General features: G+C 70.1%; 59 protein-coding genes (2 of these 59 running past the window's edge). 33 read left to right on the top strand and 26 right to left on the bottom strand.

The features are described 5' to 3' along the window. Positions 1 to 104, bottom strand: partial view of a DUF2530 domain-containing protein gene (locus ACIO52_RS07515; protein ID WP_218716896.1) — the beginning only. Its footprint begins 157 nt before the window's first position; 104 of the gene's 261 nt are visible here — the first part of the coding sequence; it begins with the start codon at positions 102 to 104; its stop codon lies off the left edge, out of view. A 62-nt stretch (positions 105 to 166) separates the two neighbouring features. Here ACIO52_RS07515 and ACIO52_RS07510 point away from each other — a divergent pair, with 62 nt between their 5' ends. After that, on the top strand, positions 167 to 604 hold the full coding sequence (locus tag ACIO52_RS07510) for a MarR family winged helix-turn-helix transcriptional regulator (protein ID WP_218716897.1): 438 nt from the start codon (positions 167 to 169) through the stop codon (positions 602 to 604). On the opposite strand, the gene ACIO52_RS07505 is transcribed toward ACIO52_RS07510, so the two are convergent. Continuing rightward, complete coding sequence (locus tag ACIO52_RS07505) at positions 605 to 997, bottom strand: YccF domain-containing protein (RefSeq protein ID WP_218716898.1); 393 nt, start codon at positions 995 to 997, stop codon at positions 605 to 607. On the opposite strand from ACIO52_RS07505, the gene ACIO52_RS07500 reads away from it, so the two are divergent. Together ACIO52_RS07500 and ACIO52_RS07495 are read left to right on the top strand one after the other, a co-directional pair. Next, positions 996 to 1826, top strand: coding sequence for an RNA methyltransferase (locus ACIO52_RS07500; RefSeq protein ID WP_255587179.1), 831 nt, complete (start codon positions 996 to 998; stop codon positions 1824 to 1826). The two genes, ACIO52_RS07505 and ACIO52_RS07500, sit on opposite strands and share 2 nt — an antisense overlap. Next, the gene (locus ACIO52_RS07495; protein ID WP_218716900.1) at positions 1823 to 2122 is read left to right on the top strand and encodes a DUF2537 domain-containing protein; all 300 of its coding nucleotides are present in this window, start codon (positions 1823 to 1825) and stop codon (positions 2120 to 2122) included. The genes ACIO52_RS07500 and ACIO52_RS07495 overlap by 4 nt, the downstream gene beginning before the upstream one ends. Before the next feature lie 6 nt (positions 2123 to 2128). Here the strand turns inward: ACIO52_RS07495 and ACIO52_RS07490 are convergent, their stop codons facing one another. From ACIO52_RS07490 to serC, 3 genes are all read right to left on the bottom strand, one after another. After that, positions 2129 to 2869: a DUF6928 family protein gene (locus tag ACIO52_RS07490; RefSeq protein WP_218716901.1), complete on the bottom strand. Its 741-nt coding sequence runs from the start codon at positions 2867 to 2869 to the stop codon at positions 2129 to 2131. 159 nt (positions 2870 to 3028) lie between these two features. Beyond that, complete coding sequence (sepH, locus tag ACIO52_RS07485; protein ID WP_218716902.1) at positions 3029 to 4012, bottom strand: septation protein SepH; 984 nt, start codon at positions 4010 to 4012, stop codon at positions 3029 to 3031. A gap of 314 nt (positions 4013 to 4326) precedes the next feature. Beyond that, the gene (gene serC, locus ACIO52_RS07480) at positions 4327 to 5448 is read right to left on the bottom strand and encodes a phosphoserine transaminase (RefSeq protein WP_402642469.1); all 1122 of its coding nucleotides are present in this window, start codon (positions 5446 to 5448) and stop codon (positions 4327 to 4329) included. Between the two features lie 260 nt (positions 5449 to 5708). Between serC and ACIO52_RS07475 the strand changes: the two genes are divergently transcribed. Next, positions 5709 to 6344, top strand: coding sequence for a hypothetical protein (locus tag ACIO52_RS07475; protein ID WP_402642466.1), 636 nt, complete (start codon positions 5709 to 5711; stop codon positions 6342 to 6344). A gap of 74 nt (positions 6345 to 6418) precedes the next feature. On the opposite strand, the gene ACIO52_RS07470 is transcribed toward ACIO52_RS07475, so the two are convergent. Beyond that, positions 6419 to 7291, bottom strand: coding sequence for a polysaccharide deacetylase family protein (locus ACIO52_RS07470; protein WP_402642463.1), 873 nt, complete (start codon positions 7289 to 7291; stop codon positions 6419 to 6421). Positions 7292 to 7496: 205 nt separating this feature from the next. After that, positions 7497 to 8618 carry a citrate synthase 2 gene (locus ACIO52_RS07465; protein ID WP_218716905.1) on the bottom strand — a complete coding sequence of 374 codons (1122 nt, stop codon included), beginning with the start codon at positions 8616 to 8618 and terminating at the stop codon, positions 7497 to 7499. Between the two features lie 128 nt (positions 8619 to 8746). Here ACIO52_RS07465 and pdxH point away from each other — a divergent pair, with 128 nt between their 5' ends. The 4 genes from pdxH (at position 8747) to ACIO52_RS07445 (ending at position 12771) form a co-directional block, all read left to right on the top strand. After that, positions 8747 to 9442 (top strand): pyridoxamine 5'-phosphate oxidase, encoded by a 696-nt coding sequence (gene pdxH, locus ACIO52_RS07460; protein ID WP_218716906.1) that lies wholly within the window; start codon positions 8747 to 8749, stop codon positions 9440 to 9442. 50 nt (positions 9443 to 9492) lie between these two features. Further along, positions 9493 to 10794, top strand: coding sequence for an MFS transporter (locus tag ACIO52_RS07455; protein ID WP_218716907.1), 1302 nt, complete (start codon positions 9493 to 9495; stop codon positions 10792 to 10794). A 271-nt stretch (positions 10795 to 11065) separates the two neighbouring features. Then, the gene (locus ACIO52_RS07450) at positions 11066 to 12379 is read left to right on the top strand and encodes a citrate synthase (protein ID WP_218716908.1); all 1314 of its coding nucleotides are present in this window, start codon (positions 11066 to 11068) and stop codon (positions 12377 to 12379) included. Positions 12380 to 12411: 32 nt separating this feature from the next. After that, the gene (locus tag ACIO52_RS07445) at positions 12412 to 12771 is read left to right on the top strand and encodes an FKBP-type peptidyl-prolyl cis-trans isomerase (protein ID WP_218716909.1); all 360 of its coding nucleotides are present in this window, start codon (positions 12412 to 12414) and stop codon (positions 12769 to 12771) included. 72 nt (positions 12772 to 12843) lie between these two features. Here the strand turns inward: ACIO52_RS07445 and ACIO52_RS07440 are convergent, their stop codons facing one another. Then, positions 12844 to 13422, bottom strand: a complete 579-nt coding sequence (locus ACIO52_RS07440) for a Uma2 family endonuclease (RefSeq protein WP_218716910.1) — start codon at positions 13420 to 13422, stop codon at positions 12844 to 12846. 81 nt (positions 13423 to 13503) lie between these two features. Further along, positions 13504 to 14664 (bottom strand): hypothetical protein, encoded by a 1161-nt coding sequence (locus ACIO52_RS07435; RefSeq protein WP_402642456.1) that lies wholly within the window; start codon positions 14662 to 14664, stop codon positions 13504 to 13506. A gap of 287 nt (positions 14665 to 14951) precedes the next feature. On the opposite strand from ACIO52_RS07435, the gene ACIO52_RS07430 reads away from it, so the two are divergent. Continuing rightward, entirely contained in the window at positions 14952 to 15608 is a 657-nt protein-coding gene (locus ACIO52_RS07430) for a hypothetical protein (RefSeq protein ID WP_316573480.1), read from the top strand. A 78-nt stretch (positions 15609 to 15686) separates the two neighbouring features. Here ACIO52_RS07430 and ACIO52_RS07425 read toward each other — a convergent pair whose 3' ends face one another. The 3 genes from ACIO52_RS07425 to ACIO52_RS07415 form a co-directional block, all read right to left on the bottom strand. Then, the gene (locus tag ACIO52_RS07425) at positions 15687 to 16913 is read right to left on the bottom strand and encodes a HAMP domain-containing sensor histidine kinase (RefSeq protein ID WP_342801890.1); all 1227 of its coding nucleotides are present in this window, start codon (positions 16911 to 16913) and stop codon (positions 15687 to 15689) included. Between the two features lie 137 nt (positions 16914 to 17050). Further along, positions 17051 to 17755 carry a response regulator transcription factor gene (locus ACIO52_RS07420; protein ID WP_218716913.1) on the bottom strand — a complete coding sequence of 235 codons (705 nt, stop codon included), beginning with the start codon at positions 17753 to 17755 and terminating at the stop codon, positions 17051 to 17053. Between the two features lie 41 nt (positions 17756 to 17796). Further along, the gene (locus tag ACIO52_RS07415) at positions 17797 to 19854 is read right to left on the bottom strand and encodes an AMP-binding protein (RefSeq protein WP_218716914.1); all 2058 of its coding nucleotides are present in this window, start codon (positions 19852 to 19854) and stop codon (positions 17797 to 17799) included. 319 nt (positions 19855 to 20173) lie between these two features. Here ACIO52_RS07415 and ACIO52_RS07410 point away from each other — a divergent pair, with 319 nt between their 5' ends. The 6 genes from ACIO52_RS07410 (at position 20174) to ACIO52_RS07385 (ending at position 28049) form a co-directional block, all read left to right on the top strand. Beyond that, positions 20174 to 23944, top strand: a complete 3771-nt coding sequence (locus ACIO52_RS07410; RefSeq protein ID WP_402642453.1) for an ATP-binding protein — start codon at positions 20174 to 20176, stop codon at positions 23942 to 23944. Then, positions 23941 to 24354 carry a roadblock/LC7 domain-containing protein gene (locus ACIO52_RS07405; RefSeq protein ID WP_011207200.1) on the top strand — a complete coding sequence of 138 codons (414 nt, stop codon included), beginning with the start codon at positions 23941 to 23943 and terminating at the stop codon, positions 24352 to 24354. The genes ACIO52_RS07410 and ACIO52_RS07405 overlap by 4 nt, the downstream gene beginning before the upstream one ends. Positions 24355 to 24361: 7 nt before the next feature. After that, on the top strand, positions 24362 to 24736 hold the full coding sequence (locus ACIO52_RS07400; protein ID WP_019044950.1) for a DUF742 domain-containing protein: 375 nt from the start codon (positions 24362 to 24364) through the stop codon (positions 24734 to 24736). After that, positions 24717 to 25319, top strand: a complete 603-nt coding sequence (locus ACIO52_RS07395; RefSeq protein WP_019044951.1) for an ATP/GTP-binding protein — start codon at positions 24717 to 24719, stop codon at positions 25317 to 25319. The genes ACIO52_RS07400 and ACIO52_RS07395 overlap by 20 nt, the downstream gene beginning before the upstream one ends. Positions 25320 to 25589: 270 nt before the next feature. Beyond that, complete coding sequence (locus ACIO52_RS07390) at positions 25590 to 27101, top strand: carboxyl transferase domain-containing protein (protein WP_402643532.1); 1512 nt, start codon at positions 25590 to 25592, stop codon at positions 27099 to 27101. Positions 27102 to 27194: 93 nt separating this feature from the next. Next, positions 27195 to 28049, top strand: coding sequence for an aldo/keto reductase (locus ACIO52_RS07385; protein WP_218720795.1), 855 nt, complete (start codon positions 27195 to 27197; stop codon positions 28047 to 28049). Here the strand turns inward: ACIO52_RS07385 and ACIO52_RS07380 are convergent. Next, positions 28030 to 29148: an NAD(P)-binding domain-containing protein gene (locus tag ACIO52_RS07380; protein ID WP_218720794.1), complete on the bottom strand. Its 1119-nt coding sequence runs from the start codon at positions 29146 to 29148 to the stop codon at positions 28030 to 28032. The two genes, ACIO52_RS07385 and ACIO52_RS07380, sit on opposite strands and share 20 nt — an antisense overlap. Before the next feature lie 90 nt (positions 29149 to 29238). On the opposite strand from ACIO52_RS07380, the gene ACIO52_RS07375 reads away from it, so the two are divergent. From ACIO52_RS07375 to ACIO52_RS07355, 5 genes are all read left to right on the top strand, one after another. Beyond that, positions 29239 to 29967 carry an enoyl-CoA hydratase gene (locus tag ACIO52_RS07375; RefSeq protein ID WP_218720793.1) on the top strand — a complete coding sequence of 243 codons (729 nt, stop codon included), beginning with the start codon at positions 29239 to 29241 and terminating at the stop codon, positions 29965 to 29967. Next, positions 29967 to 31100: an MBL fold metallo-hydrolase gene (locus tag ACIO52_RS07370; RefSeq protein WP_218720792.1), complete on the top strand. Its 1134-nt coding sequence runs from the start codon at positions 29967 to 29969 to the stop codon at positions 31098 to 31100. The genes ACIO52_RS07375 and ACIO52_RS07370 overlap by 1 nt, the downstream gene beginning before the upstream one ends. A 30-nt stretch (positions 31101 to 31130) precedes the next feature. After that, positions 31131 to 31376, top strand: coding sequence for an antitoxin (locus tag ACIO52_RS07365; RefSeq protein ID WP_218720791.1), 246 nt, complete (start codon positions 31131 to 31133; stop codon positions 31374 to 31376). A gap of 51 nt (positions 31377 to 31427) precedes the next feature. Then, a complete protein-coding gene (locus ACIO52_RS07360) occupies positions 31428 to 33695 on the top strand; it encodes an ATP-dependent DNA ligase (protein ID WP_402642445.1) in 2268 nt (755 codons plus the stop codon). Positions 33696 to 33765: 70 nt separating this feature from the next. Next, positions 33766 to 33939 (top strand): antitoxin, encoded by a 174-nt coding sequence (locus ACIO52_RS07355; protein ID WP_218720789.1) that lies wholly within the window; start codon positions 33766 to 33768, stop codon positions 33937 to 33939. A 175-nt stretch (positions 33940 to 34114) separates the two neighbouring features. Here the strand turns inward: ACIO52_RS07355 and ACIO52_RS07350 are convergent, their stop codons facing one another. The 7 genes from ACIO52_RS07350 to ACIO52_RS07320 form a co-directional block, all read right to left on the bottom strand. Next, entirely contained in the window at positions 34115 to 34759 is a 645-nt protein-coding gene (locus ACIO52_RS07350; protein ID WP_218720788.1) for an isochorismatase family cysteine hydrolase, read from the bottom strand. Positions 34760 to 34809: 50 nt separating this feature from the next. After that, a complete protein-coding gene (locus ACIO52_RS07345; RefSeq protein ID WP_218720787.1) occupies positions 34810 to 35448 on the bottom strand; it encodes an ammonium transporter in 639 nt (212 codons plus the stop codon). A 212-nt stretch (positions 35449 to 35660) separates the two neighbouring features. Further along, positions 35661 to 36338, bottom strand: coding sequence for a DUF1345 domain-containing protein (locus ACIO52_RS07340; protein ID WP_218720786.1), 678 nt, complete (start codon positions 36336 to 36338; stop codon positions 35661 to 35663). Positions 36339 to 36395: 57 nt separating this feature from the next. Next, on the bottom strand, positions 36396 to 37136 hold the full coding sequence (locus ACIO52_RS07335) for an energy-coupling factor transporter transmembrane component T family protein (protein ID WP_402642440.1): 741 nt from the start codon (positions 37134 to 37136) through the stop codon (positions 36396 to 36398). Continuing rightward, entirely contained in the window at positions 37133 to 39250 is a 2118-nt protein-coding gene (locus ACIO52_RS07330; RefSeq protein WP_308248614.1) for an ATP-binding cassette domain-containing protein, read from the bottom strand. Before ACIO52_RS07330 ends, ACIO52_RS07335 begins: the two co-directional genes overlap by 4 nt. An 83-nt stretch (positions 39251 to 39333) precedes the next feature. Next, the gene (locus tag ACIO52_RS07325) at positions 39334 to 40113 is read right to left on the bottom strand and encodes a metallophosphoesterase (RefSeq protein WP_316573483.1); all 780 of its coding nucleotides are present in this window, start codon (positions 40111 to 40113) and stop codon (positions 39334 to 39336) included. A 151-nt stretch (positions 40114 to 40264) separates the two neighbouring features. After that, positions 40265 to 40708, bottom strand: a complete 444-nt coding sequence (locus ACIO52_RS07320; RefSeq protein ID WP_218720783.1) for a MarR family winged helix-turn-helix transcriptional regulator — start codon at positions 40706 to 40708, stop codon at positions 40265 to 40267. Positions 40709 to 40769: 61 nt separating this feature from the next. On the opposite strand from ACIO52_RS07320, the gene ACIO52_RS07315 reads away from it, so the two are divergent. From ACIO52_RS07315 to ACIO52_RS07305, 3 genes are all read left to right on the top strand, one after another. Next, positions 40770 to 41459 carry a TIGR03086 family metal-binding protein gene (locus ACIO52_RS07315; protein WP_402642435.1) on the top strand — a complete coding sequence of 230 codons (690 nt, stop codon included), beginning with the start codon at positions 40770 to 40772 and terminating at the stop codon, positions 41457 to 41459. Then, positions 41456 to 42397, top strand: coding sequence for an RNA polymerase sigma factor SigJ (gene sigJ, locus ACIO52_RS07310; RefSeq protein ID WP_342802315.1), 942 nt, complete (start codon positions 41456 to 41458; stop codon positions 42395 to 42397). Before ACIO52_RS07315 ends, sigJ begins: the two co-directional genes overlap by 4 nt. An 80-nt stretch (positions 42398 to 42477) precedes the next feature. After that, the gene (locus ACIO52_RS07305) at positions 42478 to 43713 is read left to right on the top strand and encodes an NAD(P)/FAD-dependent oxidoreductase (RefSeq protein ID WP_402642432.1); all 1236 of its coding nucleotides are present in this window, start codon (positions 42478 to 42480) and stop codon (positions 43711 to 43713) included. 70 nt (positions 43714 to 43783) lie between these two features. On the opposite strand, the gene ACIO52_RS07300 is transcribed toward ACIO52_RS07305, so the two are convergent. Both ACIO52_RS07300 and ACIO52_RS07295 read right to left on the bottom strand, forming a co-directional pair. Continuing rightward, positions 43784 to 44554: an RluA family pseudouridine synthase gene (locus tag ACIO52_RS07300; RefSeq protein WP_255588415.1), complete on the bottom strand. Its 771-nt coding sequence runs from the start codon at positions 44552 to 44554 to the stop codon at positions 43784 to 43786. 41 nt (positions 44555 to 44595) lie between these two features. Continuing rightward, positions 44596 to 45588 carry an adenylate/guanylate cyclase domain-containing protein gene (locus ACIO52_RS07295; RefSeq protein ID WP_218720778.1) on the bottom strand — a complete coding sequence of 331 codons (993 nt, stop codon included), beginning with the start codon at positions 45586 to 45588 and terminating at the stop codon, positions 44596 to 44598. A 272-nt stretch (positions 45589 to 45860) separates the two neighbouring features. On the opposite strand from ACIO52_RS07295, the gene ACIO52_RS07290 reads away from it, so the two are divergent. The 4 genes from ACIO52_RS07290 (at position 45861) to ACIO52_RS07275 (ending at position 49867) form a co-directional block, all read left to right on the top strand. After that, a complete protein-coding gene (locus tag ACIO52_RS07290) occupies positions 45861 to 46736 on the top strand; it encodes an NAD(P)-dependent oxidoreductase (protein ID WP_402642429.1) in 876 nt (291 codons plus the stop codon). Between the two features lie 128 nt (positions 46737 to 46864). Continuing rightward, on the top strand, positions 46865 to 47524 hold the full coding sequence (locus ACIO52_RS07285) for a GAP family protein (protein ID WP_402642426.1): 660 nt from the start codon (positions 46865 to 46867) through the stop codon (positions 47522 to 47524). A gap of 14 nt (positions 47525 to 47538) precedes the next feature. Beyond that, entirely contained in the window at positions 47539 to 49230 is a 1692-nt protein-coding gene (locus tag ACIO52_RS07280) for a SulP family inorganic anion transporter (RefSeq protein ID WP_308248613.1), read from the top strand. A gap of 127 nt (positions 49231 to 49357) precedes the next feature. Further along, positions 49358 to 49867: a pyridoxamine 5'-phosphate oxidase family protein gene (locus ACIO52_RS07275; protein WP_218720798.1), complete on the top strand. Its 510-nt coding sequence runs from the start codon at positions 49358 to 49360 to the stop codon at positions 49865 to 49867. On the opposite strand, the gene ACIO52_RS07270 is transcribed toward ACIO52_RS07275, so the two are convergent. Further along, positions 49868 to 50566, bottom strand: a complete 699-nt coding sequence (locus tag ACIO52_RS07270) for a MerR family transcriptional regulator (protein WP_316573489.1) — start codon at positions 50564 to 50566, stop codon at positions 49868 to 49870. Between the two features lie 60 nt (positions 50567 to 50626). Between ACIO52_RS07270 and ACIO52_RS07265 the strand changes: the two genes are divergently transcribed. The 4 genes from ACIO52_RS07265 (at position 50627) to ACIO52_RS07250 (ending at position 53034) form a co-directional block, all read left to right on the top strand. After that, positions 50627 to 51067, top strand: coding sequence for a DUF6194 family protein (locus tag ACIO52_RS07265; RefSeq protein ID WP_316573490.1), 441 nt, complete (start codon positions 50627 to 50629; stop codon positions 51065 to 51067). Positions 51068 to 51112: 45 nt separating this feature from the next. Beyond that, entirely contained in the window at positions 51113 to 52105 is a 993-nt protein-coding gene (locus ACIO52_RS07260) for an AraC family transcriptional regulator (protein WP_402642419.1), read from the top strand. Positions 52106 to 52267: 162 nt separating this feature from the next. Continuing rightward, positions 52268 to 52543 carry a hypothetical protein gene (locus ACIO52_RS07255; protein ID WP_218720772.1) on the top strand — a complete coding sequence of 92 codons (276 nt, stop codon included), beginning with the start codon at positions 52268 to 52270 and terminating at the stop codon, positions 52541 to 52543. 11 nt (positions 52544 to 52554) lie between these two features. Next, positions 52555 to 53034, top strand: coding sequence for an iron chaperone (locus ACIO52_RS07250; RefSeq protein ID WP_218720771.1), 480 nt, complete (start codon positions 52555 to 52557; stop codon positions 53032 to 53034). Here the strand turns inward: ACIO52_RS07250 and ACIO52_RS07245 are convergent. Next, on the bottom strand, positions 52982 to 53281 hold the full coding sequence (locus tag ACIO52_RS07245; RefSeq protein ID WP_218720770.1) for a chorismate mutase: 300 nt from the start codon (positions 53279 to 53281) through the stop codon (positions 52982 to 52984). The two genes, ACIO52_RS07250 and ACIO52_RS07245, sit on opposite strands and share 53 nt — an antisense overlap. A gap of 74 nt (positions 53282 to 53355) precedes the next feature. Here ACIO52_RS07245 and ACIO52_RS07240 point away from each other — a divergent pair, with 74 nt between their 5' ends. Then, positions 53356 to 53949: a hypothetical protein gene (locus ACIO52_RS07240; protein ID WP_316573493.1), complete on the top strand. Its 594-nt coding sequence runs from the start codon at positions 53356 to 53358 to the stop codon at positions 53947 to 53949. 8 nt (positions 53950 to 53957) lie between these two features. Here ACIO52_RS07240 and ACIO52_RS07235 read toward each other — a convergent pair whose 3' ends face one another. Together ACIO52_RS07235 and ACIO52_RS07230 are read right to left on the bottom strand one after the other, a co-directional pair. After that, the gene (locus ACIO52_RS07235; protein WP_218720768.1) at positions 53958 to 55283 is read right to left on the bottom strand and encodes a cytochrome P450; all 1326 of its coding nucleotides are present in this window, start codon (positions 55281 to 55283) and stop codon (positions 53958 to 53960) included. A gap of 210 nt (positions 55284 to 55493) precedes the next feature. Continuing rightward, positions 55494 to 55922 carry a Uma2 family endonuclease gene (locus ACIO52_RS07230; RefSeq protein WP_316573494.1) on the bottom strand — a complete coding sequence of 143 codons (429 nt, stop codon included), beginning with the start codon at positions 55920 to 55922 and terminating at the stop codon, positions 55494 to 55496. Between the two features lie 34 nt (positions 55923 to 55956). On the opposite strand from ACIO52_RS07230, the gene ACIO52_RS07225 reads away from it, so the two are divergent. Next, positions 55957 to 56078, top strand: the beginning of a protein-coding gene (locus tag ACIO52_RS07225) for a helix-turn-helix domain-containing protein (protein WP_316573495.1). The gene runs 550 nt beyond the window's last position; only the first 122 of its 672 coding nucleotides appear in the window; the start codon lies at positions 55957 to 55959; its stop codon lies beyond the right edge, outside the window.

Genomic DNA, 56078 nt, shown 5'->3' with positions numbered 1-56078 from the left:
GTCGCGACGATCCAGGCGACGAATCCGACCACCACCACCGGACGCGGATCGACCAGGCTTCGAGGCAGTTCGGGGACCGCGGAGCTGACGTGACCGTTATCCATACCCAAACAGTAGCCGCGTGAAACACATCAGGTGGCGCGGACGTACCGTAGAGTTCTGCACTGTGACAACGCCATCGGACGTCCGTGCCCTGGCCGGTGACCTCTCACTGGCCGTCGTACGGCTCACGCGACATCTGCGCGGCCGCCGTGCCGACGCGCAGATCTCGCTCACCCAGCTGTCGGCTCTGGCGACGCTGGCGCGTGATGGTGCCATGACACCCGGGGCGCTCGCGGGCAAGGAGCGGGTGCAGCCGCCGTCGATGACGCGCGTCATCGCCTCGCTGTCGGACCTGGATCTGGTGCAGCGTCGTCCGCATCCGACCGACGGCAGGCAGATCATCGTCTCGCTGTCCCCGGCCGGGCGCGCGCTGGTGGCCGACGAGACCAGTGCCCGTGAGGCCTGGATGACCGATCAGCTCTCGCGCCTGCAACCGGAGCAGATCGAGATCCTGGACCGGGCGGTCGAGATCATGAACCAGATCGTCGCCGAATCGGAGTGATCAGCGCGTCTGGTCGGAGTCGACGACCTCGTGCCCGAGCGGGAACAGCGACAGCGGCACCAGCTTGAGATTCGCCCAGGCGAAGGGCAGGCCGATGATGGTCACCGCCAGCGCGATGCTGGTCGCGATGTGACCGATCGCCAGCCACCAGCCCGCGAAGACGAACCAGATGATGTTGCCGATCAGTGAGCCGGCGCCCGCGCTCGGTTTGTCGACCACGCTGCGGCCGAACGGCCACAGCACGTAGCCGGCGATCCGCAGCGACGCGATGCCGAACGGGATGGTGATGATCAGGATGAAGCAGATCAGCGCCGCGAGCAGGTAGCCGAGGGCCATCCAGAAACCGCACAGCACCACCCACAGGATGTTCAAGATCAACTGTACGAGCTTCATGTATCCATCATGCCAGGATTGTCCCGTGGCCGAAGTGATCGACATCGACGACCCCGCCGACCCTCGCGTCGACGACTTCCGTGACCTGTCCTCCGCCGACCGCAGGCCCGACCTGCCGGGGCGCAAGGGCCTGGTGATCGCGGAGGGCGTCGTGGTCGTGCAGCGGATGCTCGACTCCCGGTTCACCCCGAGCGCGCTGCTCGGCGTCGGGAAGCGCTACGAGGCGCTGGCCGAGGACCTGGCCGATCGGAACATCCCGTACTACCGGGCCGATGCCGAGGTGATGGCCGAGGTGGTCGGCTTCCATCTCAACCGGGGCGTGCTCGCGGTGGCACCGCGGCCCGCCGAGCTGTCGGTCGAGCAGGTGCTCGACGGCGCCCGCACGGTGGCGGTGCTCGAGGGCGTCAACGATCACGAGAACCTGGGGTCGATGTTCCGCAACGCGGCCGGGCTCGGCGCGGACGCGGTGCTCTTCGGTGACCGCTGCGCCGATCCGCTCTACCGGCGCGCGGTCCGCGTCTCGATGGGCCACGTGCTGCGGGTGCCGTTCGCGCAGCTGCCGCAGTGGCCGGGCGGGTTGGAGCTGTTGCGTGAGCGAGGCTTCCAGATCATCGCGCTGACGCCGAATCCGGCGGCGGTGAACCTGGCGACGGCGATGACGGGGGAGCGGGTCGCGCTGCTGCTCGGCGCGGAGGGACCGGGCTTGACCGAAGAAGCCATGCGCGCCACCGATATTCGCGCGAGAATTCCGATGTCGCCCGGGACCGATTCGCTCAATGTGGCGACCGCGGCGGCGATGGCCTTCTACGAGCGGGTGCGAACATCGTGAAGCAGGAACCGGACGGTCCGTACCGCGCGCAACCGGATTCGGTGCCGTGGGCCGCGGGCGTCACGGTGGTGGTGCTGGTCGCGGCGCTCGGCGCCGTGGCGGTGTACGCGTTCGGCGCCGCGCTGGCGACGGTCCACTGGCTGCTCGCCGTGGCGGTGAACGTGGTGGCCGCGGTCGGGGTGGCGCCGACGGCGTGGCGCTGGCGGTTCACCCCGGTCGTGCGGTGGGTGCTGGCCGGGGCGGCGCTCGGGGTGGTGCTCGGCTGGCTGACGCTGCTCGTCGACCAGCTCAGCTGAGCGGTCTCACAGCACCCGGTCGGTCCGGTGCAGCCAGCCGAACAGGCCCCGCTTGCGCCGGGTGGCCGCGCCGGGGCTGTCCGCCTGCACCAGCGATGGTGGCTGCGGTGCCTGCCCCTTCGGGTACAGCGTGAAGCCGCAGACCGCCAGGTCGCCGGGGACCAGGCCGCCGGGCGCGGCCTGCGTGCGATAGCGGAACCCGAGCCATTCGTCGTTGGCGGCATCGGCGAAGGCAGGCGGGTCGAACGGCAGTGACTGCGGTTCGGGACGGTCGCCGGGCTGCCACGGCACCGGATGGTCACCGGCCCAGAACGGCCGCTCCCACACCATCGGCAAGCCCTCGTTCTCCAGGATGTCGACCCGGGTGGAACTGAACGAGCGCCGGAACTCGCCGCGCTCCCAGTGCGCGAACGCGCCCCAGCGCAGCGTGGCGTCGAACGAGACCAGATAGGTGTGCTCCGAGGCCAGCGGCCGCACCAGCAGATCCGGCAGCTTCGTCGGCCGCACCAGCGCCGCCTCGGCCGTGCACACGACTGTCAGCCCCGGATAGCACCCGATGTACACCTCGTTCCGATCCGGCGCGGCGCATCCGTTGAGCGTCCCGATCATGATCGGCCGAACATCGTGCTCGGCGTACAACTGCCCGGCCAAGGCGGCAGCGGCCGCCGGATCGGGCTCGGGCCGCCCACGCAGCACGGCCGCCGGATCCGGGGTGTCGACATACCAGAGCGTGGAAGCGGACAGCACCGACAACCACCTCCCACCTAGACCGAATCACCAGCTCCAGCAAGAACATGGGTAACTCACCGGGAACGGGCTACCGCGACCCCACCGACGACCGCCGATGGCCAACCCACCCCGACGCCGCACCTAGGTCCGGCCGACATCCCGGCGAGGCGGGACGACTCAGTGCCCGGAGCTGCGCACGCCCAGGAGTACGTCTTCCCAGGACGGCATCGGCGCCTTGCCGCGCTTGGCCCGTGCGGGCTTGGCGGCGGGCTTCTCCGGTGCCGGCTCCGGCGCGGGCTGCTCCTTCTCCTGCTGCGCGACCGGCTGACTCGGCGGCGTCGCCGGGACCGGCGCAGCGGGTGCCGGCGCGGCCGGAATCGCCGCGGCGCCACCACCGGCGGCGACCGCGCGCTGCTCGTAGTACTCGTCCAGCGTCGGCTGGGCGGGCCGGGCCGTCGGCCGCGCGGTCGGGGCGACCTGCTCGCGCGGGCGCGGCTCGACCGGGGTCGGCGGTTCCACGACCGGCGGCGCCTTCTCCACCGGGGTGGGCAGGATGGTGGCCAGCCCACGCAGCGCGCGCCCGAAATCAGGATCGATCAGGTCGTTGGCGGGGTCGTCGAGCGGGGAGACCGAGCCGCCGTGCGCGTCCGGCTGGTAGCGCCAGTGCGCGGCGATCTCGGAGTGACCGTGGCGCCACTGCAATTGGGCGACCCAGAATCCCTTTTCGTCTTTCCAGGCGTCCCATTCGGCCTGTTCGATGGTGTGGCCGCGTTCGGCGAAGGCCGCGGTGACGATCTCGTGCAGCGTTTCCAGCGCGGGACCGTCCGGGCGCACCGGATGCGCTTTCTGCGCCAGTTCCGCGGCGCGGGCACGCTCCAGCAACACCGGGTAGGCGAAACGTTCGACTTTGGTGGCCGGCATCCCGGACTCCGCCGTGACCTGCTCGACGGACGCTCCGGCTCGAATACGGGCCTGGATATCGCGAGGACGCATAGACGCTTCCGTTTCGATCTCGATCTGGCCGAATCGTGCGAGGTCGCCGCGCGCCGCCGCGCGGAGCTTGTCGTCGGCGGGCAACCGGAACTTGGTGCCGGACTCGGTGTCGCTGCACACGATGTGCGTGGAGTCGGGCGTCACCCCGATCACTCGAAGTTCACGCACCGTTACCTCCCTATCGCGTCGGCTACGACACCGCCCACTTTCCTAGACAGTAGTGCACATTACTTGCCCACGGCAGCAGACACGCACGACCGAAATCGCGCACCGAGACCCCAGGTCCCGCTAATCTGATCGGCTCACCACACGAATCCTGGTCGTGTGCAGGCAGTTTGGTGATAGATCAACATCAAATACCGGCCCGCGGCGGTGTGACCGAATGCAAATGTTGCGAACCTGCCCAGGCCCAATGCAAAGGGCCGGTGCGCGATGAACCGGAAAATGGTTCACCGGGCACCGGCCCTGATTGCGGTCTTATCTCAGAGCTGACCGACGACCCAGTCGATCGAGCGGGTCAGCTGCGAAACGTCTTCCGGATCGATCGCCGGGAACATGCCGACGCGGAGCTGGTTACGGCCCAGCTTTCGGTACGGCTCGGTGTCGACGATGCCGTTGGCCCGCAGGATCTTCGCGACCTGGGCGGCGTCGACCGCGTCGTCGAAGTCGATGGTGCCCACGACCTGCGAGCGGTGCGCCGGATCGGTGACGTACGGGGTGGCGAAGGAGCTCGACTCGGCCCACGAGTACAGGCGCGAGGACGAGTCGAGGGTGCGCTTGACGGTCCAGTCCAGGCCGCCGTTGGCGTTCATCCACTCGATCTGGTCGGCGAACAGCAGCAGAGTGGCCAGCGCCGGGGTGTTGTAGGTCTGGTCCTTGGTGGAGTTGTCGATGGCGATCGGCAGCGACAGGAACTCCGGGGTCCAGCGGCCCGAGGCCTTGATCTCCTCGACGCGGGCCAGCGCGGCGGGGCTCATGATCGCGATCCACAGTCCACCGTCGGCGGCGAAGCACTTCTGCGGGGCGAAGTAGTACACGTCGGAGTCGGCGATGTTCACCGGCAGGCCGCCCGCGCCGGAGGTGGCGTCGATGGCGATCAGGGCGTTCTCCGAGCCGGCCGGACGCGAGACCGGGATGGACACACCGGTCGAGGTCTCGTTGTGGGCCCAGCCGATGAGGTCGACCGAGGGGTCCGAGACGGGCTCGGGCGCGCTGCCCGGCTCCGACGAGACGACGATCGGGTCACCGATGAACGGGTTGCCCTTGGCGACCGAGGCGAACTTCGAGGAGAACTCGCCGTTGGTCAGGTGCAGCGAGCGCTCGCGGATCAGGCCGAAGGCGGCGGCGTCCCAGAACGCGGTGGTGCCACCGTTGCCGAGCACCACTTCGTAGCCCTCGGGCAGGGAGAACAGCTCACGCAGGCCGTTGCGCACCCGCGCCACGACGTCCCTGACCGGCTTCTGGCGATGCGAGGTGCCGAACACCGAGGCGCCGACAGTCACCAGGGACTGCAGCTGCTCCGGGCGGACCTTGGACGGGCCGCAGCCGAACCGTCCGTCGGCGGGCTTGAGGTCGGCGGGAATGGTCGGGAACGCACTGGTCATGGGGGCGAGTTTAGTGGTCCGCCGATGGTCCGACGCGCACGGGGGCGGGGCTGTGAGGCGGCCCACTCGGGGGCGCGGGCACGGCGTGGCGGGCACCCGGCGTGCTGGGCGGGTGCCCAGCTCGACCCGGTGGACCGTCGGGCCCGGCAGGTGCCCGGAACGCCCCGACCGCGGGCCCCGCGCGGCCGTCACGTCGACCCGGATCGGCGCGTGCGGGGAATTTGCCCTTGTGCGTAGGGCATTCGCATTACGCTTCTGCTATGAGCCTCGCCGTGGCCGACTCGGGTCGGACCCTGCTCGACCGGTTTGTGTGGGCGTTCGGGAGACGGCCGGGATTGCTGGCCGAGAGCTCCCGGCGAGAACTGCTGATGAGGGGGTTACCCGCCACGGCCACCGTGCTGTCGGTGCGATCCCGGCGCGGGGAGGGCGGATACCGGTTCTCGGTGCGGGTACAGGTGCCCGACGAGCTGGTCTACGACGCGCGGGTGCGGCAGCGGGTGCGTAGCCAGGATCTGGAATGGATGCAGCCCGGCGACGTCGTCGGCTGCCGCGTCGACCCGGGCGATCGGGAACGCGTGGTGCTGTTCGTCCCCGAGCTGCCGCGGTCGGGACGCAGCGCGGCCGCCAAGATCCTGGCCAACGGGCGCCGCGCGGAGGCGACGGTCCTGGCGGTCGCGCCGATCGCGGCCGACTACACCGGCCGCGACGATCCGGTGCTGCGCCTGGACCTGGAGCTGCGGGCCTGGGACGAGCCGTCGCCGTGGCGGGTGCGGCTGATCCAGCCGGTGCCGCTGGCCGCGGTCGGGCAGATCGAACTCGGCACCCGCCTCGACGCCGCCTTCTTCACCGTCGATCGCGGCGCCTCCGTCGCCATCGACTTCACCAGCCTGACCTGAATGCCCGCGGCCTGGGCCAGCTGAGCGGCGGTCCACCCGGACCGCGTGTCGGCTACCGGTGGACGACGCTGTGACTACAGGTGAACGAAGGTGAACCCGGCCGCGCGCAGGGCCGGGATCGCGACGGCCATCCCGGCTGCCGTGCCCGACTTCGGCCGGTGCATGTGGGCGAGCACGATGCCACCGGGCGTGGCCGCGCTCATCGCGCGCTGTACCTGCGCGGCCGAGGCGGTGGCGCCGAAGTCGGCGTTGACGGTGAACCCGAGCGGGGTCTCGCCCAGCTCGGCGACGATGGCGACCGCGACGTCGTCGTAGTGGGCGGTGCCCGCGCGGAAGAATCGCGGCGCCCGTCCGGTCAGCTCGAGCAGGCGTTCGTGATTGGCCCACACCTCGTGCACCGCTTCGTCCGCCGACGCCGTGCCCGCGATGTTGTAGGCGGCCCGCCCGGTCACCGACAGCGGCTTGTGCGCGACGCCGTGACTGGCCAGCTCGAACAGCGGGTTCGCGGCGAGCCGCTGCACGCGACCGGGATCGGCGTCGATCCAGCGCTTGTTGAGGAACAGCGTCGCCGGAATCCGCTCGGCGATCAGCAGATCCAGCAGCGCCTGGTCGACCTCGCTGTTGCCCGGCCCGCCGCACGCGTCGAAGGTGAGCGCCAGCTGCTTGCCACTCGCCGGGAATCCGGTGGTGATGCCGGGCAGATCGACACCCCACGCGTGTGGCCGAGCGCCGGCGTGCCGGGCGGCGACCGCGGCGGGTGAGACGGCGGTCGGCGCGACGACGGTCGAGATCGGCCGCGCGGTCGGCGGCGCGGCCACGGAGGGCCCGGCTGCCACCTCGGGCGCGGCCGAATCACCCTGCGCGGCGACACAGCCGGTCAGCACACCCGCCGCCAACGCGGCCCCCGCGCCGAAAAGCTCACGCCGGGAAAACCCCTCGTTCCGCACCGCCCACCCTTATCGATCAGGTCGGCTGAACATTACCGCCGCCGAGCGCTCCACCAGCCGGAACAGGCCGTCGACCGACTGTGTTCCGCGAAACACATCCTGTCGGCGCCGGATGTCGTGGAGACGAACGACCGGTAGATCGACAACGACCGGGCGTCGGCGGCCGGGGTGGCCGTCGACGCCCGGTCGGGCGATGCGGGGTGGGTCAGCCGGCGATGGTGGACCAGCCGGCGACCTCTTCGGGGGTGCGGGGGCCGGGGCCGGTGTAGATGGCGGCGGGGCGAACGAGCTTGCCCAGCTGCTTCTGCTCCAGGATGTGCGCGCACCAGCCCGCGGTCCGGCCGCAGGTGAACATGGCGGGCATCATGTGCGCGGGGACCTCGGCGAAGTCCAGGATCACCGCGGCCCAGAACTCGACATTGGTCTCGATGGCCCGATCCGGGCGACGCTCCCGCAGTTCGGCCAGCGCGGCCTGCTCCAGCGCGGCGGCGACCTCGAAGCGCGGGGCGTCGAGACGCTTGGCGGTGGCGCGCAGCACGCGGGCGCGCGGGTCCTCGGCCCGGTAGACGCGGTGGCCGAAGCCCATCAGCTTCTCTTTGCGGTCGAGGATGCCCTTGACCAGCGCGCGGGCGTCGCCGCTCTGCTCGACGGCCTCGATCATCGGGAGCACGCGGGCGGGGGCGCCGCCGTGCAGCGGGCCGGACATGGCGCCGATCGCGCCCGACAGCGACGCCGCCACGTCGGCGCCGGTGGAGGCGATGACGCGGGCGGTGAAGGTGGAGGCGTTCATGCCGTGCTCGGCGGCCGAGACCCAGTAGGCGTCGATCGCCTCGGTGTGGCGCGGGTCCGGGTCACCCTTCCAGCGGGTCATGAACCGCTCGGTGACGGTGGTGCACTCGTCGATCTTGCGCTGCGGAACGGCGGGCTGATAGATGCCGCGGGCGGACTGCGCCACGTAGGACAGCGCCATCACCGAGGCGCGGGCCAGGTTCTCGCGGGCGGTCTCGTCGTCGATGTCGAGCAGCGGCTCGTAGCCCCAGATCGGGGCGAGCATGGCCAGACCGGCCTGCACGTCGACGCGCACGTCACCGGTGTGCACCGGCAGCGGGAAGGGCTCGGCGGGCGGGAGGCCGCGGCCGAACTGGCCGTCGACCAGCAGGGCCCACACATCACCGAAGGTGACGCGGTTGGTGACCAGGTCCTCGATGTCGACGCCGCGATAACGTAGCGCGCCACCATCCTTGTCCGGCTCGGCGATGTCGGTGGTGAAGGCCACCACGCCTTCCAATCCGCTGACGAAATCCTGTGGTACCGAGCTGGTAGTCATGGTGACTCTCCTTGCAGGGGCATGCCGATCTTTCTGAACCATAGCCCTGGGGATACCGGGTAGTAACGTCGCCCCTGGCCAGACCTGGACCCCTTCCCGGCCCGCGTCCCGGCGTACCGTCTGTCCTCATGGTTGACCACGAACCCGCGACCGCGGCCGACCTCGCCGCCATGCGCGTCGACTACGGCGACCCGCTGTCGGTGCCGGAGGAGACCGACCTCGACGAGACCTGGGTGGCCGGCGGCTGGGAACCGTTGCTGCGCCGCTGGATCGAGCAGGCGCGCGGTCTCGGCATCGCCGAATCCAACGCGATGGTGCTGGCGACGGTGTCGCTGTCGGGCCCGGCCCCGCGCCCGGTCGCGCGCACCGTCCTGTGCAAGGGACTCGCGCCCGAGGGCGTCACCTTCTACACGAATTACGACTCGGCCAAGGGCAACCAGCTCGCCGCCGACCCGTACGCCGCGGCGACCTTCGTCTGGCCCGCGCTGGCCCGGCAGGTCCATCTGCGCGGGATCACCGAGCGGGTGCCCGCCGAGGTGACCGAGGCCTACTGGCAGACCCGCCCGCGCGACTCGCGGCTGGGCGCGTGGGCGTCGCGGCAGTCGCGGCCCGCGGCCTCGCGCGCGGAGGTGGATCGGTCGTTGGCCGAGGCCACGGCCCGCTTCGCCGACGTCGACGACATTCCGGTCCCGCCGTTCTGGGGCGGGTACCTGCTGCGGCCCGACGAGGTGGAGTTCTGGCAGGGCAGACGGGGTCGGCTGCACAACCGGATCGTCGTGCGGATCGGCGACGCAGGCACAACCGTGGAACGTTTGCAGCCCTAACGAGCGGTGGGGTATCTCACCGAGCGCATCCGTTCTGCGATCGCCCGGCGATGGCTAATCTGCGGCGAGTGAAGCTGCTCGCCGACACCGAACCCCTGCGTCATCCCGACTATCGCAGGCTTTGGACCACCAACATCGTCACCGTCATCGGTGCGCAGCTCTCGGTGGTCGCGGTTCCGCAGCAGATCTTCCAGATCACCGGCAGCTCGGGGTACGTCGGCTTGGCCGGCCTGTTCGGCCTGGTCCCGCTGGTCGTGTTCGGGCTCTGGGGCGGCGCGCTGGCCGATGTGATGGACCGGCGCACGCTGCTGATCATCACCACGGCGGGCACCGGTGTGACGGCGGTGGCGTTCTGGGCGCAGGCCGCGCTCGGGACGAACAACGTGTGGCTGGTGCTGGGCCTGTTCGCCGCCCAGCAGGCGTTCTTCGCGGTCAACCAGCCCACCCGCAGCGCGGCCATCGCCCGGCTGCTGCCGCCCGAGCAGATCGCCGCGGCCAGCTCGCTGAGCATGACCGTGCAGAACGTCGGCATGATCGCCGGACCGGTGCTGGCGGGTCTGCTCATCCCGGTGCTCGGCCTGTCGACGCTGTATCTGATCGATGCGATCGCGCTGCTCGCGACGGTGTGGGCGGTGTGGAAACTGCCCGCCTTCCCGCCCACCGGCGACCAGCGCCGGGCCGGGCTGCGCGCCGTCATCGACGGTTTCCGCTATCTGACCAAGCAGCGCATCCTGCTCGCGTCGTTCGTCGTCGACATCATCGCCATGGTGTTCGGCATGCCACGCGCGCTGTTCCCGCAGATCGCGCACGAGACCTTCCACGACCCGGTCGAGGGCGGTGTCGCGCTGGGTCTGCTGTTCGCGGCCATCTCGGCGGGCGCGGTGCTGGGCGGGGTGTTCTCCGGCTGGGTGCCGCGCATCCGCAGGCAGGGCCTGGCGGTGATCGTCTGCATCGTGATCTGGGGCGTGGCGATGATCGGGTTCGGCTTGGCGGTGGGGCTGGCCGGGCACCTGTTCGGGCTGGGGGTGTGGCTGTGGATCGCGGTGGCCTTCCTGGCCCTGGGCGGCGCGGTCGACATGGTCTCGGCGGCGCTGCGCACGGCGATGTTGCTCAACGTCTCCACCGACGAGATGCGCGGCCGTCTGCAGGGCGTGTTCATCGTGGTTGTCGCAGGTGGGCCGCGGATCGGTGATGTTGCCCACGGTTTCGCCGCGGCGAGCCTGGGTACCGCTGTAGCTGCCGCGGGTGGCGGTGTTCTGGTCGTCATCGGGGTGGTGCTCGCCGCACTGGCCTTCCCCGCCTTCGTCCGTTACCGGGTGACCCGCGCGCACACCGATTCACTGGTCAATTGAGTTGTGCGAGAAGGGATTACATGACCATCGCCGATTCGCCCGCGCGGGGGCCCGCCGCCGTGTGCGGCAGCACCGCGCGAGGTCGGCGAACAGGGGATCGGCGCAGGTCGGCAGCTGTGCGCCGACCTCACCGCCGATCGGCCCCGGTGTGAGAACGGCGCAGGACAACCCTGATTGCTTGTCTCGACCGAACAACAGCTAGCGTTAGCGCAAGTGCACCGCGTGCCGACCGCATCGGTGCCTACGGTTCTAGCCTGAGAGGGATCCTTCCGTGCCCGCTGAGAACATCACCAACGTCGCCGATGACGCCAAGGCGGTACTGCAGTACCCCGGTGGCGAGTTCCCGATTTCGGTCACCAAGGCCGCAGAGGGCAACGACGGACTCGACTTGGGCAAGCTGCTGGCCAGCACCGGCTACGTCACCTACGACCCCGGTTTCATGAACACCGCGTCGACCAAGTCGGCCATCACCTACATCGACGGTGAAGCGGGCATCCTGCGCTACCGCGGCTACCCGATCGACCAGCTGGCCGGCCGCTCGACCTTCATCGAGGTCAGCTACCTGCTCATCTACGGCGAGCTGCCGACCCAGGCCCAGCTCGACGACTTCACCGATCGCATCCGCCGCCACACGCTGCTGCACGAGGATCTGAAGCGGTTCTTCGACGGGTTCCCGCGCAACGCGCACCCGATGCCGGTGCTGTCGTCGGCGGTGAACGCGCTCTCGGCGTACTACCAGGACTCGCTGGACCCGCGCGACCCCGAGCAGGTCGAGCTGTCCACCATCCGCCTGCTGGCCAAGCTGCCCACCATCGCGGCCTACTCGTACAAGAAGTCGGTCGGCCAGCCGTTCCTCTACCCGGACAACTCGCTGAGCCTGGTCGAGAACTTCCTGCGGATGACCTTCGGCTTCCCGGCCGAGCCCTACGAGGTCGACCCCGAGATCGCCGCCGCGCTCGACATGCTGCTGATCCTGCACGCCGACCACGAGCAGAACTGCTCCACCTCGACCGTGCGCCTCGTCGGCTCCTCCGACGCCAACCTGTTCACCTCGGTGTCCGGTGGCATCAACGCGCTGTGGGGCCCGCTGCACGGCGGCGCCAACCAGGCCGTGCTCGAGATGCTCGACGAGATCAAGGCCAACGGCGGCGACGTCAAGGAATTCATCCGCAAGGTCAAGAACAAGGAAGACGGCGTGAAGCTCATGGGCTTCGGGCACCGCGTCTACCGCAACTACGACCCGCGCGCCACCCTGGTCAAGCAGGCCGCCGACAAGATCCTGTCGAAGATCGGCGGCGACGACCAGCTGCTCGACATCGCCAAGCAGCTCGAAGAGGCCGCCCTCACGGACGACTACTTCGTCTCGCGGCGCCTGTACCCGAACGTCGACTTCTACACCGGCGTCATCTACCGGGCGATGGGCTTCCCGACCCGCATGTTCACCGTGCTCTTCGCCATGGGCCGCCTGCCCGGCTGGATCGCCCACTGGCGTGAGATGCACTCCGAGCCGCTCAAGATCGGCCGCCCGCGCCAGATCTACACCGGTTACGGTGAGCGTGACTACCGCGACATCGCTGGCCGTTAGTCCGAACTGAAACTATCGAAGGGGATAGCCGAATGACCAAGCCGGAGATCGAATTCCAGGAGGGCCCAGCGCCCACCGAGCTCGTGATCAAGGACCTCGTCGAGGGCGAAGGCAAGGAAGCGGTGCCCGGCGGCACCGTCGAGGTGCACTACGTCGGCGTCGAGTTCGACAGCGGCGAGCAGTTCGACTCTTCGTGGGACCGTGGCGAGTCCATCACCTTCCCGCTGCGCGGCCTGATCCAGGGCTGGCAGGAAGGTATCCCTGGCATGAAGGTCGGCGGCCGTCGCCAGCTGACCATCCCGCCGGAGCTCGCCTACGGCCCCGCCGGCGCGGGCCACCACCTCTCCGGCAAGACCCTGGTCTTCGTGATCGACCTGCTCAACGCGAACTGACCAGCCGAACAACACACTGAGGCCGGGTTCCCGACAGGAACCCGGCCTCAGTTGTCTGTGTGTGAGGAGTGCTCAGCGGGTGAGGTCGGCCATCGGTATTTCGCCGACGACGACGTGACTGAGCGCGACGATGCCGCGATGGATCTGGTGCAATCGGTATTCCCGGGCATGTGCGTCGAGGCGGAACTCGAGTACCTCCTCGATCCCGAACTTGGTGTCCAGCACGACCACGAGATAGAGGGGTATCCCGACCCGCGCGTACTGGGCCTTCTTGTCCAGCAGGTCCTCGGCGGCGGTCGACGGCGACGACACCTCGACCACGATCAACGCGTCGGCGGCTTCGGGTTTCGCTCCCGGCCTGTCCAGGCAGCGGTAGATCACCACGTCAGGGCGGCGAAAGGTGAACTTCGGGACGCGCCACAGCACCACGTCGATGTCGGTGTCGACCCGGATGCACGGTTCGGTACTGGGCAGCCGCTCCATAGCGTCGGCCAGGCGCCGAGCGATGCGATTGTGTTCCGGAGTAGGCGATTCACACACGATGACATGCCCGTGGACCACTTCGATCTCACGCGCCGCGGCTTCCGGCAGCCGGAGGTACTCCTCTTCGGTCATCAGATGAGGGAGCGAATCCGTCGGCTGGATCGTCATGCCGGTGAGCATACCGCCAGGCCGCGAGCGGACTTGTGGTCTGGAAGAAGGCCGATGCCGACGACGCGGGTCGCGATGTCGCTACTCCCGGACGACCTCGACCGGGTCGGTGAGGGCGAGGGCGAGGGCGGAGTTCTGGGTGGTGCTGCGGGCGGGGAGGGCCTCGATGGCCTTGCCGGTCTGGGTGTTGAGGTTGCCGACGATGTTCTGCAGGGCGCCGACGCCGGTGGTCATCTGTTCGATCGCGGAGGTGATCTGGGCGCCGCCCTGTTCGGCGAGAGTGGGCAGGCCCTTGGCGAGTTCGGCGCCCTGGGTGAGCTGGGTGCGGGCGCTGTCGAGCCGGGTGACAACGGTGCGCAGCAGGGTGCCGAGGTCGGTGTTCGGGTCGACGGCGGCGCCGGTCAGATCGGCCAGGCCGGTCAGCTGGGCGCCCGCCTGACTCGAGATGCCGCGCAGCGCTTCGAGCTTGGTGATGATGTCGGCCAGCTGGGGATCGGTGGCGAACGGCAGGGCGCGCAGCAGCGGCAGGACCTGGTCCAGGCCGGTGCTCAGCGCGGTGGCGCTACGCTCCACGCCGGCGATGGTGACGCCGGTGGCGCCGAGCGCGTCGGCCAGCTGGTTCGCCTGCCTGGTCGCGCCGTCCACGGTCTGGTTCAGCAGCTCGATGGCCGAGGTGAGTTCTCCCGCGCCCTGTTTCGCGAAGTCGAGGAACCCGAGCATCTCGCTGGCGCCGCCGCTGAACTGGGCGGCGCCGTCGGCGGCCGCGGTGACGCCGGCGTTGAGCAGCTGCGCGGTGAACTGCACCGAGGTCATCTGATTGCGGGCCTGGGAGACCGCGGCCAGCGCGGCGTCGACGCCGGAGGCGCCGATCCGGTGGGTCACGGCGGCGACGGCGCCGTTGACGACGTTCTCGTCCGCGCCGTCGTGGGCGGTGACGGTGACCTTGGCGCGCTTGGGTTCCGGCGTGGCCAGCGTCGCCATCGACGCGGTGAGATCGGCGGGCAGGGTGATCACCGCGGCGTAGTCGGCCGCGTCGAGCTCACCCGGCTTGGCCACCGTCCACTCGTAGCCGCCGGCGTCCTGGACCGCCTTGGCCACGCGCTCCCCGGTCGGCCCGGTATCGGCGTTGACGAGCGCGAACCCCGTGGGGGAGTCGGCGGTGCCCGCGCACGCGGCGATACCACCACCCGCCAGCGCGACAGCAGCGACGAGACAGACCATCCTGGTGCGTTTTCCGATCACGCCGCCGACGGTATCGAGCGAGTTCGCGCCGGGTCGTGGGAGATGTCTGAGAGTTCGGTGAGGATGGCACGACGGGGATAGCTGACGGTGTGCCGGAACCTGTTCTCGGGCGGGCGATTCCCGCTCATCGGGACGCCAAACGATGTCGTGATATGGCGTGCATCACAGTGCCTTCCATTGTTTCTCCGGGTCCGATACAAATCTCGAGTCAATCGAGATCGAGATTTCATCGATTCGTCCGGGGGGTTCGGGGATTCGCCGGGGGCATCGGGAGGGAGACATCGAACATGTTCCACCGCACCATCACCCGGGCGGGCCGTCGCGCATTCGTGGCCGCGCTGCCGCTGGCCGTCGCCACGTCGCTGGTCACCGCGGGTGTCGCGGCCGCTGACGTCGACACCGAGCGTCAGGCGCAGATCGCCACCGGCCTGGCCAGCGCCGGTGCCGCCGACGGCGTGGACTTCCGCACCACCGTCTCGCCGGACCTGCGCACCATCTCCGCGAGCGTCGACAACGGCCGCTTCGTGATCACCCCCGACGCCGTCACCGTGGTCTCGGCCACCGGTGTCACCGTCGGCGAGGTCCCGCTCAAGTTCAACACCGTCGACGGCAACGCCATCGCGATCGCCTCGGTGGTCTCCGCCGACGGCAAGACCGTGCAGATGGCGCCGCAGCTGTCCGGCGACACCAGCACCGAGCTGAAGGACATCGCCACCAACCCCGAGGCCGGCAACCACGACCCGGTCCAGAACGGTGCGGCCGCAGGCGCCACCATCGGCGCGCTGGCCGCCGCGATCATGTGCGTGCCCGCACTGGCCGCGTTCATCATCGGCTACGTCTTCTGCGCCATCCCGTCGGTGATCTCGACCGCGCTGACCGGTGCCGTGATCGGTGCCGTCATCGGCCTGGTGATCCCGGAGTCGGTGCCGCAGGTGCTGCCCTGATCCCTCGACGAGGCTGATCAATAGCTCCGTGATAGCCCTGTCGTCGCGCCTTGTCGCGGCGGCGGGGCTATCGCGCGTCTAGGGCGTGTCCCGGGCCGGCAGTTCGATGACCAGCCGAGCCCCGCCGAATGCGCTGTCCTCGAAATAGGCCCGCCCGCCGTGCAATTGGGCCTGCTGGGCCACCAGCGCCAGGCCGAGGCCGGACCCGCCCTTGCTGGCATTGGTCCCGCGGGCGAAGCGGGCGAAGACGGCGTCGCGCTCGGCGACCGGCACGCCGGTGCCGTTGTCGTCGACGGCGATGACGATGCGACCGCCGGGCGCGCGATGCGCCGAGACGACGGCATGGGTGGCGCCACCGTGCTTGACCGAGTTGGTCAGCGCGTTGTCGATCGCGAGCCGCAGACCGGCGGGCAGCCCACGGGTGACGAGCTCGGCGTCGGTGTCGATGCGGACCGAGAGGCCGGGGTTGTGGCGCATGGCGTCGTGGGCGGCCTGGTCGCACAGATCGGCCACATCGGTGGGGATGTGGTCGGCCTCGGCGGTGAGGTCGCCGCGGGCCAGGCGTTCCAGCGCGGTGAGCGTGGTCTCGATCCTGGTCTCGTTGCGGGCGAGGTCGTCGAGGATCTCGCGGCGCTGCTCGTCGGTGAGGTCGAGGGTGCGCAGGACCTCGAGGTCGGTGCGGATCGCGGTCAGCGGGGTGCGCAGCTCGTGGGCGGACACGGCGGCGAAATCGCGGGCCGTCTCCAGCGCGGCGGCGGTCTCGGCCTGCGCTTCGTCGACGCGGGCCAGCATGGTGTTCACCGCGTCGGCCAGTTTGACCGCTTCGTCGACACCGGACCCGTCGACCGGCTGGGCGGAGTGGTCGGGGTCGCCGAAGGAACTGCGCGCGGAGACCTGCTTGGTCAGCTTCACGATCGGCCCCACGGCGCGACCGGCCAGCAGCCAGCCCAGCGCCGCGGCCGCCGCCACCGCGATCGCGGCGCCCAGCAGCACCCAGCGTTGCTGGTCCGCGGTGGCCTTGGCGGCCTCGGTGGTCGGGATGGCCAGGGAGACGGTGCGTCCCGCCGGCTGGTTCTCGGTGGTGGTGAGCACCCGGTACGGCTGGTCGTTGACCTCGACGGTCTGCGAGCCCGGCGGCAGATCGGGCAGCTGGGTGGAACTGGACGCGGTGACCTGGCCGTTGTCGCGCACGGTGAGCGCCATGGTGGTCTGCAGACCGGTCAGGTTGACGAAGCCGGTGGCCAGCACCGGCTCGATCAGCACGATCCGCGAGGCGATCTCGAGCTGCTGGTCGGTTTGGGTCACATTGTTGCGTTCGATCGCCTGGAAACCCACGAATGCGGCGATCGAGACGATGATGACGGCACCCGCCGCGGCCGCGCCCGCGACCCGAGTTCGGAGCGAAAACGATTGTCTCCGACGGCGTTTCGGCGGGGCCTCGATCATTTCGGTTCCCGGAGCACGAACCCTACGCCGCGAATCGTGTGCAAAATCCTTGGCGTGTCATCTATTTCGAGTTTGCGTCGCAAGTATCCGACGAACACGTCGACGACATTCGTATCGGCTATGAAATCGTAACCCCACACCAATTCCAGCAGCCGTTCACGCGTCAACACCACACCCGCATTCCGGGCCAGCGTCGACAACAATTCGAATTCTCGTTTGGTGAGCTCGATTTCCTTGCCGTGCAGCAGCGCCCGGTATCCGGCCACGTCGATCTGGAGCGGGCCGACGCTGATCGCGCCGGGCGCGACCGGCTCCGGGGCATCGGTGCGGCGGCGCAGCAGGGCCCGGATCCGGGCCACCAGCTCGGCCAGTTCGAACGGTTTCACCAGGTAGTCGTCGGCCCCGGACTCCAGGCCCGCGATCCGGTCGTCGACCGAGGCGCGGGCGCTGAGCACGCAGACCGGCACGTCGTTGCCCATCGCCCGCAACGCCGTCACCACGCCCGCGCCGTCGAGCACCGGCATGTTCATGTCGAGCACCACCGCGTCGGGCGCGTGCTCGGAGACGGCGCGCAGAGCGGCGGCGCCGTCGCGCGCGACCAGTACCTGGAACCCGGACAGCCGCAGGCCGCGTTCGACCGAGGCGAGGACGTCCTCGTCGTCGTCGACGACCAGGACAGTGGAGGCAGCACGATCGGTCACGCCGCAATCCTAGGGGCGGCGGCCACCACCGGGCCCGATGGTCAGGCCGTCGGGGCCACCGGGTCGCCGTCGAGGTCGGGGGTGGGCGTGTCCTGCGCGGCCGGGGGCGGATTGCCCAGCGGCGGATTGGCCAGGATGCGGTCGGCCAGCGCGGTGAGCACGGCCGGGTCCTCGATGGTGGCCGGGGTCTCCACCTGTTCCCCGGCGGTGAGCTGGCGGATCGTCTTGCGCAGGATCTTGCCCGAACGGGTCTTGGGCAGGCCCGAAACGATGATCGCGCTGTGCAGGGTGGCGATGGCGCCGATCTGCTCGCGCACCCGCTCGGCGAGCTCGGTCCGCAACTGCTCCGGATCGACCTCCACACCCTGCTTGAGCACCACGTAGGCCAGCGGCAGGTGGCCCTTGAGCTCGTCGGGCACACCGATCACGGCGCATTCGGCGATCGCGTCGTGCCCGGCGATGGCGGCCTCGATGCTGCCCGCCGAGAGACGGTGCCCGGCCATGTTGATCACGTCGTCGCTGCGGCCGAGGACGTAGAGGTAGCCGTCCTCGTCGAAGTAACCGGAATCGCCGGTCAGATAGTGGCCGGGGAAGGCCGACAGATACGAGCGGATGAACCGCTCGCGGTCGCGCCACAGCCCGGTCAGCGCGCCGGGCGGCAGCGGCAGCCCGATGACGATGTTGCCCTCGACGCCGGTCGGCACCGGATTGCCGTTCGCGTCGAGCACCCGCAGCCGGTAGCCGGGCACCGGCACGCACGACGAACCGGGTTTGACCGGCAGTTCCTGCAGGCCGAGCGGGTCGGCGCAGATCGGCCAGCCGGTCTCGGTCTGCCACCAGTGATCGACCACCGGGGTGTCGGGGTGATCGGCGAGCAGGGTGCCGGAGGCCCATTCGAAGGTGGCCGGGTCCAGCCGCTCGCCCGCGCAGAACAGCGCGCGCAGCCGGGACAGGTCGTGGCGGTGGGCGGCGGCGGCCTCGGGATCGGCCCGCCGGATCGCGCGCAACGCGGTCGGCGCGGTGAACAGCACCCGCACGTCGTGCTCGTCGATGATCCGCCAGAAGACCCCCGCGTCGGGGGTGCCGACCGGTTTGCCCTCGTAGAGCACGGTCGTCGCGCCGACCAGCAGCGGCGCGTAGACGATATAGGAGTGGCCGACGACCCAGCCCACATCGGAGGCCGCCCAGAACACCTGACCTGGGCCGACGTCGTAGATATTGCGCATCGACCAGGCCAGCGCGACCGCGTGCCCGCCGTTGTCGCGGACCACGCCCTTGGGTTTGCCGGTGGTTCCCGAGGTGTAGAGGATGTAGAGCGGATCGGTCGCGGCGACCGAGACCGGCTCGGCCGGGGTGACGTCGGCGACGGTGGCGGCCCAGTCGACCCAGCGGGCCGCGACGGTCTGCTCCGAGGACGGCAGCACGTCGGTGGCGGGCAGCGCTGCCGGGAACTCGATGGTCGGGAATTCCGGGCGCTGCTTGACGATCACCGTGCGCACCGACGCCGTCTGCGCCAGATCCAGCGCCTGCAGCACGATCGGCGGGTAGTCGATGCGGCGGTGGGGCTCCATGCCGCCCGAGGCGGTGACCACCAGGACCGGTTCGGCGTCGTCGATGCGGGCGGCCAGTTCGGGCGCGGCGAAGCCGCCGAACACGACCGAGTGCACCGCGCCGATGCGGGCGCAGGCCAGCATCGCGATCACGGCCTCGGGGATCATCGGCAGGTAGATCACCACCCGGTCACCGGCCACGACGCCGAGATCACGCATGGCTCCGGCGAATCGGGCGACCTCGTCGAGCAGCTCGGCGTAGGTGTAGACGGTGGTGGTGTCCGTCATAGCGGAGACATATATGAGGGCGGCCTGATCGGCGTGCCCGCCCTCGGCGACGGTGCCCGCTCGCACGTGCCGGTCCAGCGCGTTGACGCAGGTGTTGAGCCGGGCGTCGGGGAACCAGCGGGCCGCGCGCTTGTCGGCGGCGTCGACGATCTGCTGCGGCGCCACGTCCCACTCGATGGCCTGAGCTGCGGCGGACCAGAAGTCGGCTGGGTCGACCAGACTGGTCTGATAGACCGGTCGGTACTCGTGTTCCACGTCCAAGCCCGTGACTCCCTAGCCTCGCTTCGATGCCCGCTCGATAGATCCTGATGATTGTGGCAGACTTCACGCGACACCCGAGGGGGTGCCGCGACCTTTGGTTTTGCCTGGAACGGGCAGGTCATCGCGCGGACCTCTACCGGGAGTCAGCCAAGAAGTTATTGATCCGTTAGAATCTGATGTCACTTATTCGGGCAGTCGTAGACGCAATTTCTCGGCCAGCCGCAGTTCTCGGCCAGTCAACTCTGGTGAGCCGCCATCGCGCCTGTGGAGGTTCGCTGATGGCGCAAGGTACGAGGCCAGTTTGGAAAGTGAGTGGGAGATGCGTGACGCCGCTAGGTCCGGCAGCAAGCGCTGGGCGCTCGGCAACTGGGACCTGCGTTGGAAGGTTACGGCCGTGCTGGCCGTGCCGCTCGCGGTCGCGGTCGGGCTCGGCGTGTCGAGAATTACCTCGGAGTTCTCGGAGGCCAACCGGCTGTCGAGCATCAATGAGCAGGTCGACTCGATTCCGTCGGTCACCGCGCTGAGTGCTACCTCGGCGCGGGTCACCGGTAGTCAGATGGTTCCCGCGGGGCCGGGGGTCACCCTGGTCACCGACAAGGACCTCGCCGATCTCGATGCGGCCATCGCCGCCGCCGAGTCCTCACTGGGCCGGTTGACCGATCTGCCGCGGGCGCACGAGGCGCTGCAGCGGATGATCTCGCAGGCCAAGAACGTGCGCGGCCAGGGCAAGGCGCTGACCTCGTCGGCCGAGCCCGCGCTGGCCTCGGTCGAGCAGATGCGTAAAGACAGCGTCGACATCGTCGAGACCACCATCGCCCAGGTCAGCGATCCGGTCATGGACCAGGCCAAGCTGCGCCTCGTCGACTCGCTCAACACCCGTTCCGTGCTCGTCGACCAGCTGGCAGGCATCTCCGAGATGCTGCGCGGTCTGCCGCAGGGTTCGCAGGACTTCATCACCGGTGTCGCCACCGAGCGGCACCTGCTCGACGTGCTGGCCAACCGCTTCCCCGACGGCGATCGGGTGATCGCGGACCTCAAGGCGCAGGCCGACGTCCGGCAGAACCTGGTCAGCAGCCCCGAGGTCGCGGCGGGCAAACTGCCCATCGGTGACATGCGTACGTCGCTCGTCACCAGCCTCGTCGGCTACGAGGGCGTCGTCGACCAGGCCACCAAGGCCATCGAGTCGTCCATGGACGAACTCACCACCACCGCCGCCACCGGCGCCTGGTCCTACACCGGCGTCGTCATCGCGACGATCCTCGCCGCGCTGTTGCTGGCCGTGTTCGTCGCCCGCTCGATGATCGTGCCGCTGCACCGCCTGCGCCTGGCCGCGCTGCGCGTCGCCGAGTCCGATCTGCCGCACGAGGTCGCCCAGCTGCGTAACGGCGCCGCCCCCGAGGACGTGCCGCTCGAGCCGATGCCGGTGCGCTCCGACGAGGAGATCGGCCAGCTGGCCCGCGCCGTCGACGACATCCACGGTCAGGCGCTGCGCCTGGCGAGTGATCAGGCGCAGATGCGTTCGCAGGTCAACGACATGTTCGAGACTCTGGCCCGGCGCTCCAAGTCGCTCGTCGACCATCAGCTCACCCTCATCGAGGCGATGGAGTACGACGAGAAGGACCCGCGCCTGCTCGAGAACCTCTTCCGGCTCGACCACCTCGCGGCGCGCATGCGCCGTAACGGTGACAACCTGCTCATCCTCGCGGGTACCAAGCAGCGCCGGACCAAGTCGGCCCCGGTCGAGATCGCCGACGTGCTGCGTGCCGCGATCTCCGAGGTCGAGGACTACGAACGGGTCAAGCTCGGCGCGACCCCGCGTGGCTCGCTGGTCGAACCGGCCGCCTCCGACATGGCGCACCTGTTCGCCGAGCTGCTCGACAACGCGCTGCGGGCCTCCCCGCCGGAGACCGACGTCAAGTTCACCTTCGCCCAGGCCCATGATCAGGGTCTGCTGATCGAGGTCGCCGACCGCGGTATCGGTATGCCGCCGCAGGAGATGTCGGAGATCAACCGCAGGCTCGAGCAGACCGCCGAGCCCGGTCCCGACACCGCCCGCCACATGGGTCTGTTCGTAGTCGGCCGGCTCGCCGAGCGGCACGGTCTGACCGTGCGCCTGCGTCCGACCTTCGACACCGCGCGCGATCCGGGCGTCACCGTCACCGTGCACGTGCCGGTCGGCCTGATCGTCTCCGGCGCCGGCGGCCCGGTGGTGCCGCCGCAGCAGCTGCAGCAGCAGGCGCCGCCGCAGCAGCAGCGCCCGAACCCGCAGAACCAGCAGAGCACGATGCAGACCCGCGCGATCACCCGGACCCCGGGCGGCAACGTGATGGTCACCGTCGATCCCGGTGTCAGCAGCGGGCCGATCCCGGCCGGTCAGGGTGGGCTGCCGCAGCGGCAGCCCGGGAACTCGATGGCCCAGGGCCTGCAGCAGGACGCCGCCGAGCAGTCCTCGCCGACCCTGCGTCCGCCGGCGCCCGGTCAGGGCAACGTGCCGCAGCGCGGCAAGCTGGCCGCGGCCAATCTGCCCAAGCGCAACCTCGCGGCCGGTGGGCCGGGCGGACCCGGTGGACCGCAGCGTCCGCAGGGCGCGCCGTCCGCGCCGGGGCAGCCGGGCGATCCCAAGCCCGCCGGTGCCCCGCAGTCGCTGGCCGGTGGACTGCCGCAGCGTGCGCCGGGCGCCAACGGCGCTCCGGCGCGCGAGCAGGCCCCGCCGCCGCGCGACACCGCGCCGCCCAAGCGCGACACCACCGCCGGTGGTCTGCCGCAGCGCTCGCCGGGCGCCAACGGCGCGCCGCCGCGCGATCCGTCGGCCGGGCTGCCGCAGCGTCCCGCCAACGGCCTCCCCCAGCGGGAGCAGACCGGTGGCCTACCCCAGCGTGATCCGGCCAATGGTCTCCCGCAGCGGGAGCAGACCGGTGGTCTGCCCCAGCGTGACCCCTCCACCGGGCTGCCCCAGCGTGACCCCGCGGGCAACGGTGCGCCGCAGCGTGATTCCGGTCCGGTCTCGCGTGATCCGTCGACCGGCCTGCCGCAGCGCGCCCCGTCCAACGGGCTGCCGCAGCGGGACCAGACCGGCGGCCTGCCGCAGCGTGATCCGGCGGCGCGGCTGCCGCACCGCGAGCAGAGCGGTGGTCTCCCGCAGCGTGATCCTTCGAACGGCCTGCCCCAGCGGGAGCAGACCGGTGGCCTACCCCAGCGTGATCCGGCCAATGGTCTCCCGCAGCGGGAGCAGACCGGTGGTCTGCCCCAGCGTGACCCCTCCACCGGGCTGCCCCAGCGCGAGCAGACCGGTGGTCTGCCGCAACGTGATCCGTCCACCGGGCTGCCGCAGCGCGGTGGTCTGCCGCAGCGTGACCCGGCCGGTCAGCCGCCGCGTCCCGCCAACGGTCTGCCCCAGCGCGGCGCGCCGGGTGCCCCTGCGCCGCAGCGTGATTCCGGCGACAACGGGCTCCCGCAGCGGGCTCCCGCGGCCGGTCTGCCGCAGCGGGAGGCGCCCAACGGCCTGCCGCAGCGTCCGGCTGCGCCGAATGGGCTGCCCCAGCGCGATCCCGGCGCTACTGTGGTACCGCAGGCGAACGCCGGGCCAGGAGTGGCTCTGCCCCAACGGGATCGGGATCCTGCGGGGCCGGAGAACGCTGCGTCGGCAGGGCGCGATCCGGGTCGGCACAGCTTCCGGTCGAATCCGGCCAAGGCTGCGTCGTTCTTCCAGACCAGGTTGCAGCCGGCACCGGAAGGTGATTCCGTCATGGGCGGAACGCCGATCTTCGCGGAGATGATGTCGGCGTGGCTCACGGACGAGAATTCCGACCGGTCCCAGATGGCGGCTGCCTTCGAATCACCGGGTGACGAAGGATGGCAGGCCGCACGCCGGGCCAGCGAGGCTCAGCCCGAGGTTCGTACCGCTGCGGGCTTGCCTCAGCGCAACCCGGGCGGCAGGCTCGTGCCTGGCGGTGTGACCGGTAAGGCCGACACCACCCCGCAACGTGATCCCGAAACGATCAGGTCCAGCTTGAGTCGTCACCAGCAGGGCGTCCGGGATGGCCGCGCAATGAAGGCAATGAACCTAACCGGAGATAAAGGAGACCGATGAACCCCGATCTAGGTGGTACGAACCGTCAGCTGGATTGGCTGGTTTCGAACTTCGCCAACGAGGTTCCTGGCGTAGCCCATGCCGTCCTGGTCTCGGCTGACGGCCTGCTGATGGCCGCGAGCGCCCAGCTTCCGGTGGACCGCGCGGAGCAGCTCTCCGCCGTCACCGCCGGTCTGGCAAGCCTTTCCGTCGGCGTGTCCAATCTGTTCGAAGGCGGTACGGTACTGCAGTCCGTCGTCGAGATGGAGCACGGTTACCTACTGCTCATGGCAGTCGGCGACGGCTCGTATCTCGCGGTCCTGACCAACACCTCGTGTGACATCGGTCAGGTGGGCTACGAAATGGCTCTGTTGGTCGAGCGTGTGGGCCAGACCGTCCAGGCCACGCCACGCGTCACGATGGGTTCCTGATGGTGGGATGGACATAGACGATCACCGCATGGGGAGCGCCGAGCCCAGCCTCGTCCGCCCGTACTCCTTGACTGCCGGCCGCACCAGGCCGGCGGTCGAGTTGGCGTTGGAGGCTCTCGTTGCATCGCATCCGGTCGCCATGGAGCGGCAGTTCGAACTGAACAACCTCGAAACGTCCATCGTGGAGTTGTGCAGGCAATCGCCGTCCGTTGCCGAGATAGCTGCCCAATTGGGTATCCCGATCGGTGTAGCGCGGGTACTCGTGGCCGACCTCATCGAGGCCGGTCATGTCCGGGTCTCGGCGACTTTGAAAGACGATTCCAGCGACGATGAACGTCGCGAGCTGATCGAAAGGGTTCTCAGTGGACTCCGGCGTATTTGATTCGACGGCGCAGGTCGACACCCGCACGAGCAAGCCGACTTCGGCGAAGATCGTTGTCGCCGGTGGCTTCGGTGTCGGTAAGACCACGTTGGTCGGTGCGGTGTCGGAGATCGTTCCGCTGCGCACCGAGGCGTTGGTCACCAACGCCAGTACCGGAATCGACAACCTGACCGGCATTCCGATGAAGTCGACCACCACGGTGGCGATGGACTTCGGCCGGATCAGCCTCGCCGACGACCTGGTCCTGTATCTGTTCGGCACGCCCGGCCAGTACCGGTTCTGGTTCATGTGGGACGACCTCATCCGCGGCGCCATCGGCGCCGTGGTGCTGGTCGACACCCGCAGGCTGGAAGACAGCTTCGCCGCTGTCGACTACTTCGAGGCTCGCGGTCTACCGTTCCTGGTGGCGCTCAACGAGTTCGACGACGCACCGAAGTACCCGCTCGAGGACATCCGCCAGGCCCTCGCGGTCCCCGCCGACGTGCCGATCATGTCGATCGACGCCCGCCGCCGGGAGCCCGCCAAGCAGGCCCTGGTCTCCTTGACCGAGTACGCCCTGCGCAAGGTCATGCAGGGCTACTGAGCCGAACCCGGGGCTGCCGCGATGAAGGCAGCAGCCCCGCTTCGCCCCTCAGCACCCCGCTGCCCCGATCCGATCCGCCAGCCACACAGCGGATCGATCAGCTGCTCGGCAGCACTCGGCAGTCGTTCATAACGGAATGCCACGACGAACCGCGCCGCGTACCCGTACCCAGGCGACGGTGAAGCGTGAGCAGCGCGTGCACCGCTCACCCCGAAGGTCCCGTTCCCTCGGCTCGGTAGCGGCCGATCCCGCTAGGCTCAGCGCGTGCGTATGTCGGCGTTCGACCTGATCGGGCAGTTGCTCGACACCGATTCGTTTCTGAGCTGGGACCAGCCGCCGGTCGAGCCCGCGGTGTCGCCGCGGTATCGCCAGGAGTTGGTCGACGCCGAGCGGCGGGCCGGGACCGATGAGTCGGTGGTGACGGGGGAGGGGTTGTTGCGCGGGCGGCGGGTGGCCGTGATCGCGTGTGAGTTCGCGTTTTTGGCGGGATCGGTGGGGGTGGCCGCGGCCGAGCGGATCGTGTCGGCGGTGGAGCGGGCCACCGAACTGGGGTTGCCGCTGATCGCCTCGCCTACGTCCGGCGGGACCCGGATGCAGGAGGGCACGGTCGCTTTCGTGCAGATGGTGAAGATCGCGGGGGCGGTCGCGGTGCACAAGGCGGCGGGGCATCCCTATCTGGTGTATCTGCGGGATCCCACGATGGGTGGGGTGTTCGCGTCCTGGGGGTCGCTGGGCCACATCACCTTCGCCGCGCCGAGCGCGCTGATCGGATTCCTCGGCCCTCGCGTGTACGAAGCGTTGTACGGCAAGCCTTTTCCGCCCGGTGTGCAGACGGCGGAGAACCTCTACCGCAACGGCGTGATCGACGGTGTGGTCACCGTCGAGGTGTTCCGCCGGATCGCCCACCGGGCCTTGAGCGTCGCGAGCGGCGTCGTCCTGCCGGTCACCGCCGAGCCGGGATGGGCCGCGCCCGTACGCAGTCCGGCCACCGCCGCCGCTTCCACGGCGAGCGCCTGGGATTCGGTACTGAGCACCCGCAGGCCCGGCCGTCCCGGCATCCGTGACCTGCTTCGCCATGTGACCCAACGGGTTCCGCTCAGCGGCACCGGCCAGGGCGAATCCGATCGCACCGTGGTGCTGGCGCTGGCCCGGTTCGGCGGACAGCCCTGTGTCGTCTTCGGCCACGACCGCTCCGGCCAGCAGGGCGAGCACACCATGGGCCCGGCCGCCCTGCGCGAGGCGCGCCGGGCGATGGCGCTGGCCCGGGAGCTGCGCCTGCCGCTGGTCCTGGTGATCGACACCGTCGGCGCCGCGCTGTCCAAGGAGGCCGAGGAACGCGGGCTCGCCCCCGAAATCGCCCGCTGCCTGGCCGACCTGGTCACCCTCGATACCCCGACCGTGTCGATCCTGCTCGGCCAGGGCACCGGCGGCGGCGCGCTGGCCCTGCTCCCGGCCGATCGGGTGCTGGCCGCCGGTCACGGCTGGCTGGCCCCGCTGCCGCCGGAGGGTGCGAGCGCCATCGTCTTCCGTGACACCTCGCACGCGGCGGAACTGGCTGCGGCACAGGGCATTCGAGCGCTCGACCTGCAAACCGACGGCGTCGTGGACCGCATCGTCGACGAACACCCCGACGCCGCCGACGAACCGGTCGCCTTCTCCCGGCGCATGGTGCTCGCGGTGACCGAGGAACTGGCCGCCCTGCGCGCGGCGCCGACGGCGGAACTGCGGGCCCGACGGCAGGCGCGATACCGGCGAATCGGTCTTCCCGGGGTCGTTCACTGACCGGCGCCCCGCTTCCTACCCGATCCGGAACCGGGGGAAACACGCGAGGGTGCGTCGTTGACGGTACGGCGAACCACTTCTACCGTCGAACGGGTGACCTTCCGTAGCGCTAGCAGCCCTGTTCCCACCATCGTGCTCAATGACGGCAATGTCATTCCGCAGCTCGGCTTCGGTGTGTTCCAGGTGCCGGAGGACGACGTCACCCCGGTGGTGGCCGAGGCATTGGAAGTCGGCTACCGCAGCATCGACACGGCCGCGATCTACGGCAACGAGGAGGGCGTCGGCCGCGCCATCCGCGCCTCGGGCATCCCCCGCGACGAGATCTACGTGACCACCAAGCTGTGGAATGCCGAGCAGGGCTACGACAGCACGCTGCGCGCCTTCGACGCCAGTATGCGGCGCCTGGGCCTGGACTATCTGGACCTGTACCTGATCCACTGGCCGGTGCCGTCGGCCGGTCGCTACGTCGACACCTTCCGCGCCTTCCAGGCGCTCAAGGCGCAGGGCCGGATCGGCTCGATCGGCGTCTCCAACTTCCGGGTGATCGACCTGGAGACCGTGATCGCCGAGACCGGCGAGACCCCGGCGGTCAACCAGATCGAACTGCATCCCACCCTCGCGCAGCGCGAACTGCGCCAGTACGACGCCAACCACGCCATCGCCACCGAGGCGTGGAGCCCGCTGGGGCAGGGCACGCTGCTGGACAACCCGACCGTGGTCACCATCGCCAAGGAGCTCGACCGCACGCCGGCGCAGGTGATCATCCGCTGGCATCTGCAGCTGGGCAATATCGTCATCCCGAAGTCGGTCACCCCGTCGCGCATCGCCGAGAACTTCGACGTGCTCTCCTTCGAACTGGACGCGCAGGCGATGGAGGCGATCAACCGGCTCGATACCGGCACCCGGGTCGGCCCCGATCCGGCCACTTTCAGCGCCGGGCTGGCTTGATCCCCAGGTAGTCGGTCAGTTCGGCGGCCGCGGCCCGGCCCGCCCGGTTGGCGCCGATGGTGCTGGCCGAGGGTCCGTAGCCGATCAGGTGCACCCGCGGGTCGACCGCCACCTGGGTGGCGAGCCTGCCGGTCATCGTGATGCCGCCGCCGGGGCCGCGCAGCCGCAGCGGCGCCAGGTGGTCGAGCGCGCTGCGGAACCCGGTCGCCCACAGGATGACGTCGGCGTCCTGGAACCGTCCGTCGGCCCAGCGCACCCCGGTCGGCTCGATTCGTTCGAACATCGGCTGCCGCCGCAGCACGCCACGATCGCGCGCGGCGCGCAGGCGCTCGTCGAGCGGCAGGCCGGTCACCGACACCACCGATCCGGGCGGGAGCCCGCGGCGCACCCGGTCCTCCACGATCGCGACGGCCGCGCGACCGTCCTCCTCGCGGAACGGCAGCGAACGGAACACCGGCTCGCTGCGGGTGACCCATGTGGTGGACGTCACCTGGGAGATCTCGTCGAGCAATTGCACCGCCGAGATGCCGCCGCCGACGATGACCACGTGTTTGCCCGCGAACTCGGCGGCGGTGCGGTAGTCGCGGGTGTGCAACTGCCGGCCGGTGAAGGTGTCCGCGCCCGGATAGACCGGGATGAACGGGTGCTCCCAGGTACCGGTGCCGTTGATCAATCCGCGCGTGCGCAGCGTCCCCGCGCCGTCGGTCTCGACGTGCAGCACCTCTCCGCGACCGGCGCAGGACTGCCCGTCGGCGGTCCGATCGCAGACCACGTCGACCGTCACCTGGCGGCGAACCCGCAGGTCGAAGCGCTTCTCGTAGAGCTCGTAGTAGTGCGGCACCGCGGTGGCCGCCGGCGCCGACTCCGAGCCGGGCGGCAGCGTCTCGGCGAAGGACATCCCCGGCAGATCGTGCACCCGGTTGACGGTCGTCAGCGTGAGCGAGGGCCACCGGAACTGCCAGGCCCCGCCCGGACCCGGCGCGTGGTCGACGATGAGGAAATCGCGTTCGGGGACCAACCCGAGGCGGCGCAGGTGGTAACCGGCGGAGAGACCGGACTGGCCGGCACCGATCACCAGGATGTCGAAGTCGGTCGCCACAGCCGCCGATGCTATCGCCTTACCGGGCGCCGACGGCTGCCTGTGGCAGAGTTATGGCATCCACGGTGTCGGTACTTCTGGGGAGGATGCATGCTCGGCGTGACCCGCGATGGTGATGTGATCACCATCGAAATGCAGCGCGAGGAACGGCGCAACGCACTCAGCGAAGAGCTGGTCGGACTGCTGCGCGAAGCGATGCTCGACGCGGTGGCACAGGGCGCCCGGGTCATCGTGCTGACCGGCCGCGGCCCGATCTTCAGCGCGGGCGCCGACCTGTCGGGCGTCTACTCCGAGTCTTTCCTCGGCGGCCTGCTCGACATGCTGCACACCATCGAATCCCTCCCGGTGCCGGTGATCTCGGCGATCAACGGCGGCGCGCTCGGCGCGGGCGTGCAGCTGGCCATCGCGTCGGACCTGCGGGTGATCGAGCCGGACGCGTTCATCGCGGTGCCCGCCGCCAAGCTGGGCATCTCGGTCGACCGCTGGACAGTCTCGCGGCTGGTCTCGCTGATCGGCGGCGGTCCGGCGCGCACCATCCTGCTCGCGGCCGACCCGGTCTCGGCCGCCGACGCCTACACCTTCGGCTTCGCCAACAAGCTCGGCACCCTCGCCGACGCGCAGGACTGGGCGAAGTCCATCGCCGCGCTCGCACCACTGTCGCTGCAGGCGATGAAACTGCTGCTCAACGACGACGGCACCCGCGATCCGGCCAGCGCGCAGCAGCGGGCCGCCCTGGAAGCCGCCTGGACCAGCGACGATGCCAAGGAGGGCCGATTGGCTCGGCAGGAGAAGCGCCCGGCGAAGTTCGTGGGCCGCTGATGCGGCTCGCACGCGTTGCGGGGTCGGTGGCGAGCACGCTCGGGCTCGCCTGGGTAGCGCGTGCGGTGTGGGGACTGCCCACCGCCCTCGGCGCGGGCCCCGCGGACATCGCACCGAGCGCACTGGGCAAGTCGTCGTATCGCGACGGCCGGTTCCACAACACCGAGCCGAGCAGCATGATGGCCGCCGGCGCGGCGCCGTCGCTGCTGTGGTCGGGCCTGACCAAGAGCCGGGTCGGCAGGCCGTCGCGTCCGGTCCCGCTCGAGACGCCTGCTCCGCCCGCCGAGGCCGCCCCGCTGGCGGTGACCTGGTACGGGCACGCGAGCGCGCTGATCGAACTCGACGGCTACCGCGTGCTGGCCGACCCGGTGTGGAGTGAGCGGGTCTCGCCGTCGCCGGTGATCGGCCCGGCCCGGCTGCATCCGGTCCCCGGTGAGTTGTCGGAGCTGCCCGCCGTCGACGCGGTGATCATCTCCCACGATCACTACGACCATCTGGACAAGGCCACCGTCGACGCCCTGGTCCACGAGCAGCTCGCGCCGTTCGTCGTGCCCACCGGTATCGGCGCGCACCTGCGTCACTGGGGCGTGCCCGAGTACCGGATCATCGAACTCGACTGGGGCGGCTCGGTCTCGCTCGGCCGCGACGACAACGACCGCGGCCTCACCGTCACCTGCGCCGAGGCCAGGCACTTCTCCGGCCGCGGGCTGGTCCGCAACACCACGCTGTGGGCGTCCTGGGCGCTGGCCGGACCCACCAAGCGGGTCTATTTCGGCGGCGACACCGGCTACACGAAGGCCTTCGCGCAGGCGGGCGCGGTCCTCGGCCCGTTCGATCTGACGCTGCTGCCGATCGGTGCCTACGACGAGCGCTGGACCGACGTGCACATGAATCCCGAGGAAGCGGTGCGCGCGCACGCCGACCTGTGCCTGGGCGACCCCGGCTACGGGCTGCTGGTCCCGATCCACTGGGCCACCTTCAACCTCGCCTTCCACGGATGGTCCGAGCCGGTGCACCGGCTGGTGTCCGCGGCGGCCGAAGCGGGTACCGCCACGGTGGTGCCCAAGCCGGGCCAGCGGGTGGTTCCGAATGACCTCCCACCGCGGGTTTCGTGGTGGGAGGATGTGGAGTGACAGCTTCTTACGGGAAAGGAACATCGGCAGATGAGTCTCGTGGATACCTTGAAGGGCTTGCTCGGTAAGGGCAAGGAAGCGGCCGCACAGAACGCCGACAAGATCAACGATGCGGTCGACAAGGCCGGCACCTTCATCGACGACAAGACCGGCGGCAAGTACAGCGACAAGATCGAGAAGGGCAAGGACGCGGCGAAGAAGGTCGTTCCGCCGCAGGCAGGCCCCGGCAGCACCGCAGGCGGCCCCGCCCCGACCGATCCGGGACCGCAGGCCTGATTCGGTGCGCGGGGGCCGGAGACTATCGGTCCCCGCCGCCGAACCGCGTCGATGGTCCGCCGGGAGTTCCGGGGTCCGCCGGGTGAGCCGGCGATCGAGGTTGAGCTCAGCAACCTCGACAAAGTGCTGTACCCGGCGACCGGCACGACCAAAGGCGAGGTGATCGCCTACTATTCGGCGATCGCGGAGGCGATGCTGCCCCATGTCGCGGGGCGGCCGGTCACCCGCAAGCGGTGGCCCAACGGGGTGGATCATCCCGATTTCTTCGAGAAGAATCTGCCCGAGCACGCGCCGGCGTGGATTCAGCGCCGGGCGATCGAGCATTCCAGCCGGAAGGTGACCTACCCGCTGATCGACTCCGAAGCGGGGATGGCCTGGCTCGGCCAGCAGGCGGCCCTGGAAGTCCATGTGCCGCAGTGGCGTTTCGACGGCGACCAGCGCGGCCCCGCGACCAGGATCGTGTTCGACCTCGATCCTGGTCCCGGTGCGGGGCTGGCCGAATGCGCGCTGGTCGCGCTGGCGGTGCGCGACATGGTCGCCGATATCGGGATGCGGGCGTTCCCGGTGACCAGCGGCAGCAAGGGAATTCACGTCTACGTGCCGCTGGACCGGCCGGTGAGTTCGCGGGGCGCCTCCACCGTCGCCAAGCAGGTCGCCGCCAATCTCGAACAGCTGCACCCGGATCTGGTCACCGCGACGATGGCGAAGTCGGCTCGCCCTGGCAAGGTCTTCCTGGACTGGAGCCAGAACAACGCCGCCAAGACCACCATCGCCCCGTACTCGCTGCGCGGTCGCGCCGAGCCCAACGCCGCCGCGCCGCGGAGGTGGGCCGAGATCGAGGACGCGAAGTCCCTGCGCCAGTTGCGCTTCGACGAGGTCCTCGTGCGCTGGCAGGCCGAGGGCGACCTGCTGACCGATCTCGACCCGCCGCTGCCCAGCCGACCCGACGCGCTCACCCGATACCGCAGCATGCGCGACCCCGAGCGCACCCCCGAGCCGGTGCCCGCCGCGGCGCCGGAGCCGGGCCCCGGCGATCGCTTCGTCGTCCAGGAACACCACGCGCGTCGGCTGCACTACGACGTCCGGCTCGAACGTGACGGCGTGCTCGCGTCGTGGGCGGTGCCCAAGGGCCCGCCGACCGAACCGAAACACAATCGGCTCGCCGTGCGCACCGAGGACCATCCGCTCGAATACCTGCATTTCCACGGCACCATCCCCAGGGGCGAGTACGGCGCGGGCGAGATGACCATCTGGGACTCCGGCACCTACCGCACCGAGAAGTGGCGCGACGACGAAGTGATCGTGGAACTCGTCGGTGACCGCCTGCGGGGCCGCTACGCCTTCATCCGCACCAACGGCGACCAGTGGCTGATGCACTTCATGCGCGACCAGACCCCGCGAGTCCCGGTGGACGACAGCGCGACCGGTGACCTCCCGCGCGGTCTGTCGCCGATGCTCGCCACCGCGGGCGAGGTGGAGGCGCTGAACGCGGAGGACTGGGCCTTCGAGACCAAGTGGGACGGCTTCCGGGTGATCGTCGAGATCGACGACGGCACGGTCACCGTCCGCAGCCGCGCGGGCAACACCGTCACCGCCCGCTACCCCCGGTTCGCCGCGCTCGGCGGCGAGCTGGCCGGGCACCGGGTGGTCCTCGACGGTGAGGCCGTGGTCCTCGACGCGAAGGGGCTGTCGGATATCTCCGCACTGCAAGCGGATTCGGCGCTGGCGGTGTTCGTCGCCTTCGATGTGCTCTTTCTCGACGGCACCTCGTTGCTGCGCAAGAAGTACAGCGATCGGCGCGCCGTGCTCGAGGCGCTGGGCAGACTGGCGCCGTCGATGAATGTCTCCGCGCTGCTGGCGGGCTCGGGGGCCGAGGCGACGCGGGCCAGCCGGGAACAGGGGCAGGAGGGGGTGGTCGCCAAGCGGGTCGACTCGATGTATCAGCCGGGTAAGCGCACCCAGACCTGGCTCAAGCAACGCAATTGGCGCAGCAGGGAAGTCGTCGTCGGCGGCTGGCGGCGCAGCGACAAACGTGAGTTCAAATCACTGCTGCTCGGCATCCCGCACGAGAAGGGGCTGGTGTACATCGGTCGCGTCGGCACCGGCTTCGGCGTCGAGCAGTCCCGGCGCATCGCGGGGGAACTGCGGCGGCTGCACCGCGCGAGCTCGCCATTCGTCAACGAGATGACCGCCGAGGAATGCCACGACGCCGAGTGGGTCACGCCCGAGCTCACCGGCACCGTCCGTTTCCAGTCCTGGACCGACACCGGCAGGCTGTGGCATCCGATCTGGGACGGGGTGACGAGTTCACCGAGCTGACCTGCCGCGAAAGCTGTGGTGTTGCTAGGGTGATCGCGTTGGACCGGTTCGAATCAGCGAGGAGTGCACGGTGGATTTCAAGAACCTGGCGGGCAAGGCGATGGATCTGGCTGCCCAGCATGCGGACAAGGTCGACGGGGTCATCGAGAAGGCCGGTGACGTGGTCGACGAGAAGACCGGCGGGAAGTTCTCCGGCCAGGTCGATTCCGCCCAGGAAGCGGCCAAGAACGCCATCCGGGACTGAATTCTCGGCGGCCGGCGCGGCGGGTTTTCGGTGTCGTCGGCGGCTGGCGCCGCGGGTTTCGGCCTCGTGACCTCGGCTCCGAGGGGCGATACTTCGCGTTCGGCGCTACGTATCGCCCCTCGGAGCCGAGGCGGCCGAAACCGTGGTGGTTCGGTGTGTGCTGTCGGGTTGCCGGTCAGGGGGTTGCGGTCATCAGGCCGGTGATGGTCGCGACGTCGGTGACCAGCGCGTTTCCCTGGAAGGTGAACTCGTCGTAGGCCCTGTCCATGGCTTCCTTGTCGCGGCCGCCGCAGGCGTCGCCGATGACCACCGGGATGAAGCCGAGGTCGGTGGAATGCGCGACGGTGGGGGCGATTCCGATCTCGAGCGCGACGCCGGCGATGGCGTAGGCGCCGATCTTCAGATCGCGCAGGAGCGCGGCCAGCGGGGTGCCCTCGAAGGCCGACATCGTCATCTTGTCCAGGACCAGCTCGTCCTCGCGGGGCACCAGTTCCGGCACCAGTTCGAAGCCGGGGGTGTCGCGCTGGAGGATGAACTGCACGTCATCGATGGATTCCGCGTGCTGCCAGCCCATCAGCAGGCGCATCGCGTAGACGCCGGAGAGGCGGCGCGGCGGGAAGAAGTGCCGTAGGAAGATCACCGGATAGCCCGCGCTGCGGGCGGCTTCGACCACGCGTACCACCCGGTCGACGACTTCCTGGCCGTCGGGCAGCTGGCCGAGCACGCCGACCTGCATGTCGTAGACGATCAGCGCCATCCGGTCGGGCGCGCACAGATCGCCGAGGGTGTCGGGAATGTCGAGTCCGTTGCCTTGTCGCACCGACGCCAGTGTAGGCGTCGGTGCGACCGGCAATACGGCTGTTGCGCAGACTATTTGGTCTGCTGAGCCCACTGCGTGGTACCCGGCGGCGCCAGCAGCGTGTTGATCAGATCGAAGCCCGCGATGGCCAGCGTGGGTCCGCCGACGACGAGGGTGCCGATGATGCCGCCGATGGTCGCGCCGGTGACGAAGCCGGGGATCGCGCCGATGCCACCCGCCGCCGCACCGACCACCAGGCCGATGACCGCGCCGATGGCCATGCCGACGAAACTGCCGATGGCGGTGGCCAAGCCGAAGGTGGAGGCGAAGTTCGCCTGTGCCGCGTAGTTCTCGGCGGGCGAGGCGACCGGGGTCAGGTTGGGCTTGGCCGCCGCGACGTCCTTGACGGCGGTCAGCTCGAGTACCCGGTTGTCCTCGCGGAGGGCGTGCGGCAGCGGGTATTCCAGGCTGCCGTCACGGACCGAGAGCGGCAGCGAGACCAGGGTCGCGCCCGCTTCGTCGCGGACGTGGACGGTGCCGCCGTCGATGGCGAAGGTGCCGTGGGTGAGGGTGGTGACGACCTTGTTGCCGACCAGGTCGGTGCGGTACTCGACGTCCGGGGTAACCGGATCCGCCCCTGCCACGCCGGTGCCGACGAGCGCTACCGCGAGGACCGGAATGGCCGCGGCGGCGAGCTTGCGGATGATCATGTGAACGTTCCCATCTGGTTCATCAGGTGACGTGCCCAAACGAAATGCGCCGAGATCATGGCTCCCCCGAGAAAGCTAGAGACGGCGCGAATAGCGGTCCAGCTCGATGTCGAGATGAACCATAGCCTGCCCGAGGGTAGCTGGACAGTGAATTCAGGTTTTAAACCTCAAACCTTTCATAGTTATTCGCTATCGCGAACCGTGCTCGGCCCCTACCCGATGATGTTGATCGCGCGCGCGACGATCGTGGTGCCGATGACCACGGAAATGGCGGATTGCGCCATCATCAGCACCTTGCACCAGCGGGAGAGCGGGAGCACGTCGGCCGGTGCGAACGAGGCCGCGTTGGTGAAGGCCAGGTAGAGGTAGTCGAGGTATTCCGGCCGCCAGTCCGTGCCCGCGAGCCGCGCGTCCTGCATCTGCGGAAACAAGAAGTCGGGTAGAGGTTCGCGGCCGTTGGCGCGCGCGGCGGGACCGCCCCGGTCGAACTCCCAGTAGAGCAGAGAGAAGGCGATGATGTTGGTCGCCCAGATCATCGCCCCGCTACCGAGCAGCGTCCCGGCCCCGCGTTCGTCCGCGCCGGTGACGATGGTCTGTACCAGGCGCAGCGCCGACACCGTGGTCGCGAAGCTGATCAGGCCGGACAGCAGCAGGCTGAGCCTGCGGATCCAGGGTTCCTCACGGTCCATCCGGCTCGGGTTGGCGATCAACAGCACCGCCATCACACCCAGTTCGAGCATCGGCAGCAACCACACCGGGGTGGGCAGGAGCTCGTTCGGGAGCAGCGCCTGGACCACCACGATCGTCAGGATCGCCGCGGTGGCGGCCAAGCGGGATTCGCCTTCGGTGGGCTCTCGCCAGGCGGGTACCGCGTGCTCGCTGTCGGTCACGTCAGCCAGTATCGCCCGCCCGGCATCCCGCCCGGCGGAGGATGCCCGGCGGGGGATTCAGAGGGCGATGCTCAGGGCGATCGCGCCCACACAGACCGTGACGACGACGCCGAGCGCGACCGCGTCGCGGCGAGTCGGGGCGCTGGGGTGCGCGGTGAGCATGCCGGTGCCGCCGCGCGCGGTGATCGCCTCGCCGAGTTCGCCCGCGCGACGGGTGGATACGGCCATGCACGCGGTGAGGATGTCGATGAGCGGGTTGGCGTCGGCGGCGCGGTGCAGCAGGTTCTCCTTCGGGCGCAGTTTGCGCGCCGCGCGCAGCACCCGGATCTCGTCGAGCAGCAGCGGCAGCCCGCGCAGCGTCAGCGCGACGACCACCGCCCACTCGTCCACCGGCATCCGCAACTTGCGCAGCGGCGCACCGAGTTTCGCCAGCGCGGGCGCCACCTCGCCCATCGGGGTGGTGTACGCGATCAGGAACGACGCGGCCACCAGCACCATGCCGAAGACGAAGACCTGCGCGTACCCGAGCACCGCCTTCATCCCGATCGGGGCATTGATCAAACCGCCGAGCAGCACCAATCCCCAGAACCACCAGGGCAATCGGGGCAGCGCGCCCAGCGGCAGCCGGGCCACCACCCAGATCAGCACCAGGAACGCGATGATCACGCCGAGCACCGGCCAGGTCGGCAGGAACATCAGCAGCAGGCTGATCAGGAAGGCGGCGATCATCTTGGTGCCTGCCCACAACCGGTGCACGACACTGTCGACGGGGACCTCGCGCAGCAGCACGGTGCTCATCGGACGACTCCGCTTCCCGGTTCGTTGTGCGGTGGATTGTCCAGTCGCCAGACGGTTTCCGGGCGTCCCGGCAGCAGCGGCGCGGGCTGCGCGCCGACCGGTCGTCGCGCGCCCGCGGTTTCGACCACCACGCCCGCGTCCAGGTGGACGGTCCGGTCGCACACCGCGGTCACATCGGCCACGTCGTGCGAGATGACGATCAGGGTCTGCCCCGCGTCACGCAGCCGGGCGAGCAGTTCCACGATCTCGGCGCGGCCCTGCGGGTCGAGTCCGGCCAGCGGCTCGTCCAGCACCACCACCTGGGGATGGCTGGCGACCATGGCCGCGAGCACCACCCGCTTGGCCTGCCCGCCGCTGAGCTCCTCGACCGAGCGGGCGGCGAGGCGGCGGTCCAGGCCCACGGCGTCCAGCGCCCGGCCGACCGCGCCGGAGCCGGTCGCCCGGCCGCCCCAGTCGGCGATCTCCGCGCCGACGGTCTGCTTCTGCAGTTGCAGCCGGGAGTGCTGGAAGGCCAGCGCGACCCGGCCGATCTGCTGGTCGACCGGATCGCCACGCAACTCGCAACGGCCCGAGCTCGGCGCGATGAGGCCGGCGATGATCCAGGCCAGCGTCGACTTGCCGGACCCGTTGCCGCCGACGATCAGCAGTGCCTCGCCCTGCCGCACCGACAGGTCGACGCCGTGCAGCGCGGGGGCCTCCCACGGGGTGCCGCGGTTGTAGGTGTGGCGCACGTCGGTCAGTTCGAGGATGGTCGCGCCCATCGGGCCGCGGCGCTGATCGCGGGCGGGCTGCGGCCAGCGGGCGAGGTGGTCGACCATGCGCCCGTCGGCCAGGTGGATCACCCGGTCGGCGGCGCTCGCGTCGGCCTCGTGGTGGGTCACCAGGACGACGGCGGTGCCGTGCCTGCGCGGCAGCTCGGCCAGCAGCGCGACCAGGTCGCGGCGGCCGTCGGGGTCGATCATCGAGGTCGCCTCGTCGGCGATGAGCAGCGCGGGGCGCCGGGCGAGGGCGGCGGCGACCGCGAGGCGCTGCTGCTGGCCGCCCGAGAGCGTCGCGGTCTCGCGCCTGCCCATGCCGGACAGGCCGACCTCGGCCAGCAGCGCGTCGACGTCGACCTCGGCGGCCAGCTCGGCCGACAGGCCCCACACGACATCGTCGGCCACCGAGACGCCGAGGGTCTGGCTCTCCGGCCGTTGCAGCACCAGCGCGGTGCCGCCCAGCTCGCCCAGTCCGGCCGAACCCGGCCTGCTGACCGCGCCCGTCGTCGGCGGCCTGCCCGCGAGCACGCGGGTGAGCGTCGACTTGCCCGAGCCGTTGTGGCCGACGACGGCGACGAACTCGGCCGCGTGGATGGTCAGATCGATGCCGGACAGCGCGTCGGCGGTGGCGCCGGGGTAGCGGTAGCCCGCGCCGTGCAGGGTGACCGGCAGTGGCCCGACCGGCCGATCGTCGTCGGGTGCGTCGAGGCGGTCGCTGCCGGGCAGCCAGGCCAGCCGGTCCAGCACCGAGCCCAGCACGAACCACGACACGATCGCGCTCAACAGCACGCCGAGGAAGACCGAACCGCCGAGGTAGAGCCACCAGTTGCGCAGCAGCGCGTCGGTGAGATCGGCGGTGGCGCGGCCCAGCGGCTCCAGCGCCGCCTGCCGGGCGGCCAGGTTCTGGATGCCCTCCGCGGTACTGCGGAGGGCATCGAAGAACAGCTGCCTGGTGCGCGAGAACAGCAGCAGGCTGCCCACCGAGAACAGTCCCCAGCCCACCCCGGCGACCGCCGCGAGCGCCACCACCGTGGGCAGCCCGCCACCGCGCCGCTTCACGATGCCGATGATGCCCGCGAGCGTCGCGGCGCCGAACACCCCGAGCGCGGGCATGATCCCCGCGGCGACGAAGGTGACCAGGCCCGCCGCGACGCTGGCGGTGACCAGCGCGCGCAGGCGGTAGCGGTGGGCCAGCAGACCCAGGGGAACCGCGGCGACCAGTTGCAGGGCCGCCGCCATGGGAACCAGGGAACCCACGGTGATCAGGCCGACGGTCAGGCCGGCCATCACGGCACCGGTGGCCAGTTCGATGGGGCGCAGGGGTCCGCGGGGAAGATCCGCGGGCGTGTCTCTCACGTGTCCCAGTCTGCCAGGGGTGTATGTGGCCGGTCTGTGACCTCGTGTAGCGGTTGTGTGAGGAAACCGGGGAGATCCCGAGCTCAGGCCGGTGGTTCGGCCAGCCAGCCACCCATCGCGACGGTGCGGAAATGGGTTGTGAGGGTATTGGTCTCGTCGATGACATGCAGCGCGATCGCCGGATCGGGGGCGTAGTCCATCACCTTGTGCGGCAGCGTCACCTCCCAGGCGCCGCCCAGTACGGAGGCCGTACTCGGGCAGGTCACCATGGGTTTTCCGGCGAATGTGGTCGCGATGGGGGAGTGCGCGTGGCCGGTCAGCACGCCGATGATGCGTGGATCACCGGCGACGACGGCGGCGAGGCGGTCCGGCTCGGCCAGCGCGATCACGTCCACGACCGGGCTGGCGACGGGTTTCGGCGGATGATGCAGGGCCACCAGGATGGGGCCGTCGGCCGGGGCGGCGGCCAGGGTCGCGCGCAGCCAGTCGAGGGTCTCCTCGCTCAGCAGGCCGCCCGCTTCGCCGGGGACGCTGGAGTCGAGCAGGATCGTGGTGAGTGGTCCGACGCGGTGGACGCTGTTGATCGGAGCGGACGAGGGGGCTTCGCCCAGCAGTTCGGTGCGGAAGGCGACGCGGTCGTCGTGGTTGCCCGGCAGCAGATAGACGGGGACGTCGGCGCGCAGGGCCAGGCGGGCTTCGGCGTACTGCTCCGGCTTGCCGGAGTCGGTGATGTCGCCGGTCACGAGGATGACGTCGGGCCTGCGGGGGAGGTCGGCCAGATAGGCCATCACCCGCTCCACGCGCTCGGTGTTGCGCGGGGTGAGGTCGAAGTGGGTATCGCTGAGCTGAGCCGCCAGGATCATCGGCAGTCGCTTTCTTCTCTGGGATCGCTCCGTTGCGTCAGAGTGTGCCGGTATGAGTCCTCGGCACCTCTCAAGGCTAGATGACCTGGGCTTATCCGTCTTCATGAGGCGTGCCACGACCGATAACCTCATCGGCGGTCTGTGTCATCGATCACGCGTCGGAGTTCGGCGTTCCGCTGCGTTCGGACAGCGTTTGTAGTACCCGCAGGAAGGTGCGCCGATCCTCGGCGGGGAGGTCGGCGAGCAGTCGCTGTTCCTGTGCCTGGATGTCGTGCTGGGCGCGGTCGCGCAGGCTCGCTCCGGCGGGGGTCAGCTGGACCAAATTGACGCGCCGGTCGGCCGGATCGGGTTCGCGCCGGATCAGGCCGCGGCGCTGTAGATCGTCGAGGACGGGGATGATCCTGGTCTTGTCCGCGCGGACCGCCTTGGCCAGCGCGGCCTGGGTGTGGACGGGCTGTTCGCCCAGTCCGAGCAGTACCGCGTAGGCCCACATGGTGAGGCCGTGCCGGTCGAGGACGGGTCGTTCCGCCTCCGTCAGCGCACGGCCGAGCGGCACGAGCATGGCCGCGAGGTCGGGTCGGGTCGCTTTCGGCATGGTCGAAATCTACCGGGGAGATCCCCTTGGCAGATGATAAGCAAAAGCATACGATCTGCGCATGCATACTATTTCGGAGGATCGACTGCTGCTCGCCCGGCATCAGCGCGCCGTCCGGTTGAGCGTCGAGGCGGTCGAGGCGGCCGCCGATGCCGCGCTGACCGTCGAGACACCCTGTGCCGGGTGGGATCTGCGCGCGCTGCTGGAACACATGGGCACCCAGAACCGGGGCTTCGCCGCCGCGGCGCGCGGCGCGGACGACCCCGCGGTGTGGGAGGTCCGGCGCGCCGCCGACCCGGTCGATGCCTACCTGCGCTCGGCCGACGAGGTCGTCACCGCCTTCGCCGAGCCCGGTGCGCCGGCCCGCACCCTCGCCCTGCCGGAGATTCCACCCGGCCGCTTCCCCGCCCCGACGGCACTCGGTTTCCATCTCGTCGACAGCGTCGTGCACGCGTGGGATGTCGCCCGATCCGTCGGCCGCACGGTCGATCTCGACCCCGACCTGGCCGCGACCGCACTGCGCGTGGCGATGGCCGTGCCCATCGGGAAGTCGCGGGAGCGTCCGGGCGCGGCCTTCGCTCCGGCGCTCGACGTGGCAGACGACGCGGCCACGCTCGACCGCATTCTGCGCGTCCTCGGCCGCTCGCCGGATTGGCGGCCGTCCCACCGTCCCGGCCGAGCGCGAGGCGTGCTCCGCGACCGGCGGTCGGGTGGCAGCGCACGACCCGAATGGCCGACCATAGGGGGATGACGCTCAGTACCGACCAGGCCGAGGTGTTCGAGGCCGCCCGTGGCCGCCTGGAGGCGATCGCCTACCGCCTGCTCGGCTCGGCCGGCGACGCCGAGGACGCGGTGCAGGACACCTACCTGCGCTGGCACGCGGCCGATCGGGACCGGATCGAGACGCCGGTCGCGTGGCTGACGAAGGTGCTCACCAATATCTGCCTCAACCAGCTCACCTCGGCCAGGGCCCGGCGGGAAACCTATGTGGGCCAGTGGCTTCCCGAGCCGGTGCTGGCCGGAGACCGCATGCTCGGTCCGGCCGACACCGTCGAGCAGCGCGAATCCGTCTCGCTGGCGATGCTCGCGGTGATGGAGCGGCTCTCGCCCAACGAGCGCGTGGTGTACGTGTTGCGCGAGGCGTTCGGGTATCAGCATCGCGAGATCGCCGAGATGCTCGAGATCGGCGAATCGAACTGTCAGCAGATCTACCGGCGGGCCAAGCAGCATGTCGGCGGGCGGTCCCGGGTCACGATCGACGCGGCCGCGGCGGAGCGGATCGTCGAGGAGTTCCTCGCGGCGGTGCTCAGCGGTGACACCGACCCGCTGGTGCGGCTGCTCGTCGACGACGCGGTCGGCATCGCCGACGGCGGTGGCCGGATCCCCGCCCGCAAGTCCCCGGTCCTCGGCGCGCTCGGCATCGCGCGCTACCTCAGCCAGGTGTTCCGCCCGACGCAGGCCAAACGCGCCTACGTCGGTGGCTCTCCGGTGTTCTACGCCTGCGTGGTCAACGGTGGTCCCGGTGCGCTGGCGATGGTCGGCGACGAGGTGATCGCCGTCGTCGGCCTCGACGTCACGCCCGACGGCATCGCCGGCGTCCAGATCCAGGTCAACCCGGAGAAACTGGCCCGGGTCGGCAGGCAGTGGGCGGCCGAGGGGCCGCACACCCCGCTCGATCTCGTGTGGTGACCCAGATCACATCGTAAGGCTGTCAGGGTTCGCGGGGCTGTCCGGTTCAGGAGGGGAGTCCATCCCGATAGGAGCGAGCCATGAAGCACCGCATTGTCGTCCTCGGCGCCGGGTACGCCGGAGCCATCGCCGCCGGACGTCTGGCGAAGCGGCTGCATCGCGACGACGTCGCGATCACCGTCGTCAACGCCGACGCCGATTTCGTCGAGCGGGTGCGGATGCACCAGCTCGCGACCGGGCAGGAGCTGCGCGAGCGCCCGCTGGGTGAGGTGTACGCGGGCACCGGCGTGCGGGTCGTGGTCGACCGGGTCACCGCGGTCGATGTCGAGCGCAAGCGAGTCGACCTCGCCGACGGCGATCCCCTCGACTACGACACCCTCGTCTACGCGCTGGGCAGCACCGGCGCCGATCAGGGCGTCCCCGGCGTCGCCGAGCACGCGCACAGCCTCGCCGGAAAGCAGTCCGCGCTGCGGCTGCGGGCCCGGCTGGCCGAGCTGCCCGCGGGCGCGCCGGTGGTGGTCGTCGGCGGTGGCCTGACCGGCATCGAAGCCGCGACCGAGATCGCCGAGGCCCGCCCGGATCTCGCCGTGTCGATCGCCGCGCGCGCCGGGGTCGGCGACTGGCTGAGCGACAAGGCCCAGCGGCACCTGCGCACGGTGTTCGACCGGCTCGGCATCACGGTGCACGGGCACGCCGACGTCACCCGCGTCACCGCGACCGCCGTGGTCGCGGGCGCCACGGAGATCCCGGCGGCGGTGACCGTGTGGACCGCGGGTTTCGCGGTGCACCCCATCGCCGCGGCCACCACGCTGACGGTCTCCGACACCGGCCGCGTCGTCGTCGACGCCACCATGCGCTCGGTCTCGCACCCCGACGTGTACGCCGTGGGCGACGCCGCGCTCGCGGACGGACCCGCCGGTGTGCCGCTGCGGATGGCGTGCGCCACCGGCAGCCCGATGGCCTGGCGGGCCGGTGACGCCATCGCCGCCCGCCTCACCGGTCGACCGGTCCCCGACGAGCAGATCGGCTATGCCACCCAGTGCATCAGCCTGGGCCGCCGCGACGGCATCCTCCAGAAGGTGACCTTCGACGATCAGCCCACCTCGACCGTGCTGACCGGCCGCCTGGGTGCCCGCGTCAAGGAGTTCATCTGCGCGGGCGCCGCCTGGAGCGTCGGCCACCCGACCTTGATGATGCCGAGCCGTCGGCGACGGATCGTCACGACCGCTGTCGAGGCCGACCAGCTCGTCGCTCCGTGCGGCGGCGACGTCGGTGACCCGGCCGCTCGCCTCGGTACTCGGCCCGCGGCCGGTTGATCGGACGACCGCGTCCGGTCCGGCTTCCCGCCGCGACCGGACGGCCCGGCTGGCTCGGACTCCCGCCGGCTCAGCCGACCAGGTCGGCCAGCCGCTCGGACGCGGTGCGCAGCAACCGCTCCGCCGCGTCCGGGTCGGCGGCCAGCGGTGTCCAGAAGTCGGGGCCGGGGGTCGCTTGCAGGTCGAGCACCGGTGGGGTAAGCCAGTCGGCGTCGAGGCCGAGTCGCCAGGAGTGCAGGTGGGTGCGCGGGAAGACGGCGGTGCGGTCGAAGAGCGGGTCGCCCAGGATCGGGTGGCCGATCCAGGCCAGCTGCACCCGGATCTGGTGGCGGCGGCCGGTGACCGGCGCGACGGCGAGCAGTGTGTGTTCGCCGTGCCGGGCGACCGTGGCGAACCTGGTGCGCGAGGGATAGTTCTTCGTGGGCAGCAGGTCGGCGTCGTCGACGGACCACCGCTCGCCGACGCGGCGGATCGCCTCGCGTGGGGCGGCGATCCGCACCCGGTTCTTGCGCCCGACGCTCAGTGGCAAATCGAGTTCGCCGCGCTCGGGCAGATCGGTGCCGGAGACGATCGCCAGGTACGCCTTGCGTGCGGTCTGCTTGGTGAACTGCCTGGTCAGTTGACCGTGCGCGGCCAGATCGATGGCCAGCAGGACCAGTCCCGAGGTGACCTTGTCGATCCGGTGCACCGGGTACAGCTGCGTGCCCGCCGCCTGCGCCAGCTCGACCAGGTCGGTGTCGTGGCGCTCCCCGGTCACCGAGATCCCGGCCGGCTTGTTCAGCGCCAGCACCGCGTCGTCGGCGAACACGGTGTACTGCTCGCGCACGCTCTGCCAGTCCATCTCCACGTCGACACCCTAGAGAATGGTGTGCGGCCCGGCGGTCAGGAGGCCGGGCGCAGTCGGTGCGGGCGCAGCCGGTTGAAGCCGCGCACCCGCACGCTGCGCAGATGCCGGATGGCGAAGTCGCGGTGGCCCGCGAGCGCCTCGGCGGCGGCGTCGTCGATCAGGATGTTGCCCGGCCTGGCGACACCGGTGAGCCGCGCGGCGATATTGACCACCGAGCCGTACAGGTCGCCGAAGCGCTGCAACACCTCGCCGTAGGCGAAGGCGACCCGCAGTTCCGGTGTGCCGCCGACCAGCATCGTCGATTCCTGGATGGCGAGCGAGATCCGGGCCGCGTCCTCGGCGGTCTCGGCGGCGAACATCACCTCGTCGCCGACGTTCTTGATCACCCAGCCGCCGTTGTCGGTGATCGCGGAGGTGGTGGTCGACTCGAAAGCCTCCAGCAGCGTGGACAATTCGTCGGGGTGCAGGTGCCGGGTGAGCCGGGTGAAGCCGACCATGTCGGCGAAGCCGACGGCCAGCGTCCGCGTCGAGTCCTCCCCGGTGGTGGCGTCCGCCGACCGCGCGACCGCGGCCGCCAGATGCCTGCGCCACACATAGGACTGCAACTGCTCGATGCTCGCCATGGTGGATTCGGTTGCCGCCCTGACCCGTTCGTCGAGCGGCAGCGCCGGATCGGCCGCCGCGGCGCGCGCCTTGATCTCGGCCAGTACCAGGTCGGCCTGCCATTCGGCCAGGCGCGCCATGCCCTGGCCGATGGTGCGCGCGGCCGCGGCTTGCTGCCGGATATCGGAGGCGGCGACGACGTTCATGCTGCGGAAGTTGGTGACCGAGGTGATGTCGATCTGGGTGTAGTCGACCTGGTCGTCGTCGGTGGCCGGGAAGCCGAGCGCCGTCCACAATCGCCGCGACTCCGCCTCCGGCACACCGGACTGTTCGGCGACCTGCGTGCGCGTGTAGCGCCGCGGTCCGCCGAGGAGCGCTTCCTCCACATTGCGCTGCACCAGCTCGGTCAATTCGGCATCCGACATGAGCGAAACTCTACGACGCGCGCTCCGACCGCAGGTCAGGCCGACGTGACCTTGGCGATCTTCACAAATCCCCGCGCGTCGCACCTGGCCCGTCCAGGCCGCGGTGACACCTGGCACACCGCGCCCGTCGCCCCGGCGCTGAGCTGGAGGTTTACCTGGAGGTGCGCAACTGACGGCAAAAGTGCGTACTTGTCGGCCCGCGCGGCGCGCGCCGACACTCGGGATCACCGCGGTGCTCACCCCGAGTCCCGCGCTGTGGATCGGAGTCGCAGATGACCTCAGCGGACAAACCGCCGGTGACCGTGCTCGGCATCGGCTCGATGGGCGGCGCGCTCGCCGCCGCCTTCCTCGCCGCCGGTTACCCGACGCACGTGTGGAATCGCAGCCCCGACCGCGCGACCGCCCTGGTCGCCGCGGGCGCGACCGCCCACCACGACATCGCCGACGCGATCGCGGCGGGCCGAGTAGTCATCGCCTGCCTGACGAGTTTCGCCGCCACCCACGAGAGCATGGCGACGGCCGCCGGGACGATCGCGGGCCGTGACGTCATCACGCTCAACAGCGGGACACCGGCTCAGGCACGGGAATTCGCGCGGTGGGCGCACGCTGCGGGCGCCCGGTTCCTCGGCGGCGCGATCAAGAATGTGCCCGCGGCGGTCGGCCTGCGCGACACCCTGCTCTACTTCGGCGGCGACCGCGCGGTCTTCGACACCCATGCCGACACCCTGCGCGTGCTCGGCGGCGAGCTCGACTTCCTCGGCGCCGAACCGGATCTCGCCGCGCTCTACGAATACGCGGTCGGCGCCACCCTGCTGCCCGCGCTGCTCGGCTTCGTCGAGGGCGCCGCGGTGCTGGCCTCGCGGGGGCTGCCCGCGCGCACGATGGTGCCCTACTCGGGGAAGTGGCTGCGGATGATCGAGTCGCTGCTGCCGATCCTGGCCGGGGAGATCGACGACAAGGACTACACGCGGCTCGGCTCGAGCGTCGCGTTGTTCCACACCGTCGTCGAGGACGACCCGCGGCTGGCGGCCGAGACCGGCGTCGACCTGTCCTGGCACGCGACCATGCACGAACTGCTGCGCCGCGCCGTCGACGAGGGCCTCGGCGACCAGAGCATCACCGCTGTCTACGAACTGCTCGCCGCCTGATCAGCGCAGCACGCTGTACACCAGCACCTTCGCCGCCGAGTGGGGGAAGACCGGCCGGTCGGCGTCGACGCCGATCTCACCCACAATGTGTGACGCGTCCAGCGCCCGGCCCGACCTAGCGTGACCGCATGGGCTCAGTCATCGGTGATCTGCTTCCGCTGGCCGTGGGTGTGGCGATCTCGCCGATCCCCATCGTCGCGGCCATTCTCATGATCCTGTCCAAGAACGCGGGCGGCGCGGCGAAGGGGTTCGCGGCCGGCTGGGTCGGCGGGATTCTGATCGTGACCGTCGTGGTGACGCTGCTGGCCGGGTCCCTGGGCGACTCGGGCGACAAGGAACCGTCGGCGGTGGCGTCCTGGGTCAAGATCGTGCTGGGCGTACTGCTTCTGGTCCTCGCGGCCGAACAGTGGCACGCGCGCTCCGACACCGCGGTCCCGGCCTGGATGCAGGCGATCGACACGCTCACCGTGGTCAAGGCGGCCGGGCTCGGCGCGCTGCTGTCGGGAGTGAATCCGAAGAACCTGCTGCTGTGCCTGTCGGCGGGCGTCGTCATCGGTTCGGCGGGGCTGAGCGTGGGCGGTGACGCCGTCGCGATCGTGGTGTTCACCCTGCTCGCCTCGACGACCGTGCTCGCGGTGGTCGTCGGCTACGCGCTGGCCGCTGACCGGCTGGGACCCGCCCTCGACAGCGCCCGGCAGTGGTTGCAGGCCAACAACCACGCCGTGATGGCGATCGTGCTGCTGGTGATGGGCGCGGTCGTCGTCGGCAAGGGCATCGGCGGACTCTGAGGTAGGGGCTCGTCGTGCGCACACCACCGATCTTCGAATCGCTGCACGGGTATCGGCGCGCGTGGCTGCGGCCCGACATCGTCGCCGGGCTCACCGTCTGGGCGGTGCTGGTGCCCGAAGCGCTCGCCTACGCCTCGATCGCCGGGGTGCCGCCGGTGGTCGGTCTCTACGCGGCGGTGCCCGCGCTGGTCCTGTACGCCCTGGCCGGGAGTTCGCGGCACCTCGTCGTCGGCCCGATGTCGGCGACGGCGGCGCTGTCGGCGGCCATCATCACCCCGCTGGCGGGCGCCGACGCCGGGCACTACCTCGCGTTGTCGACGGCACTGGCCATCGCCACCGGCCTCGTCGGCCTGCTGGCCGGGCTGATCCGGTTGGGATTCATCGCCGCGTTCATCTCCGAGCCGGTACTCAAGGGGTTCATCGTCGGGCTGGCCCTGACCATCATCATCGGCCAGGTACCGAAGCTGTTCGGCATCGACAAGCACGACGGCGACTTCTTCGAGCAGGCCTGGGGTGTGCTGAGCGATCTCGGCCAGACCCAGTGGCGCACACTGCTGATCGGGCTGCTCAGCCTCGCGGTCGTCCTCGGCCTGCGGCGCTGGCTGCCGCTGGTACCCGGCTCGCTGCTGGCCGTGCTGCTCGGCATCCTCGCGGTGCGGTTGTTCGGGCTCGACGACAAGGGCGTCGACATCGTCGGGCACATCGACGCGGGTCTGCCGTCGATCGGGCTGCCGTCCGGTGTCGGCTTCGACGACTACCTCGACCTGCTCGGACCCGCCGTCGGCGTGCTGCTGATCGGCTTCGCCGAGGGGCTCGGCGCGGCGAAGACCTATGCGGCCAAAGCGGGCTACTCGATCGACGCGAACCGGGAACTGTTCGGCCTCGGCGCGGCCAATCTCGGGTCCGGCCTCGGCTCGGGGATGGTCGTCAACGGCAGCCTCTCCAAGACCGCCGTGAACGGCGGGGCGGGCGCGAAAACCCAGGTCAGTGGGCTCGTCGTCGCCGTGTTGACCGTGCTCACGCTGCTGTTCCTGACCGGGCTGTTCGAGCAGCTGCCCGAGGCGACGCTGGCCGCGGTGGTCATCGCCGCGGTGATCGAGCTCGTCGACATCGCCGCCCTGCGCCGCCTCTACCGGGTGTGGACCCAGCTGCTCGCCAGCATCTACGGCCCGGTCGCGCGCGCCGACTTCCTCGCGGCCATCGCCGCCATGTTCGGGGTGCTGCTCTTCGACACCCTGCCCGGGTTGCTCATCGGTATCGGTGTCTCGGTGCTGCTGCTGGTCTACCGAGCCTCGCAGCCGCACGTGGCCGCGCTCGCGAAACAGGGCACCCTGTGGGTGGATACGGCCCGCCACCCCGAGCTGACCCCGCGTCCCGACCTGCTGGTGGTGCGCGTGGAGTCCGGCCTGTTCTTCGCCAACGCCGAGCATGTGCGGTCGCGGATCGAGAGCCTGTGCACCGACGCCACCCGCCTGGTGGTGCTCGACGCCGAGACCTCACCCGCCCTCGACGTCACCGCCACCGCCATGCTGCTCGACCTGCGCAACGCCCTGGCGCACCGCCGCATCGACTTCCGCATCGCCCGCTCGGTGGCCCAGTTCGGCGCAGTCCTCGGCTCGGCCGAGGCGGGCGACACCCCGATCGGGATCTACCCGACCGTCGCCGCCGCGGCCGCCGACCTCCCCGAGCACCCACCGGTGCGCTAGCGCCCGGACACGATCGGCTGGAACGGGATCCACCCGGGAGCAGCGGTAGATCCGCGGCTTCGGGCTCGTCGGCGCGGACGGCTCGGTATGGTCGGCGGGAATGGTCGTGGCCGGAAAGGTGGATGTGGTGGGAATCAAGCAGCGGGCCGTGGTGCAGATGAGCGCGGACGAGATCGCGGCGTTTCTCGACCGCAGCCGGGTGCTCACGCTGGCCACGCTGAATGCCGACGGGAAACCGCATCTGACGGCGATGTGGTTCGGGCACATCGACGGTGTCCTCTACTTCGAGACCAAGTCGAAGTCGCAGAAGGCGGTCAACCTGCGGCGCGATCCCACCATCACCTGTATGGCCGAGGCCGGCGACACCTACGACCAGTTGCGTGGGGTCTCGATCGAGGGCACCGCGCACCTGATCGAGGACACCGAGGACGAGGAGTACTGGAAGGCGGGCATCGACATCTACGAGCGGTATGTCGGGCCGTACAGCCCCGAGGTCAGGCCGTTCGTGGAGGCCATGATGAACAACCGGATCGTCGTGCGGGTCGAGCCGACGCGCGTGCGGTCCTGGGACCATCGCAAGCTGGGGCTGCCCGCCATGCCGATGTCCGGCAGCACCGCGGAAACACCCGCGCCCTGATCAGCCGGCGAGCAGGTCGCGCAGCGCCGCCGCACCGTCGAGGAGAGCGAGTGAGCGGGCGGTGATCGCGGAATCCCTGGCGGCCAGCGCTGCTCGGATCTGGCCCGAGTGCCGCCGTAACTCCGGCATGACCGCCCGCACCTGCGCGACCCGGTAACCCGCCCGCCGCAACTGGTGGACGATGCGCGCGTCACGAACCTGCGCGGGGGAGTAGTGCCGACCCGACGACCTCCGATCGGGCACCACCAAACCCTCGGCGTCCCAATGCCGCAGCGTCGAGGTCCGCAGCCCGAGGGCCGTGGCCAGCTCGGCGATGCTCATCGCGTCGGATCCGCGCACGTCGGTGATCGGTTCCGCCGCAATGGCTTCGGCGGCCTGCCGGGCCAGCGCCAACTCGGCGCGTTCGGTGTGCAGGCCGGTGTGCGCCGCGTCGAGCAGCGCCAGCGTGGCTGCCCGATCCCCGGCGTGCGCGGTTCGCATGATCCGCTTGGCCTCGACCGGCCCGACTCCCGCCGCGAGCGCTCGGTAGGCGAGCGCCGAGCGCGCATGGATCTCGCGATAGCCCCGATGCCCGCCCGGCGACCGGTCGGCGGGCGGCAGCACACCGTCGCGTTCGAGATTGCGCACCTGCTGGACCGAGTACCCCGCGCGCCGCGCCACATCGATCGTGCGGCCGACAGGTGAGTTGAGGTTTACCACCAGAAACTCCTCGTCATCGGCGGAAAGTCCACACAAGCGCTTCAATGAGACGCTCGAATCATGACATCAGACGAGATCATCGAGTACGTGACCGGCCTCGGCGGCGTCCTGCACCTCGCGCCGGGCCCCGGCGGCGAATGGCCCGAGATCAGCTGGGGCGACTCGTTCTTCTACTACGCCCCCGACGGCGTCGTCCCGGCCACCACCCAGCCCTTCGCCACCGTCGTGACCAAGGACTACCCGGACGACCGGAGCTCGCGCCTCGACCGCCCCGACACCTTCCGGGTCAATATCGCCGCGGGCCGGGAGGCGTTCGGCGCGTGGGCCGACCACCAGGCCGACCCGAGCGTCGACGACACCGTGATCGCCCACCCGGTCTACGCCGCGGCCAACTGGCTCGCCGTCGTGAATCCCGGCGAGCGCACCGACGCGGTCGTCCGCGACCTTCTGCGTTCCGCCCACGACCGGGCGCGAATCCGTTTCGACCGCCGGACACGCTGAGAACGGTTCTGTTCGCCACTGAGAATCGGTGCCAACATGGACCGCATGGACGAGGACGAGGTCGTCGTTGGCGGCCAACAGATGTCGACGGCCGAGGTGTCGCCACACGAGTCGTTCGATCTCTGGACGTCGATCATGAGCGAGTCGGTGCTGCCGTGCTCCATGGAGCCGCTCGGTGACGGGCCGTTCTACGGTGCCCTGACCCCGAAGGTCACGGCCGAGCCGATCTCGATGGCCATCGCGGCCAACTCGGCCGAGCTCGCTCGCCGCACTCGGCGCCATATCGCCCGCGCGCCGGCGCCGTACGCGCTGGCCTGCCTGACCCTGTCCGGCATCAGCGAGGTCTCCTGCGGCGATCACTACCTCCGCGCTCCCGCCGGAACGATGTTCATCGTCGACGGGGAGCGCCCGCAGGAGGCGCGAACCTCCGACTACCAGGGGCTGCTCGTCCGGGTCTCGAAGGAGGCGCTGATCCGGTCCTCCGGGCTCGGCGAGGCCGCTTTCCCGTCGGTGACGGTAGTCGAGCCGGTCGCGCACGGCGCGCTGGTCATCGAGTATTTCCGGCGGCTGGCCACCCTGTCGCCGGAGACGCTCGGCGTCGTCCAGTTACTCGACGCGGGGATCGAACTCCTCGGCGCCGCGCTGGCCATCGACAACGACAAGCCGCCCACGGCGCCCTCCGGCCGAACCCTCGATCGCGCGTATCTGCTCGGGTACCTGCGGGACAATCTCGCCGACCCGGATCTCACCGCGCAGCGGATCGCGGCGGCGTGCGGGATGTCGCGGCGCAAGCTGTTCCGGGTGATCGGGGACGAGGGCGGCCCGACCACGCTGCTGCGCGCGATGCGTGTCGATCGCGCCCGCGAGCTGCTCACCTCGGCGCCGGAGCGAACGGTGTCGTCGATCGCGCGCGCGTGCGGATTCACCAGCGACCGGAACTTCTATCGGGTCTTCCGTGGCGAGACCGGGATGACACCCGCCGAATACCGGCAGTACATCGTGTCCCGGCCGTTGCCGCCCGGACTCGCCGGCGGTTGACGCATTCGTGCGAACGATGTGGCACTTTTGGTCGCTATCCGGTAGCTGCTGTCGGTTCCGGCGTCGGTCGAGTCTCGCCTCACCTGGTTCGACGTCTCGGCGCGGTACCGTTCAGTTGCCAGTTCAGATGCATTTCCGGGTGGGTTCCCGAGAGGGGATGGCATGACTGTCGACGATCGTTTGCTACGCACCGGCTCCCGGCCGCGAGCAACCAAGTGGTCCCTCGGCCCGGTCGAGCTGACGACCGGTGGGGTCGTGCTGACCGCCGCCGGTCTGGCGATGATCGGCCCGCTGATCGCGGCTCTGCTGATCCACCGCAGTGGGGGGCCCGGCGCCGACGCCGCCGCGACGACACCGCTCATCCTGCTGACGATCGCGATCGTCCTGGCGCTGTCCGCCGGCATCGCGTTGTTCGTGACCGCGAGCCGCCGCCGCTGAGAGGAAGTCACATGCCCACGTCGAAGTCTGGCAGCGCCGCCGGGTTCTCCGCCGAGGAACGCGCCGCGATGAAGGAGCACGCGCAGGAGCTGAGAACGGCGGCCAAGCGGGGCAAGACGTCCAAGGCCGACGGCGAGGCCGACCTGCTCGCCAAGATCGCCGAGATGGCCGAACCCGACCGCTCCATCGCGACCCGCATCCACCAGATCGTGATGACCACCGCCCCCGACCTCACCCCCAAGACCTGGTACGGCCAGCCCGCCTGGGCCAAGGACGGCAAGGTCGTCTGCTTCTTCCAGGCCGCCGCCAAGTTCAAGACCCGCTACGCCACCCTGGGCTTCAGCGACGCCGCCACCATCGACGACGGCACCATGTGGCCCACCGCCTTCGGTCTCACCGCTCTCACCGCAGCCGATGAAACCCGCATCGCCGCCCTGGTCAAGAAGGCTGTGAGCGGAACTTCTCGTGCTCGGCCAGCTCCATCTCGATGAACGCGCCGACCATCGCGCGCCAGATCGTCTCCGCGATATCCGGCGTGAGCCCGGCCGCTTCCGCGCGCTCGCGCACCGAGGCGATCAGCTGGGCGAACCGGTCCGGCGCGCGGACGGCGTGCTCGTCGCGCTTGAACGTCGCCGCCGTGCGCACGAGTTCCTGCCTGGCCGCGAGGAGTTCGATCACGGTGCTGTCGATCGCGTCGATGCGGGCGCGGACCTCGGCGAGGGAAGTCGGAGTACTCACGGCTGGCGACAGTAACAGCCGAACAAGCCTGCGGTAGCGGGGTTTTTGTCGCCGCTCGATGGCACGATGCCGGTGTGGGTGACTATTTCGAACGGATCATCGACGTCGAGGTCGCCGCGGACGACGCGGGCGCACTGGCCGAACAGACGGTCGACTGGATGGTCTCGCGTGGCTGGCTGCTGCGCGAGACCTCGCGCGACACGATGTACAGCCTCCAGGTCGACGAAGGCTATCGGCCGGGCCCCGAGTGGTCGCGGATCACCCAGGAGTGGGGCGCGGACTGGATGCCGGGCCCGGTCGCCGTCATCGTCGGCAGGTACCCGCACTTCGCCGGCCAGGGCGCCATCGAGCCCTCCGCCGCCGACTGCCCGCACTGCCGGGCCACCACCGTGATCATCGACTACCCGCAGCGGTGGGAAGCGGACAAGGCGGTCTGGCAGCCGTTCGCCGACGCCATCGACGCCTGGCGCGACACCGGCGCCGGCGCGGTGACCTGCGTTTCCTGCGGCACCGCGAGTCCGGTCACCGACTGGGAGTGGGCCGACGAATTCGCCCTCGGCGCCCTGGCTTTCGACTTCTGGGGCTGGCCGCCGCTCACCGACGAGTTCGTCGCCGAGCTGGGTGCCCGACTCGGCCATCGAATCGGGCACCACAGCGGCAAGTTCTGACGGCGCCGTCAGCTCTGGGTCGCACCGTCCCCGGTGGAGGCGGGCACCACGTCCGCCGACTGACTCAGTACCGCGGGCATGCGATCGAAACCGTGCAGGGTCGACAGGCCACGACGGCGCGGTTCGCCGTCGAGCCGCAGGTCCGGGAAGCGTTCGAACAGGGCGGGCAGTGCGTTGATGCCTTCGAGCCTGGCCAGGCTCGCGCCGATGCAGGCGTGCACGCCGCTGCCGAAGGCGAGATGCTCCTTGGCGTTGGCGCGGGTGACGTCGAACCGATGCGGATCCTCGAACTTGGCCGGGTCGCGGTTGGCGCCGGCCAGCGACATGATCACCGACTTGCCCGGTTGCAGCGGCGCGCCGCCCAGTTCCACCGGTTCCAGCACGCGCCGCGCGGTCAGCTGCACCGGCGGCTCGAACCGCAGGATCTCCTCGATCGCGTTGGGCCAGTGCTGCGGCTCGGCGCGCAGGAGTTCGAGCTGGTCGGGGTGGGCCAGCAACAGCGGAATCGCGTTGCCGAGCAGGTTCATGGTGGTCTCGAAGCCCGCGCCCATCAGCACGTTCGCGCTGGCCATCAGCTCGGTGGTGTTCAGCTCGCCGGAGGTCACCAGGGTGCTGAAGATGTCGTCGCCGGGGTCGCGGCGCACCTTCTCGATGTGGTCGGCCAGGTAGGTCTTCATCGCCGCGGTCGCGGTCATCGCGCGCTGGTGCGTCTCCCAGGAGATGCCGACATCGAGCAGCGGCGTGACCACTTCGCCCCAGGCCAGGAACATCTCGCGGTCGGAGTCCGGGAACCCGAGCATCTCGCCGATGACGGCCACCGGGACCTGCGCGGCGAATTCGCTGATCAGCTCGGCCGATCCCTTCGCCTCGAGCGCGTCGAGCAGTTCGGTGGTGACCTCACGCACCCGATCGCCCAGCCGGGACACCGCGCGCGGGGTGAACGCCGAGGCGACCGGCTTGCGCAGCCGGCTGTGCTCGGGCGGGTCCATCATGAACATCGACGGCGCTTCGATCGGATTGGGCGGCAACTCGATCGACTCGACATAGCGGCGAATCGGCCCCGGCAGCATCGGATCGATCGGGGTCCGCACGCCGAAGCGCCGGTCACGCAGGATCTCCTTGCACAGTCCGTGTTCGAAGACGGCGTACCCGGTCTTGACGGTCTGCACCCCGCCGTCGCCGCGCAGCTGATCGATCAGCGTGTACGGGTCGTTGCGGCCTTCGTCGCCACTGAGCAACTGCGCGAACGTGTCTCCCTTGCGGTGCAGGGCCATCAGCCCCAGCCGCGGCAACCCGTGCTCAGCCGCCCATCGGACCGCATACCCTACGTTCATCAAACCCTCGATCCATCGCACGGAACTCGCAACGCGACGCCTCGACGCCCGAACCGCCGGATCGAACCCGCACGGTCCCAACCTCTTTCAGCACCACAGATGCCGACCGTCGCAGTTCAGCAGTCTTCCACGCTGGGTAGTCCCGCGCACCGTTTGTTTCGCGAACATCCCGCGACTGCTGAGCGCGGGTTCGTCCAGCCTCAGCGGCTCCTAGCCGGCGGCCTGAAATCCGGCTTCACTGGTCACGTCGGTGTCGGAGACGCTCACCAGCCAGTACCAGGGGATTCCAGCCGCGGCGTACTCACTCATCTTCTCGAGCCGGTCTGTCTTGACGGGGCTCGGTGAGATGACCTCGACGGCGATCTTCAGGTGGCGCGCAGGCACCGGCCGCACATCGGCCGGCACGAACTCGAACAGCGCGACGTCGGGGCCATGTGCACTCTGGCCGCGGCTTCGAGTATCGCCAGCAACCGGTGCGCGCCGATGACATCGGCCACCTATCCATCCGGCGGATCGGAGTCGGGCGTACTCGAGACGGCGCCGCGAGCACGGGGTACGAGGCAGCAGTCTCGTCGGCGCAAAGTTTGAATACCGTTCAGAAAGTCCTTGACTGTGCTGCGTACGGCTGCCTACTCTCACAGTTATTGAATCTGATTCATAAATTGGAGGTCGGATGGGCGTCAATCGGCGTGGCGAAGCGTCGCGCGCGGCGCTGCTGGCGGCGGGCAAGGCCGCGTTCAGTAGCGACCGCTACGAGGAGGTCTCGATCGTGGACCTGGCGCGCTCGCTCGGTGT

This window comes from Nocardia sp. NPDC087230 (assembly GCF_044744725.1).
Lineage (GTDB): Bacteria > Actinomycetota > Actinomycetes > Mycobacteriales > Mycobacteriaceae > Nocardia > Nocardia canadensis.
Note: the sequence above shows the minus strand (reverse complement) of the source record. Positions and strands in the feature narration are given on the sequence as shown.

Coding starts and splice junctions, on each gene's coding strand:
- ACIO52_RS07300 (WP_255588415.1), bottom strand. CDS start 44,554: ATGGACTGGCAGAGCGTGCGCGAGCAGTACACCGTGTTCGCCGACGAC.
- ACIO52_RS07410 (WP_402642453.1), top strand. CDS start 20,174: ATGCGTGACGCCGCTAGGTCCGGCAGCAAGCGCTGGGCGCTCGGCAAC.
- ACIO52_RS07285 (WP_402642426.1), top strand. CDS start 46,865: ATGGGCTCAGTCATCGGTGATCTGCTTCCGCTGGCCGTGGGTGTGGCG.
- ACIO52_RS07440 (WP_218716910.1), bottom strand. CDS start 13,422: ATGACGATCCAGCCGACGGATTCGCTCCCTCATCTGATGACCGAAGAG.
- ACIO52_RS07255 (WP_218720772.1), top strand. CDS start 52,268: ATGACTGTCGACGATCGTTTGCTACGCACCGGCTCCCGGCCGCGAGCA.
- ACIO52_RS07335 (WP_402642440.1), bottom strand. CDS start 37,136: ATGAGCACCGTGCTGCTGCGCGAGGTCCCCGTCGACAGTGTCGTGCAC.
- sigJ (WP_342802315.1), top strand. CDS start 41,456: ATGACGCTCAGTACCGACCAGGCCGAGGTGTTCGAGGCCGCCCGTGGC.
- ACIO52_RS07500 (WP_255587179.1), top strand. CDS start 996: ATGTATCCATCATGCCAGGATTGTCCCGTGGCCGAAGTGATCGACATC.
- ACIO52_RS07365 (WP_218720791.1), top strand. CDS start 31,131: ATGAGTCTCGTGGATACCTTGAAGGGCTTGCTCGGTAAGGGCAAGGAA.
- ACIO52_RS07315 (WP_402642435.1), top strand. CDS start 40,770: ATGCATACTATTTCGGAGGATCGACTGCTGCTCGCCCGGCATCAGCGC.
- ACIO52_RS07345 (WP_218720787.1), bottom strand. CDS start 35,448: ATGATCATCCGCAAGCTCGCCGCCGCGGCCATTCCGGTCCTCGCGGTA.
- ACIO52_RS07400 (WP_019044950.1), top strand. CDS start 24,362: ATGGACATAGACGATCACCGCATGGGGAGCGCCGAGCCCAGCCTCGTC.
- ACIO52_RS07250 (WP_218720771.1), top strand. CDS start 52,555: ATGCCCACGTCGAAGTCTGGCAGCGCCGCCGGGTTCTCCGCCGAGGAA.
- ACIO52_RS07265 (WP_316573490.1), top strand. CDS start 50,627: ATGACATCAGACGAGATCATCGAGTACGTGACCGGCCTCGGCGGCGTC.
- ACIO52_RS07260 (WP_402642419.1), top strand. CDS start 51,113: ATGGACGAGGACGAGGTCGTCGTTGGCGGCCAACAGATGTCGACGGCC.
- ACIO52_RS07360 (WP_402642445.1), top strand. CDS start 31,428: ATGGTCCGCCGGGAGTTCCGGGGTCCGCCGGGTGAGCCGGCGATCGAG.
- serC (WP_402642469.1), bottom strand. CDS start 5,448: ATGACCAGTGCGTTCCCGACCATTCCCGCCGACCTCAAGCCCGCCGAC.
- ACIO52_RS07445 (WP_218716909.1), top strand. CDS start 12,412: ATGACCAAGCCGGAGATCGAATTCCAGGAGGGCCCAGCGCCCACCGAG.
- ACIO52_RS07295 (WP_218720778.1), bottom strand. CDS start 45,588: ATGTCGGATGCCGAATTGACCGAGCTGGTGCAGCGCAATGTGGAGGAA.
- ACIO52_RS07235 (WP_218720768.1), bottom strand. CDS start 55,283: ATGAACGTAGGGTATGCGGTCCGATGGGCGGCTGAGCACGGGTTGCCG.
- pdxH (WP_218716906.1), top strand. CDS start 8,747: ATGGTTGACCACGAACCCGCGACCGCGGCCGACCTCGCCGCCATGCGC.
- ACIO52_RS07290 (WP_402642429.1), top strand. CDS start 45,861: ATGACCTCAGCGGACAAACCGCCGGTGACCGTGCTCGGCATCGGCTCG.
- ACIO52_RS07375 (WP_218720793.1), top strand. CDS start 29,239: ATGCTCGGCGTGACCCGCGATGGTGATGTGATCACCATCGAAATGCAG.
- ACIO52_RS07325 (WP_316573483.1), bottom strand. CDS start 40,113: ATGATCCTGGCGGCTCAGCTCAGCGATACCCACTTCGACCTCACCCCG.
- ACIO52_RS07475 (WP_402642466.1), top strand. CDS start 5,709: ATGAGCCTCGCCGTGGCCGACTCGGGTCGGACCCTGCTCGACCGGTTT.
- ACIO52_RS07430 (WP_316573480.1), top strand. CDS start 14,952: ATGTTCCACCGCACCATCACCCGGGCGGGCCGTCGCGCATTCGTGGCC.
- ACIO52_RS07505 (WP_218716898.1), bottom strand. CDS start 997: ATGAAGCTCGTACAGTTGATCTTGAACATCCTGTGGGTGGTGCTGTGC.
- ACIO52_RS07465 (WP_218716905.1), bottom strand. CDS start 8,618: ATGACTACCAGCTCGGTACCACAGGATTTCGTCAGCGGATTGGAAGGC.
- ACIO52_RS07455 (WP_218716907.1), top strand. CDS start 9,493: ATGGCTAATCTGCGGCGAGTGAAGCTGCTCGCCGACACCGAACCCCTG.
- ACIO52_RS07305 (WP_402642432.1), top strand. CDS start 42,478: ATGAAGCACCGCATTGTCGTCCTCGGCGCCGGGTACGCCGGAGCCATC.
- ACIO52_RS07405 (WP_011207200.1), top strand. CDS start 23,941: ATGAACCCCGATCTAGGTGGTACGAACCGTCAGCTGGATTGGCTGGTT.
- ACIO52_RS07320 (WP_218720783.1), bottom strand. CDS start 40,708: ATGCCGAAAGCGACCCGACCCGACCTCGCGGCCATGCTCGTGCCGCTC.
- ACIO52_RS07370 (WP_218720792.1), top strand. CDS start 29,967: ATGCGGCTCGCACGCGTTGCGGGGTCGGTGGCGAGCACGCTCGGGCTC.
- ACIO52_RS07390 (WP_402643532.1), top strand. CDS start 25,590: ATGTCGGCGTTCGACCTGATCGGGCAGTTGCTCGACACCGATTCGTTT.